A 57,060-nucleotide genomic window follows, 5' to 3' on the forward strand; every position below is an offset into this window, starting at 1 on the left:
TGAAAGAAGTGCGATGCTGTTAGGTCCAGAAGCCGTCACAGCACGAATTTCCTGATATTGCCGGTTGATATCATCTGCATGCAAGTCAGGTGCGAGATGAAGGCGCATAGAACGGTTCGCACTTCTGGCCGTCCAGATAACCGTCGTAGAACTTCTTCACATGCGGGAAGACGGCCTTCGATAGCTGGATGCGTTTTTCCTCTTCTGCGGTGCGTGGCTTTGACAATCGATCGGCAATCTCAGTTAGGATCTGATCGCGATCGACACGCGTGAATCGACCGTTTTCGTATATAACTTCGCCACCGACCACAGTCTTATCGACTGATTGTGTCTTGGCGCGTTGCATTATCGCATCGAGAATCGGGATCTGGTCATCTTGATAGGGCCAAAAGGCTTTGCGATGATTAATGACAACAAAGTCGGCCATACGACCAACATCGAGGCGGCCGATGTCTTTGCCGAACGGTGTAGTCATCGCTCCGTGTTCAGATGCCATACGCAGTACTTGCGGGCCGGTCGGCACCACATTGTCATCCATCCCCGGCACGCGATGCGCACGCAGTACCAAGCGCATTTCCTGCAACATGTCACGGTCATCGTTGATGCCAGCTTCATCAAGCCCGATACCAACGGTCATGCCGTATTTCTCAAACACATTCAGGGGTGCAACGCCGCTGCGCAGCCGAAAGTTAGAGCTGCAGTTGTGGCAAATGCAAGTACCGTGCTGCGCGGCAATTTCGATATCTTCTTCCGTCAACCAGACACCGTGGCCCAGTGTCAGTCGAGGGCTCAGAATGCCCAGCTTGGCCAGATGTTTCACAGCGGAAGTACCCGTACGACGCCGTGCGTATTCTTTTTGGTAAGCGGTTTCCAACAAGTGCATGTGCATTGGTGCGTTGTCCCGCAGCGAGCGCTCTTCCAATGCGCTCAAACCATTGTCAGAGCACCAGTGCAGGTTGGCCGGCGCTAGTTGAATTCGGGTGCGCGATTGACCCTTGTTTTCTGCCACGAGATTGTCGTACAGCGATAAGTTATCTTCAAAAGGAATCGCCTGCTTCTTTAAATGCTCTGCGACCGACGATTGCAGGTCTTCCGGCAGGCGCGCGACGAACGCTTCGTCAGGCTCATAGACAAGTCGATTCTGCTCTCGCACTGCATAGCAGTATGATGCTCGCATGCCAATGTCGCGGTATGCATTCACTACTTGCAAAGCGTTATGGTTGATCTGTTCCAGCGGACCCGCCATCCAGCCATGAATGTGTTGCACGGTAGTGATACCTGACGCAATCATTTCGAAGGCCGAATACAGTGTGTCAAGATACCGATCAATATCACGTGCCGACATACGGCTGGCGAACCATAATTCCAAAGGATGATCGGGCGAACCAAGTTGCAGCGGTGTTATACCGACGTGGTGATGTGCGTTAACAAAACCTGGAAGGATCGTGTGATCATCCGTTCCGATGACCTCGACATTAGGATATCGCGCCTCAATTTCTGCCAGCGGGCCAATATCAACGATAACGCCATCACGTTGAAACAACGCACCATTTTCAAGCACATCTGCGTGGTCGCGATCGATGGCACCACGGACGATCCATTTTGCCTTAAAGATTGATTCTGTCATGGTACTCCGCTCCTGGAATATTGGGACAATAGCCTGTTGTTTTTTGATAATTTTTCTGAAACTGAGTGTCTTTTTTACTTGCGCCCTTCCTGATCTATCCACCACAGCAGACGTTTCTGCACAATGCGCAGCAACTGATCCAACATGAAGCCAAGCAGACCGATCAGCGTCATGCTAAAAAACACTAGAGATGAATTGAAGGTGTTGCGCGCTAACATGACGATCTGGCCAAGGCCGCTGCCAACACCGACCGCCTCGGCGATTAAAACTACCATCCATGCCGCAAACAAGTTCAGGCGCAGTGTCATGAACAGGCCTGGCAAGATTGATGGCAGGATCACCCTGGTATAGATTTGGCGCTTGGTAGCGCCCATGATGCGGGCTACCTGGATGTAGCTGACCGGTACGCTGTCGATTTGATTCAAAGTTGCCAGCACGATAATGAAATACACGGCAACGAAAACCATGAAGATCGCCGGCATATTGCCGATTCCAAAAAGGAAGATCGCAACTGGCAACCACGCCACCGGAGAGATTGGCGCCAGCAAGGTGATTGTCGGTAGAGTCAGGTTGCCAAAGATTGGGTTGTAACGATTTAGCAACCCAGTGGCAACCCCTAGTACGAAGCCAATTCCGAGGCCAGCCACCACGCGCATCGTTGTCCACAGAAGGACCGACAACACACCGAAGAAACTGGCGCCCGTCTGTTCGGAACCGACGATATTACCTCGATCAAAAAACTTGAACTGTTCCGACAGATTGGACAGAAAAATGTGCGGCGGTGGCATCAGCAAGGGATCGGCCCAGCCGATGTACCAGCAGAATTCCCAGATACCCGCAAAGATGCTGATCGACAAAATCCACCAAAAGGCGGTTTCGATTCGATGTTTCATTTTACCGGACAGACCTTTCGCCGAACTCTTCGGCTTGAATACCCTACTGGCGACCGAATTTGGAACGGAAGAATCTATTGAACGCGTAGCCAGATTGGCAGAAACGTCATCGGTGCTTTTCATCGGACCTCCGTTGTTTGTGAGCCGACTCACACCGAGTGGCTACCAGTTTCACTAAGCTGCTGGTCAGCAAATGCACGATCAACTTCCTCGGCCATCAGGTCGAACAACTCATCCTGCAATGCATGAAAGGCCGGGTCGCGCGAATTACGCGGTCGTTCGAGGTCAACGGGTATGATCTTCTTGACACGGCCGGGGCGCGAAGTGAAAACAATGATGCGGTCGGCTAACGAAATTGCTTCATCGATCGAATGCGTGACGAGGACGATGGAGGCGCCGCTATCGCGCCAGATCTGCAACAGAAAGTCCTGCATTTTAGCGCGTGTCTGAACGTCGAGCGCAGCAAACGGCTCGTCCATCATCAACACCGTCGGCCGCATGGCAAGTGCACGCGCAACCGCAACCCGTTGGCGCATGCCACCGGACAGTTCATCGGGACGTTTGTCAAGCATGTCACCGAGCCCAACTTTTTTCATGATTTTACTGGCCGCATTGCGCCGATATTCCGGCCCCCTACCCTGCAAGCCAAGCCCGAAGGTGACGTTGTCGGACAAGGTCAGCCATGGGAAAAGCGACGCTTCCTGGAAAATCATACCGCGCTCTGAACTCGGTCCCGTCACCAGCAGCTTGTCGCACTCTATTGTGCCGGACGTCACCGGCAACAGCCCCGCAATCATGTAAAGCAACGTGCTTTTACCACAGCCGGACGGACCCAAGAGAACTACAAACTCGCCGCGGGGGACTTCAAACGAAAGCTCGTCTATCGCCAGCAATGGCGACGACCCTTCGGGATTCCATACTTTCGAAACTTGTTTACAAGAAATAGCTGGCACAGCCATAGATACATTCCTGTTTTAATTCAGAATTATTCATGCGCTATAAACCCGACTACTCGATCGGAAAAAAAGCGCAGGCTGAGGCTGCAGCCCGCGCTTTACTACTGACTGACTAGATCGCCAGCGGCGATCAGGCAATACCAGCTGATTTCAATTTCAAGCTGTCATAAAGCGCTGTATTTTCCGCAATGACCTCCTCCAGCAGTGTCCAGTCAATGGCATTAGCATCCGGCAGTTTTTTGATATAGCCAAGCTCCTTCAGAGACTGACCTCGCTCCAGAATAAACGTGGTTTGGTCGCGCTGATCAATCTTGACCGGTTGCTTGTTACTGGCATCGCGCGCAGCTTCCATCGACGTTTTGTAGTACTTACCGACAGTGTCTTTTAATGCTGCTTCAGGATCGGTCTCGGCCTGGCTTTGTGCGACTAACATTGCCTTGATGATAGTTTTGATAGCCGCTGGATTTTTTTCCAACAAAGATGTCCGCACAGCTAGAACGCAATCCGCATAACCCTTCCCATATAAATCAGTGCCGTCAGAAAGGATTGACGCACCCTCACGCGAAGTAAGCGACTGCGATGCGTATGGCTCGATATGGCACATCGAATCGATAGCACCGTTAATAAATGCCTGCGCCATTTCAGGCGACGTATTGAAGTAGCGAACATCTAAGTCTTGAAAGGTCATGCCAGCTTGCTTCAGATAATCGTAAGGCAGCACTTCCAGCGTATCTGCCTGAAACGTTCCCAGTGTCTTTCCACGCAGGTCAGCAGCAGACTTGATACCTTCTTTCACGACGATCATGCATCCTTCGACACCGCCACCTGCAACAATCTTCACCGGTGCGCCAGCGTCGTACAAGGTTATGAATTGGGAATAGGGAATCATTGATATGTCGACCAGGCCGGCGCCAAACAGCGTAACGATATCGGCATTTGAAGGCGTCACGACAAATTTAAGATCCACGCCATCTTCTTTGGTCAGGCCACGTTCTTTGACAAGGAACAAACCCAGATTGCAGAAGCCAGTGCCGTGCGTTGCTTTGATCACTGTACTGCTAGCAGCCCAGGATGCAGTTGGATTCAGCGCAGCTGCAAAGCTCATTGGCAACAATGCCGCAACACTTGCCGCAGAAGCGCCTTTCAAAAATGTGCGACGTGACTTTGACTTCAACTTCGACTTCAACTCTTCGACGTTCTGCATATAGTTTCCATGCCGATCACACATATCAAATTCCCCTCATTTGAAATAGGTATTAAGAATTCTCTTCGCTTCGACAGAAGCGATCAGCATCCTTCACAAGCCCAAATTTTCACTTCAATTATTGGCATAGTCTTGAGCTTGCATCATTTTTTTGAACGCAATCGCCGTGCCATGACCTTAAATTTTTTGTGAATTAAAAAGAGTAAATGCACGCAAACATAGAGCCAATCTACCTGCAGAGGAATTTATTATTTTTATTTTGTCTACAATAAATGAAGATAGTGTGGACAATAAATTATATTATTGTGCACTGTATATGTGCAAAAATGCAGACTCAGAGCGCGTTTGGTGCATTTTTGTACGAAAAGTGCGTTTCCACACAGGAAGTCAAAGTAGAAATTGCGAACAGAATTTGCCGTGATTAAAGAGTTATCTATCGAATTGTGTACAAAATATAGAAGTGGCTGGGTCCTTGCATGTTAAACCCAAGAAAGAGTGATTAACGATAGGACGCATGCGATTTATTCTCAGCTGCACCTTTCCTATTGAATGAATCAATTGGCCAGTTGCGATTGCTGGTAGTTGTTACCCAGTATGCTAAATAGGAAACCAATGCGCATTCTTCTACTCAATGGCAACACTAGCGAAAGCATCACGCAGGCTTTGGTCGCGGAAGCGCAGCGCAGCGCAGCGCCAGATACTGTAATCGTGGCGACGCGCTGCGCACGTGGTGCCGAAGTTGTCGCCAGCCGTTCGGCAGAAGTCGTTGCGGCCAACGCAATGATTGAGGCGATCGCAGCTTTCAAAGAGCCTTATGACGCCGTGCTGGTGGCGATCTCTTTTGACACGGCCGTGTCAGCACTACGCGAGCTACTCTCGGTGCCAGTCATTGGCATGACGGAAGCTGCATGCCATGTCGCGACGATGGTTGGGTCACGTTTCGGTGTCGTTTTACCCGGTGAGCGAAACGCTGCAATCTACCGCGAACGCATTGTCGCCTGCGGTTTCGAACCACGCCTCGCAGGTATGCGCGTTATCGGTTCATCAGCTGCAGCACTCTATGCAGATCCCGATAGCGCAGTTGTCTCGATCCGTATTGCCGCGAAGGCACTAATTGATGAAGAACGCTGCGACGCGGTGGTGCTTGCGGGTGCCGCACTGGTCGGCTTGCAGCGCAGGATTCAACCTGAAATTTCTGTGCCTTTGATCGACGGCATTGCCTGTGGAATTGGCATGCTGGAATCGTTGGTTCGATTGAATTTCCCCAAACCGAAATCCGGTAGCTACGCGGTTCCAGCGTCTGCACAATTACAAAACATTGATCCAGCGCTGGCCGCACTGTTCGCATATCCGGCTGCGCTGCAGCCCTAAACGCACAAGCGCAAAGAAAAACAATTATGACTACGATCTTTAGTGATATTGAAGGCAATTCGAGCAGCGCTCCGGCAATCGATTACACCGCGCTGGGTAGCGATATTATGGAGCGCGTCGAGACATTGGCATTACATACCGAGCAAACAGGCATAATGACGCGCACCTATTTAACAGCAGCGCATCGCGGTGCCGCTAGTCAGATCGCGGTATGGATGCGCGAGGCCGGTATGACTGTACGATGCGACGCATCTGGCAATGTCATTGGGCGCTATGAAGGAACTGACCCCAGCAGCGCCATAGTAATGACAGGCTCACATTTCGATACAGTTCGCAATGGCGGTAAGTACGATGGGCCACTCGGCATCCTGCTGCCAATCGGTTGTATTGCCGGCTGGAGCCGACAAGGGAGGCGTTTCCCATTTCCAATTGAAGTGGTGGCATTCTGCGAAGAGGAAGGTGTGCGTTTCAAGGCGCCACTGCTCGGCAGCCGCGCCATCGCTGGTACCTTTGACAATCGCGTCCTGGATAACGTCGATGAAGACGGTGTCACTATGCGCGAGGCGATGCTGGCTGAAGGCCTTGATCCGGCGCAACTGCCGTGCGCCGCAATGTCGAAGGGCAGTATCGCTGCTTACCTCGAGGTTCACATTGAGCAGGGCCCGGTGTTGCTGGAAGAGAATCGTGCACTTGGCGTCGTCACCGCAATCTCCGGTTCGAGTCGTTTCATGCTGGAGCTGGAAGGCGTAGCTGGCCATGCCGGGACCGTGCCCATGACATTGCGCCATGACGCGGCGATGGCAGGCGCCGAGGTCGCGCTCTACATCGAACAGCGTTGTAATGCTTCACCGGGCTTGGTCGGTACCGTGGGGCAGTTTAATGTTCCTGACGGCGCTGGCAACGTCATCCCCGGTCGAGCAGTGATGTCGATCGATATTCGCGCCGGCGCGGATGCATTGCGAAGCGATGCTGTTGACGACATCCAGGCGAAGATCACACATATCTGCACACGTCGTGGCATCCATGCAAACATCAATAAAACCTACGAAGCAGTCAGCGTCGGTTGTGCTGACTGGCTGCAACAACGCTTGACCGATTCGATGCAGCGTAATGGCTGTGCGCCACGCAGCCTACCATCGGGCGCAGGCCATGATGGCATGATTATCGCCACCATCGCACCGATTGCAATGCTCTTCGTGCGTTGCGGCAACGGCGGTATCAGCCACAACCCCGGCGAGACCATGTCAGCTGAAGATGCCGCATTGGCATCGCGAGTTTTTGTGGATTTTGTGGAGAATTTTTCAGTACCGACTACCCAATGACGACGCAGCGCCAAAGTACGTTCAGGCGAAAATCACCGACAAGTCAACTTCCGCTTCGACATCGATTTCCAGCCGCAGGGTGTTTTCCACCTCGCGCAGGTGTTTGGTCAAGCGTTGCGTTGCCAGGTTCACGTCCTTGGCTTCGATTGCTTCGATGATTTCACCATGATGATGGCCGGGGCAGGCAGGGGTATTTGCGCTGTCGTACAGTGTAATGACAAGACACGTTTGTGCTGTCAGTTCACGCACCATCCGCACAAGGATGGCGTTGTCGGCCAATTCAGCCAGCAGAATGTGGAACTCACCCGACAGACGGATGATCGCAATGCGGTCGCTGTCTCGCCGCGCCCTAACTTCCTTCTGCACGTGCTGCTTGAGCTTCTTGATGTCCGTAAGCTCGGCGCTCTCGCACAGCAACTTGATAATAGCCGGCTCGATCAGCTGGCGAGTAAAGAACAGCTCACGTGCCTCTTTTACAGACGGGCTGGCTATAAACGCGCCTCGGTTCGGTATGAGCTCAACCAATTTTTCATAAGCCAACCGCGCGAGCACTGGTCGAATTTTCGAACGGCTCATGCCAGACAAAACAACCAAGCGCTCTTCGACAAGTTTGGTTCCGGGCGCGATACGGTGTTCTAGAACTGCCTGCTGAATTTTTCGGTAGAGCTGATCGCTAGTCAATACGAGCTTCGTTCGGACAGCTGGAGTGGTAGGTGCAACATCATCGATGCCCAATGCGGCTAGATTTCGAAAAACTATCTTTTTCAATGGCTTGGTCAATTTTTTTTCTCATTTTCATTAGTTGAAATCACAAGTAGCACGCAATTTGGCCGCTAATTTTATACAAAATTCGAGAAAATTGCGCACATTTCATGCGTGTATATAGAGATCATTTAGATGGGCCAGCAAGGAAACCTTACAGCAGGACAGCCGCCAGGCACGACGCAGCCCCCAGCCCTGCATCTGTTGCGCGCGCGCGACATTGCAAGGCTCATTAGCTCCGGTATGTTGAGCGCCGTCGATCTAATCGATTATCTGATAAAACGAATTAACACCATCGATCCATATCTGGGGGCGATGGTCGACGTCGACCTTGACGGAGCGCTTGCACAGGCTGCACAGGCCGATCAGTTAGCAGCGGCCGGCAGTCGTTTGCCGTTGCTCGGGGTGCCATTTACCGTCAAGGACAACCTGTGGGTAGAGCAACGGCCGGCGACCTGCGGTTCAAAACTCTTTGCCGATTTCATCGCACCACAGGATTCGTGGAGCGTCACACGTTTGAAGGCAGCCGGAGCTATCTGCATTGGCACTACAAATTGTTCGGAATTCGGCTGCAAAGGAGTGACATCCAATCTCGTGCATGGGGTAACGCGCAATCCGTGGTGCCTCGACCTGACTCCGGGCGGATCGTCCGGCGGTGCGGTAGCATCGGTCGCGGCCGGCTTCAGTCCGATTGCGCTAAGCACAGACGCCGGCGGTTCAACCCGGCGACCGGCGGCGCATACCGGCTTGATAGGATTCAAATGTACCTCCGGCCTGATCCCCAATCCTTGGGGCTTCGACGAGCCTTGCCGTGATATGGGATCGATCGGCGTTCTTGCCCGAGACGTCATCGACTGCGCGGCGATGATGGACGTCCTAGCCGGCTACGATCCACGCGATCCACTATCGCACCCGCTACCGACAGAGATGACCTTGCCATCGGCATTTACCCGTGCCGTCATCAATACACCAGACAAATCGCTACGCATTGCATGGTCGCTCGACCTTGGTTGCGGTTTTGCCGTTGATAACGATGTGGCCTCGGAAATGCTATTGGCAGTTGCCCAACTGCGTAGCGCCGGCTGGAAGATTGACGATGCCAGTCCGCATTGGAGCAACGACGTCATCAGCTATCCTTATGCGGTACGCCAACAGGCCGAATTGGCGACGCTTTTCGGAACAAAGTGGCATGACGATCCTGCACAGTTTGATCCAGTTATTGCCGCCCAGATTCAGAACGGCTTGGCAATCACGGCGACCGAACTAGCCGACGTCACGTTCCGCCGCCATCGCGCCCGTGCGCAACTTACTGCCTTCTTTGAGTGCTATGACTTGCTGCTGTGCCCTACCGTGCCCGTCGAGCCATGGCCGTGCGACTCCCTGGCGCCCGGCACCATCAATGGCCAAAGCGCCGACCCGCGGGCCCATGCGGTTTTTACACCACTATTTAACTTGTGCGATGTGCCGGCGCTGTCGGTTCCTTGTGGGTTCGGTGCCCACGGTCTTCCGGTGGCGTTGCAGGTCGTCGGTCCGCGTTATACCGACCTACACGTCCTGCAGTTTGGCGCCGAGATCGAACATCTGCTGAGCCGCGACTTTAACGCCCCGATGATGCGTACCAACATCTTCGAGCAGGTTTGACGCGCTTATTTCATCCTTTATTAACCGGAGAGCTCTGATGAAAAAACTCGTACGCCTCGGTATGCTTACCCCCTCTTCCAACACGATATTGGAGCCGGTCACGTCGGCCATGCTCCAAGATCTGCCAGAATCCAGCGCACACTTTGCTCGATTTCCCGTCACTGAAATCGCGCTCTCAGATTCGGCGTTTGCACAGTTTGACGAGTTGGCAATGTTGAAAGCTGCAGCGTTACTGGCCGATTGTCGGCCGAACACCATCGGCTGGAATGGCACGTCCGCCGGCTGGCTTGGATTCGATACCGACGAACGGCTGTGTGCAGCAATAGAAGCGCGCACGGGCGTCAAGGCTTGCACGTCAGTGTTGGCATTGAACGAGATCTTTATGCACAAAGGCATCGTGCGCTTTGGCCTCGTCACACCATACTGCGATAACGTTCAGACCCAAATCGCAGACAACTACCGTCATGCCGGTTTCGACTGCGTGGCCGAACGCCATCTCGACCAGCAAGAAAATTTCTCTTTCTCACAAATCAGTGCCGACGACATTCGCCGGATGGTGCGCGAAGTCGCCACTGCCAAGCCCCAGGCCATCACGATTTTCTGTACCAACCTGCGCGGGGCGCCGCTGGCGGCCGAGCTGGAAGCAGAACTGGGCATTCCGATTTACGACACCGTTTCCACCGTTGTTTGGAAATCACTCCGGCTCGCCGGTGTGGACACGTCACGCCTGACCGGCTGGGGCTCACTTTTTCAGGAGAATTTTTAATGGAACAAACTACATTTGATCTGGTAATCCGCAACGCACATATTGCAACCGCAACAGATATCTTCGACGCGGACATCGGTATTCGTGATGGCCGTATTGTGGTGCTGGCGCAGAGCTTGCCTCCCGGAAAAGAAGAGATCGACGCCGCCGGCCGCTGGGTGTTGCCGGGCGGCGTCGATGCGCATTGCCATCTCGCGCAACCGACAGATGACGGCTCGGTCTTCGCCGATGATTTCTTCACGGGCACGCGGTCGGCAGCCTGTGGCGGCACTACGACGGTGATGCCGTTCGCGCTGCAGAAAAAAGGCGCGACTTTGGAGCAATCAGTAGCCGATTATCATGCGGTATCCGACGGCGAAGCCTGCGTCGACTATGCGTTTCATCTGATTGTGGCCGACCCGACGACCGACGCAATCGAGCGTGAACTGCCGCTATTGATCGAGCGCGGGTATACGTCGCTGAAGCTGTACATGACGTACGATGCCTTGAAGCTCAACGATCGCCAGATTCTCGACGTGCTATCAGTAGCCCGGCGCGAGGGCGGCATGACGATGATCCATGCCGAGAACACCGATTGCATCGCCTGGCTGGCCGAACGCATGCTGGCAAAAGGCCTGACCACACCGCTATATCACGGTTTATCGCGTCCGATCGTGGTCGAACGTGAAGCCACGCATAGAGCCATCTCATTGGGCGAATTTCTTGACACGCCAGTGTTGATCGTACACGTATCAAGCGAGGAGGCAACCGCCCAGATTCGCGATGCGCAGAGTCGCGGTTTAAGTGTGTATGGGGAAACCTGCCCACAATACCTGTTCCTGACGGCGGCCGACCTGGACCAGCCCGGATTTGGTGGTGCAATGTGTATTTGCAGCCCGCCGCCGCGCGACGCCAAAAGCCAGCAGGCGATTTGGGATGGGCTGGCCAATGGCACGTTTCAAGTATTCTCGTCGGACCACGCGCCGTTCCGCTACAACGATCCACAGGGCAAAAAAGTCGGTGGCAAGCAGGGGGACTTTACGCGCGTGCCCAACGGCATTCCCGGAATCGAGACGCGACTGCCACTGCTCTTCTCGGAAGGCGTGATGACCGGTCGCATTGACATCAACAAGTTCGTCGCCGTTACCGCTACTGAACCGGCAAAGATCTACGGCCTTTATCCGCGTAAGGGCGCGATCTGCATTGGCGCAGACGCCGACATTGTGATCTGGGATACAGATCTCAATACGACAATTCGCAATGATCGCTTACACCATAACGTCGACTACACCCCGTATGAAGGTCGGTCAATTTGCGCATGGCCGGCGCTAACATTGTGCCGAGGCACGGTTGTTTATCGTGATGGTGAATTCACCGGTAGCAAAGGGTTCGGTGCATTCCAACGCTGCGACCGGCCAACACCCGCAAAGCCGAAACCCAATTTCGGCCGGCCAACTCCGTGGCTGGACGTCCTTTAATCTAACTTTTGACGAGGCCCAAGTGTAGGGTCGTCTTTACTTCAAGGGCGCGATTCACCCGTTTTGGGTGAGTTTTGCGCCGGTTGCTACAACAAATAAACCAAGGATTTTTCATTATGACTCATATCGCCATCACCGTCGGGCAGTTCCGCTTTGTTGCAGAGACTCATCCCGAAGCGCCCGAAACCGTAGCCGCGTTCCTAAAGCTGCTCCCCTACCGACAGAAACTGATCCATGTGCGCTGGAGTGGCGAAGCCTGCTGGATTCCAATGGGCGAATTCAAGCTTGGCATAGGATTCGAGAACCATACCTGCCATCCCTCGGTAGGCGATGTGTTGTTCTACCCTGGCGGATTTAGCGAGACAGAAATTATCATGGCGTACGGCAGCTGCAGCTTCGCCAGCAAAATGGGGCCGCTGGCTGGTAACCACTACCTGACAATTGTCGAAGGAAAAGAACACCTGCGCGCACTCGGCACCAAAGTCTTGTGGGAAGGTGCGCAGGATATCGTCTTTGAGCTTCTCGATTGATAGCAGAAAGAGCTTGATGTGAACCGACGTCAGTATACTCGACCTTAGGTTCCAGACGCCTATCACCTTCTAAGAAGCGTGCGGCAAAGCCGCCTTGCCTCACCAGTAGAAGGTTGTTAGATCCTCAAAGATCCAAGATACCAGCGCTTATAAGTAAAACGGCTACTTTTACCAATACAACCACTCCACCCCCTGATGTACCAGGGACCTTTTGGCGACTCGGTATTGGTTGACATAGCCGTCATTTTCCAACGGTACAGCCAAGACGGGGATCTGGTCGCCCGATTTGGAGGTGAAGAGTTTGCGATTCTTTTGCCTGGCGCTTAAGGCGTTGAAAGGCATGCCGCTGATGCCGGCAATGGGTTGGACGTGCGTATTACCGTAAACACAGACGTTGCGAAAGTGAATACCACCATGGAATCGTTGGAGAATGCCGTCAATCGAGCGGATAAGGCGTTGTACGAAGCCAAGGCCTTAGGGCGAAATCGTGTGTGCTGTTCTGAGGCGATTGCCGGCGGGGCGAGTTTTTAAGATAAGGGACAGGTTTAAAACCCGTCCTTGTCCTTAGTCACGTGGCAACTTTTGGCGCCTTCCACTAAGCCTTCTTCCTTTTTTACTTCGCAAACTATACATTACTCGCAAACTGGGGACAGATTTGAAATCTGTCCCCTATCCCTTGACAGCTGAGCCTCACCATGACGAACGTTCATAAACCTGACTTGATTCTGGTTGGTGTTACGCTGCTTGCTGCCACCAGCTGGATATTTTCTAAAGAAGCTATATTGCTGATGCCGCCGTTGTTGTTTATGGCGCTGAGATTTTTGATTGCAGGTGGTTTCTTGGCGGCTTTTGCTTACCGGCCACTGGCGCGTTTGAGTGGGGATCAAGTCAAACGCGGCGTGGGTGTTGGCCTGGTGTTCGGCGTTGCCATGAGTTGCTGGGTGATGGGCCTGTTTCATGCCACAAGCATGGGTGAAGGGGCATTTATAACGAGCCTGGGCGTGGTAATCGTTCCCATTATTGCTCGCCTCCTTTTTAAAGAGGCACAACCTGCCAGCACTTGGTTTGCCATTCCCGTCGCGGTAGCCGGGCTGGCGTTTCTGTCGCTTGGTAACGGTTTTCAGCCAGAGCCTGCGCAGATTTTTTTCGCAATGGCCGCCTCTATTTTTGCGCTGTATTTTACATTGAACACCCGCGCTGCAAATCAACGTACTGCCGTTAACCGGCATGGCAACACCATCGCAAAACAGCGTATTCCAGCACTGCCGCTGACGGCTATTGCGCTGCTTACCGTCGGCTTGGTGACGTTGGTGGAGTCGCTGGTTACAGAACCCTGGCAGCCAACGTTCAGTGACCCGCCACCGCTTCTGATCTGGTGGATTCTTGCCAGCGCAATTGTGGGCACCGCAGGGCGCTTTCTTGCCCAAACGTATGCGCAGAGCTTGTCTACGCATAGTCACGGCGCCGTTATTCTGATGATTGAACCGGTTTGGGTGTCTTTGTTCGCAGCAGGATGGTTTGGTGAAATCATGACGCCAGTTCAGCTGGCCGGCTGCGGTTTGATTTTTGCGGCATTGATCGTCAACCGCTGGGGCGTGCTCAGCTCAGCTATTCGAGCTTCGCTGAGAAAAAGACGGAATTAGGGCGACGGAAAGCGGGGACAGATTTTAAATCCGTCCCCTGTCTTGGGCTAGCCAAGCGGCACCGCGGACGCCACTGGAGTCGCCGTGTATCGCTTGACGTATGGGTGTTTCGCACTCACTCCCCAAAACATACGCCGGCAAACGCGTTGCCAACTCGTCGTAAAGGCTCGGTACGTTTGACATGCCGCCGCCCAGTACGATGACGTTTGGATCCAGCAAGTTGATGACTGCCGCCAGGCCGCGGGCCAGGTGATCTGCGTAATCGTCGAGTGAGCGGGCAGCGCGGGGATCGTTTTGAAAACGCTCAACGATGTTTCGGGCATCCAACGGCTGCTCCCACAGCAAGCGATGGGTTAGGGCCAGCCCGGTACCAGACAAGAAGGTTTCGTTGCAGCCAAAGCGGCCACAGAAACACGGGCGCTGGTTTAGTTCTGTTTGTGGTGTCCATGGCAGGGGGTTGTGGCCCCATTCGCCTGCAAGACCGTTAGGGCCGGTGAGCAGCTGGCCGTTAACGGTGATGCCAGCGCCGCAGCCGGTACCCAAAATGACCGCGAACACAACTTTGTAGCCTTGCCCCGCGCCGTCGCTGGCTTCCGACAGGGCCAGGCAGTTGGCGTCATTGGTCAAGCCAACCGGGCGTTGCAGCAGGTGGCTTAAATCAGCGGCCATGGGTTGGCCGTTAAGCCACGTCGAGTTGGCGTTTTTGACCAGGCCTGTCAAGCCCGAGACGGAGCCGGGAATGCCCACACCTACGGGCAATGAAGCTCCGCCGACCCGCAATTCAGCAGCTTCGACCAGTTCTTTAATGGAATTCAGGGTGGCTTCGTAGTCTCCCTGAGGGCTTGCGATGCGAGCGCGGAAGTGGATTTTGTTGGCGTCGTCTAACAAGATGACTTCGGTTTTTGTTCCACCAAGATCGATGCCTACCCGCCAGCGGCTGTTCATGGGCTTATCACTCTGCTTTGTCATTTCCGGAATGGTCACAGGATTCTGCGCGAAGTGCAAAAAATCTGATACCCTGTCGATCCTTAGTTGCGAATCGATCGTAAGTAAGTGCGAAAACGTATTTTAATACTGACCGCCAAGGCTTATTTCATGAGAATTGTTATTCGTTATTTTTTCCGCACTTTGCGGCTTATTCTGACCCCGTTTGTACTGCTCAACGAGCAAATCGGAGGTGGAAAACCCGTGCAGCGTAACGCCCAAGAGCAACAGAAAGTAGACGAAGCGTGCCAGGACCTGGCGCTGTATCAGTTCAAAACCTGCCCGTTTTGCGTCAAAGTTCGTAAAGAAATCAAACGCATGAGTTTGAATATTGAACTGCGTGACACCCAGCATAACACTGAGCACCGCGCTGAGATTTTAGCCGGCGGCGGTGCCGTGAAAGTACCCTGCTTGCGGATTGCCAAAGCGGACGGCAGCCACCAGTGGCTGTACGAATCCAACGACATCAACGCTTGGCTGAAGCAGCGCTTCGAACCGGCCTGATTCGTTAAACCGCCCTTCTCGCACGTCCGTCGTGCCACGGCGGTGGTTCAAAAGCCACCGCCGACTGCTTTGTACAAATCCACGCTTGCCAGCAGATGATTCAGCCGCGCTTCGCTGCGCCGTACTCTGGCATCGAACAACGTGCGCTGGCTGTCTAGCAGGGTGATCAGGTCTTCTGCGCCCTGGCGATAGCGAACTTCACTCAAGCGCAGAGTTTCTTCTGCCTGCTGTTCAATTTCCGCCAGTCGCTGTTCCTGTTCCCGGAACAGATTGATGCGCGCCATGGCGTCTCCCGCTTCTGAAAACGCGCTCAATAGGGATGAGCGATAGCTTTGTACCAGGGCAACCTGGCGCGATTCGCTGAGCGCCACATTGTTGCTTCGAGTACCACCGTCGAACAGGGTTTGGCTAAGGGCGAGCAAACCACTGGCCGTAGTCAGCGGACTGGATAGGCTGAGCAATCCATCGGAAGAGAGTCCCAGGGCCGCGCTTAATGACACCGCCGGTAAGAGCGCAGCTCGGGCCTGGGCGATGTCGGCGTCGCCCGCCTGCAAGCGGGCTTCGACGGCGGCAAGGTCTGGCCTTCGGGTGATCAGCTCTGCCGGCGAGCCTGCATTGATGTCCGGAATACGGATTTTTTGTAGCTCGCCCTTTAATTCACTCCTTAATTCACCGCCGGATTGGCCTAAGAGTTCACCTTCGTGTACCTCTCCAGGTGCATCTTGGGATGCATTGGTGCTTTTCATCCATGGCGGCTCGCCACTAAGCACCTGCAGTGCCGCTTCGCTCTGGCGCAGGCCATACGCTAGCGTGGGCAAGGCGTTACGCAACACCAGCACGGTGGTGCGTTGGCGAGCTAGTTCGGAGCGGTCGGCAACGCCGTTGCGGTAGCGCGCATCCACAATGCGCAAGGTTTGCTCTGCCAGTTCCAGGTTTTGCCGGGCGATGTTCAGGCGCTGGCGTAACTCCAACAATTGAAACCAGTTACTGGCCACTGCGCCGGAAAGACTGAGCTGCGCGGCGGCGAAATCAAACGTGCTGGCATCGCGGCGGAAGCTAGCGGCGTCTTCTGCTGCGCCCAGCCTGCCCCAAAGATCCACCTCGTAACTGATCGATGTGGATACTGACGTGGAGCCACTGCTCAGCCAGTCACCGCCGCTTGGGCGCCTCGTCTGTTCGCCGGTACTGCCGCCTAAACCAATGCCCGGTAGCAGGCTGGCGCCGGCGTTCTGCAGCTGTAAATCGGCCTGCACCAGATTCTCGGCCAGAATGGCCAGGTCTGGATTGGCCGCCCGCGCTTTTTCGATCAACGCTAGCAGGTTGGGATCGCCATATGCCTGCCACCATTGTTCGTCAGTGACAGCGGGCCCGGTTAAAGCTGTTGAGTTCAGCTCTGGTGCCCAAGCCAACACATGCAGAGATGCGCCGTTCATCGGCACGGCCGCCGGTGTGGCCACCTGAGTAGCACAACCTGCCAGGGCAAGGCCGGCCGTTAACGTGCACACACACAATGCCAGCCGCCGTTTAGGCTTTGCTGCCAGGCACAGTGTCTGTTGTGAGCGATGGATCATAAGATTACTCCGCGGCCAAGGCCTGAACAGGGTCCAGATGAGCCGCTTTACGCGCGGGCAAATAGCCAAACAGAAGCCCGGTACCGAAGGCGCAGCTGAACGCCAGCACCATGGGAAATACGGTGACCACAACGGGTGTGTCAAACCAGCCTACGATTTGGGTTGCCGCTATGCCAAGGATGACGCCGATAACGCCACCAATGGCCGACACCAGCCAGGCCTCGGTTAAGAACTGCTGAAGAATATTGCGGGTGCGAGCACCCGTAGCCATGCGGATACCAATTTCCCGGGTGCGCTCGGTCACGCTCACCAGCATGATATTCATGACGCCAATGCCACCCACCAGCAGCGAAATCGCGGCGATAGAGCCTAACAGCCATGTCAGGGTGTCTTGGGTGTCTGACACGGTATCGATCAGTGACGCCATATTGCGAATCTGAAAATCTTCGCTGCCATGGCGCGTGAGCAACGTGCTGTGAACTTGGTCTTGCACCGCGTTCATGTCGGCGGAGTCTGCCACTGCAACGGTGATGTTGCGCAGATGTTTCTGGCCAAATATGCGCAGGTTGGCGGTGGTGTAAGGCACCAGCACAACGTCGTCTTGGTCTTGCCCCCAAGGGGATGCCCCGCGTTCATCCATTACGCCAATGACCTGAAACAAAACGTTATTAACCATCAGGTAGTGGCCCAACGGGCTTTGTTCGGGGAATAGAGATTCGGCCACGGTTTTGCCCAACACCGCCACCGCGGCGTAGCGGTTTTCGTCGACTTCGTTAAAAAAGGTACCGGCGACGACGGGCCATTGCCGTGCGGCGGGAAATTCGTAGGCTGTGCCATTAACTTCGGTCTGGTGATCGCGATTGCCAAAACGCAGGGTTTGGCCACCGGTGACTTCCGGAACCGCCGCTCGAATGCCGGGTATGTCTCGGATGGCGTGGTAATCAGACGGCACCAGGGTAGTGACGCTCCAACGTCCACCCCTCTGGTCTGGGCCACCAGGGCGCACCAGCAGTAGGTCGCTGCCCATGGCGCTGATTCTGTCAACAATGTCTTGGCGTGCGCCTTCACCGATCGCCAGCATGGTGATAACCGACGCTACACCAATCACAATGCCCAGCAAGGTCAACGCCGTGCGGAACAGGTTTGTACTGAGGGAATGCACCGCGCTTTTTAGCGCCTCAAACCAACCGGAAGCGCCGCTGACGTCGGTTGTTTTGTGCGCAGCCAGGGGGGTTTCTGACGCAACAGCGTTGTTCTGAACGGCGCCGGTATCGTGGGTAATCAGCCCGTCAGCAATGGTGATCAGGCGATCTGCCGCCTGGGCGACTTTGGCGTCGTGGGTAATTAGAATAACGGTGTGACCGCGGTCTGACAGGCTTTGCAGCAGCCGCATAACGTCTTTGCTGCTGACGCTGTCAAGAGCGCCGGTTGGTTCGTCCGCCAGTATAATCTGACCGCCATTCATCAACGCGCGGGCAATGGATACCCTCTGCTGTTGCCCGCCCGACAGTTGGGCTGGGGTGTTGAGCAATTTATCGCTTAACCCGAGTTCCCCAAGCAGTACGGTAGACCGCTCCCGGCGCTGCTTTTTACCAAGGCCGGCGTAGATGGCCGGTATTTCGACGTTGTCTAACGCGCTTATGCCGGGCAGCAGATTGTAGCTTTGGAATATAAACCCGAAGGATTCGCGGCGGGCACGAGCCAGGTCGTCGCGTTTGAACCCTGACACGTCTTTGCCCTGAAACAGATAGTGCCCGGAGCTTGCCACATCCAGACAGCCAAGAATGTTCATCAAGGTGGACTTGCCAGACCCGGATGCCCCCATAATGGCAACAAATTCCCCTGCTTGAATGCTCAAATCTATGCACTTGAGCACAGGCACTTGCAAGTCGCCCGCGCCGAAGGTCCGGGTAATCTGGCGCAATTCAATCAGTGGCGCTGTCACCGTGAGCTCCCGCCCATGCCCGAAGACGCTGCTTGCCTTGAGGGTGCTCCGCCTGTGACCACCAGATCGCCATCGGCCAGACCGTCGCGAACCTCGGTATAAATACGGTTGCTGATACCTACTTCAATTTTGCGTTCTACCAGCTCGCCGGAACCCTGTTGCAGCCAAACCTGACCGCCCGCAACGGTCGCCGCGGGCACCCGCAATACGTCCCGCGCCTGTTCCACCACAAAAAATACCTGCGCCGTCATGCTTGGCAATAAACGCCCTGCTTCATTGGGCACGCTGAAAAATGCGTTGTATAACACAACGTTGTTGAGCACTTCGGGAGTGGGTTCGATGTAGTCAAGCTGGCCATAAATCTGCTTGCCAGGTTCGCCCAGAGTGGTGAAATACACCTTGTCGCCCGGTGCTAGCCTGCCCACGTCTGCTTCGGACACTTGGGCGCGGACTTTCATATTAGACAGATCGGCAATGCGCATCAGCACCGGTGCTTGCTGTGATGTGTTCAGGGTTTGGCCCTGGCGAGCTGTGATGGATACGACGGTGCCTTCCATGGTGGAATAAATGCGGGCGTAATCCAAATTGGCTTCTTCCGCGCGCAGGGTAGATGCCGTTTGTTCCAGTTGCGCTTGCAACATGGCTAGCTGAGCCTGAGCAGACGCCAGCGAAGCATCGGCAATTTGCAGATTTTCCCGGGTGGTGGCGTCTTCACGGAACAGATTGGTCTGGCGTTGGAACTGTATGTCGGCAAGAGTGAGCTGGGCTTTGCGATCGGCCAACTGGGCCTGTTGATTTTTTAGTTGGGCACGATTAGCGTCTACCCTGGCCAGATAGATGGTCGGGTCAATTTCTGCCAGTAGCTGATCTTTGCTGATTTGTTCGCCCACTCTGACGTGAATCACGTCTAGCAGCCCGGACACCTGCGCGCCCACATCCACAAAGTTGCTGGGTTCCAAAACGCCGGTGGCGCTCACCAAAACGTCTATGTCACCTCGACTGACGGCTGTGGTGGTCACGTCAGCTGTGTTATTACTTGCCGCGTAAAAGTGGCGATACGCCCAAAAGGCACCACCCGCAAGTACAGCAACAAAAATCAGAACGACAAGAACACGAGAAAAAGACAACCTCGATGAATCCACAACTTCAAACCTCAATAATCGTAAGCAAGCGGCATAGCCTAACCTGATTGGCTTAAATAACCAGACATCAGGCGAGCGTTTACGGATTATTTACGCTGATGCTGGTGTTTTAGCTGACGGATCCGGAAATCAACGGACTGGGGCAGCATGGTAGGGGACAGATTTGAAATCTGTCCCCGGTTTGTCTAGCCAGCTATATCTTCTATAATCGGCTGCTCACTTTTTCTATCAGGCCCGCTATGCGAACCACCGTTGATATCACCGTAGAAACCCCCGGCCTGGCCGTGGACATTCTGAGTGAGGCTTCTGGCCTGCCGAAGCAGCGCATCAAAGACGCCATGGCGAAAGGCGCCTGCTGGTGGACGTTGAAAGGTAAAATTGTGCGGCTGCGCAAAGCCAAGCGCGACGTGAAAGCGGGCACACGCATGCAGTTATACTATGACGAGGCGGTTCTGGCGCGCAAGGCATCAGAGGCTGAGCTGCTGGAAGACAAGAGCCGCTACAGCGTGTGGTTCAAACCCCACGGGCTATTGGCACAGGGCTCACAATGGGGTGATCACTGCAGTTTATTGCGCGTGGCTGAAGTGCAGTTAAACCGACCCTGCTTTTTGATTCACCGCCTGGATGCCGACGCCGCTGGTTTAATGCTGATTGCTCACGATTCAAAAGCGGCTGCAGCACTGTCACAGCTGTTTGCCGGGCGCACGATCATCAAACAGTATCTGGCAGACGTAACAGGCGTGTTGGATGTGAAGAAGCAGACGATTGACGGGGACATTGACGGTAAAGCCGCGATTAGCCATGTGAGTACTCTTTATATCAATGCCGGCTCCATCAATACTAAGGCCGAGGATACTGCGGCCAACACTTCCAGAGTGAATGTGCGCATTGAAACCGGGCGAAAACACCAGATTCGCCGCCATTTAGCGAGTATTGGCCACCCGATTGTGGCCGACAGGCTGTATGGCACAGCCGCTGGCGTACCCTTGCAACTGCTGGCGTATTATCTGCAATTCAACTGCCCGCTGGCGAAGTCAAAAATGACCTTGGAATTGCCGGAACGGTTGAAGCAGCTGGGCTTAGAAACCCTGCAAAAGTTCCCGGAAGGAAGCTCTTTACGAGAATCTGCTGACGCAAAACGTAGTTAAACCTGATAGAAATCCCGATACCACTGAACAAAGTGTTCAATACCCTGCTCTAGCTGGGTTTCGGGTTTGTAACCGACATCATTGATCAGGCCATCGACGTTGGCGTAGGTTGCGACTACGTCACCCGGCTGCATGGGCAGCAGATTTTTCTCGGCTTTTTTGCCGGTACACTGTTCGATGGTTTCAATGAACCGGGCCAATTCCACCGGATTGTTGCTGCCGATGTTGTAGATGCGATAAGGCCCGCGGCTGGTACTTGGGTCTGGCTGAGCGCCGCTCCACTGGGGATTCGGTTGCGCGATTTGGTCCAGAGTGCGCACCACGCCTTCCACGATATCGTCGATATACGTGAAATCGCGTTTGTGATGACCGTGGTTGAATACGTCAATCGGCTCGCCGGCCAGAATTTTCTTGGTGAAGATGAACGGCGCCATATCGGGTCGACCCCAAGGACCGTACACGGTAAAAAAGCGCAGCCCGGTGGTGGGCAAGTTGTACAGATGGCTGTAGGTGTGGGCCATCAGCTCATTGGCTTTTTTCGAAGCAGCGTAAAGGCTAAGCGGGTGGTCTACGTTGTCGTGCACCGAGAACGGCATGGCTTCGTTGGCGCCATAAACCGAGCTACTGGACGCATACACCAGATGCTGCACATCGTTGCGGCGGCAGCCCTCCAGAATATTCATAAAGCCCACCAGGTTGGCGTCTACATAGGCATGGGGGTTTTCGATGGAATAGCGCACCCCAGCCTGGGCCGCCAGATGAACTACACGCTCAGGTTTGTGCTCTTCAAATAGTGCAGCCATTAGGTCGCGGTCGGCGATATTCTGGCGCACTTCGGTAAAGTCGGCTTTGCCCGTTAGTCTTGCCAAGCGGGCTTCTTTCAGGTTCACATCGTAGTAGTCATTCAGGTTATCAACACCGATGACTTCGTCGCCACGATCCAGCAGGCGTTGCGCAAGATGGAAACCAATAAAACCGGCACTACCGGTGACCAGAATTTTCAACAGACTTTCTCCTTAAAACATTACGCCAGCGCTAATAAACGGGCCATCAATTTTTACATCGAAGCGGTCGTCACCGTCTTCGTAGTCCACCGCCATTTGGCGATAGCCGGCGCGCAACTGCAGTAATGACAACTGATACTGGCCGTACACGTTGAAATCGTGCAGGGAGTCACCGCTGTAGGCAATGGCATTGCCTTCAATGCCAACACTGGCACCGCTGAACGGCAGATCAAAACGCGCTGCCAGATAGCCCATGGGCACAACCACATCGGCTGTCGCCCGGCTACTCTGGCCGTTACCTTGCACCAGCAACTCGCCAGAGAAATCCCGCGCGGTCAGGCCCAGGTCCAGATTAACCCAGTTATCCAATACTTCGTAATACAGGGTGATGTCCAGCTGTTCCAGTTCCAGATCAGAACGTACGTCTGAGCCGGCGCTAATACCATCGAAGTCACCGCTCAACCGGCCGCGGGCAGTCTGGTCAATATTGACATAAGCCACGCGCACATTGGGCAGCAGAGGGACCGGGTGTTCCAGATACAAGCTCAGCTGATTGCTGCTTTCACCGTCCAGGTTGAGCTCGTCTTTGACGTCCACCGAGCCACCATTGGCTGCAACGTCACCAGACAGTTCCGAATCCCAGTAACCTATCTGAGCCCCAAGCCCGAACACGTCTGCTTGTGCCGCAGGCGCTGCTAGAACGGCTGATCCGACCAAAATCGTGAATAATCTGCGCATAGTTGATGTTCCGTATTTTTGAACTCGTATCAGTCAAACGACATACCCAAACGGCGGCCTACTTCTTCGTAGGTTTCAATCACGTTACCAAGGCCTTGGCGAAAACGGTCTTTGTCCATTTTATTGCGGGTTTCGGCATCCCATATGCGGCAGCCATCGGGGCTGAACTCGTCGCCCAGCACAATCTGGCCATGGCTACGGCCAAATTCCAGTTTGTAGTCCACCAATAGCATGCCGGCGTCTGCAAACAGGGTTTTAAGCACGTCGTTTACTTTATAGGTCAGCGTCTTCATCTGTGCCAGTTCGTCAGCCTTGGCCCAGCCCAGGGTGATCGCCAGTGATTCGTTGACCATGGGATCGTGCAATGCGTCGTTTTTCAGGAACAGCTCGAAGGTGGGCGGGTTCAGCTCCAGGCCTTCTTCTACGCCAATACGGCGGCACAGGCTGCCGGCGGAGATGTTGCGAATCACACACTCGACCGGAATCATGTCGAGCTTTTTTACCAGGCATTCAGTGTTTGAAAGCAAGCCCTCGAAGTGGGTAGGAATGCCCGCAGCTTCCAGCTTTTCCATGATGAAGGCGTTGAACTTGTTGTTCACCATGCCTTTACGATTCAGCTGCTCTACTCTCTCGCCGTCAAAGGCCGAGGTGTCATCGCGGAATACCAGTACAAAACGCTCAGGATCGTCAGTGGTGTGCACCGATTTGGCCTTGCCAGCGTAGAGTTCTTCGCGCTTTTCCATGGAATTCTCCAAAAACAGGCCGGCCCAAGCCAGCCCGGTTATCATCAATAAAGCCCGCGGTTACTGAAAAAGCCTGCGGCTGTTAATAACGCTCATGGCCGCTAATAAAGATAGTCAAACAGGCGATTTAGAAGCGCGGAAGGTGTTTGTTCACCGCTGTCATTAACGGCGTTTTCCGCACTGACCTGCACCGTCTGCTCGCCGCGGGTAACGTTCACCGTATGGGTGTGGCGCGGAACTTCGTTATCGCTAAACCAGCTGAACCAGCCCGACTCGCGCTCGTCGGCGCTGCGATAGTCTACCTGCAACCAGCCTGCACTGCGGTTCAGGTCTATGACGGTCATATCGGATTCTTTAAGTGCGCGGCTGACTTCCGCCCAGGCGCGACCGTAATCGAGCTGCATTTCGATGGCACTGGCTTGCTCGTTTTCGGATATCAGTTTTACCAAGGGTTTGCTGGTCATACCCGAAGCCGCACGCGAGAAGGATTTGTTCTCTTCCCCGGCTTTTAAAAACTCGCCCATATCGGCCAGAACCCGTTTTTGCAGTTCCAGGTCAGTGGAGTCTGGAGCAAGGGTGGCATCCCAGCTCAGCAAAGCCTCGGGCTGATCAGCTACCACTATATTGCGCACCTGAATTTCCGTGGATTTACGGCGAACACCGGGTGCAATGCGTACCTGCAGTAGTACTTTGGGTTCGCTTGCGCTGGCTTCACCCTCAAGCTGCACCAGTTCACGAGCGCGAAGACTGAAGTTCACCAATTCGCTCTGCTGCAAGCCAAGCTGCGGGCTGTCGAACGCAACGCCCAGGCGTCGGTCAGACATATACGCGGTGACTGCGGGCCACAAGCGACCTGGAACGTCGTTCACCAACAGCCATGCGCGGCCGTCTAGCGTTTCTACCGCATAATTCTGATCCAGAATTTCAGAGGTCATGTCCGGCGGCGTTGGAATGCCGTCCGGGTAAAATTTGCCCGCGTTGGCCAGGTTAATATCACGCACCGGCATAATCTGGCGGAAACGGGATTCGTCGGCACTTGCGGGCAGCTCAATGGTTTCACCCTCAGGCGCACTGACGTAATCCGCGGAACGGTCCGACAACACACCGCAGCCTCCCAAGCCCGCCAACAGTGCAAAGCCTGCGGCGGTGGCCAAGGGTTTACAGGCTTGGATGTTCAGGGTTTGGGATTTGAAGGCTTCGGTTTTGAAAGTCAGCGCCTTACAGGCCACCGTCTTGAAAGACGCGGTGCACCTTGAATAACGGGTTCTGGAGAGAACCTGCATGGACTTACTCCGGTATTGGAACGGGTTCAGCACGTTCAGAGTACGCCTGAGGCTTTCAGGGCATCTTCCACTTCGCCATGGAATGGTTCGCTGAGTACAGTCAATGGCAAGCGCAAGCCGTCACCGATCATACCCATGCGCTGCAACGCCCATTTTACCGGAATCGGATTGGCTTCCAGGAACAGTTTGCGGTTCAGGGGCATCAGCAGTTCGTTCAGACGTTCAGCTTCTTCACGATTGCCCGCAACAGCAGCCGTACACAACTCGGCCATGGCCCGGGGAGCAACGTTGGCCGTTACCGATACGTTGCCTTTGGCGCCGGCCAGCATCAGTTCCATGGCGGTTGCGTCGTCACCCGAATAAACGTCTAAACGACCTTCTACCGCTTGAATTAACTCAGCGCCGCGGGGAATATTGCCGGTGGCATCTTTAATGGCGATGATGTTGGGAATATCGGCCAGGCGAACCACGGCTTCGTTCAGCATGTCGCAGGCGGTGCGGCCAGGGACGTTGTAAAGCATTTGCTTCATCATCGGGACGGCTTCGGCGATGGTGCGGAAATGCTGGTACAGGCCTTCTTGGGTTGGCTTATTGTAATAAGGCACCACTAACAGGCAGGCATCTGCTCCCAGCTTGTGGGCCGCAGACGTAAGCGCAATGGCTTCGCGGGTACTGTTGCCACCGGTTCCGGCAATCACCGGAATGCGACCATTCACCCGTTTGATGATGTGGCCGATGGTTTTACAGTGCTCTTCCGGGTCCAGAGTCGCAGACTCGCCGGTTGTGCCCACGGCAACGATGCCATGGGTGCCATTTTCAATGTGAAAGTCCACCAGTTTGTCCAGGTGCTCCCAATGAATGTCTCCATTTGGGTGCATAGGTGTGACCAGTGCGACAAGGCTACCCGTAATCATAAAAGCTCCGTCCGAATGAAACCGTTATGGTAATGTTGGCTACGAACTGACACAAGGGAATTAAAGGAGATGTCATGCCATCCGTAGAACTGAACAAAACCATACCTGACTTTGAAGCGGCTGCTACTGGCGACCAGACGGTTCGCCTGGCCAATTTACGCGGCCGCAATGTGGTGATCTATTTTTACCCGAAAGACGACACACCCGGCTGTACTACCGAGAGCCAGGACTTCCGCGACAACATGCAAGCCTTCACCGAACATGACACCGAGATTTTCGGCGTGTCCCGCGATGGCCTGAAATCCCACGACAATTTCCGTGGCAAGTTCGAACTGCCTTTTCACCTAATTTCCGACAAAGACGAAAAGCTCTGTGCTTTGTTCGACGTCATCAAGCTGAAAAAACTCTACGGCAAAGAATACATGGGTATTGACCGCAGCACCTTTCTGATCGACGCCAAAGGCGTACTACGCCAGGAATGGCGGGGCGTAAAAGTGCCAGGCCATGTTGATGAGGTGCTTACTGCAGTCAAAGCACTGTAGTCGTTATCTGCCTTTAGCGATTGGCCGGTGCCGGAGGTAACTCTCGCACCGGCCAGGCAGCCACCACTGCTTTCAACATTGTGGCCAGCGGGATAGCAAAAAACACGCCCCAGAGCCCCCAGATCCCGCCGAAAAACAGAACCGCGACAATGATGGCCACCGGGTGCAGGTTGTTTACTTCAGAAAACAGCACCGGCACCAACACGTTGCCGTCCAGAGCCTGAATGACACCGTATGCCACCATTAGCCAGATAAACTGGCTACCCCAGCCAAAGGCAAACAAGCCAATAATAGCCACTGGCACTGTAACAACGGCGGCGCCAATATAAGGAATAACCACGCTCAGACCCACCAGCAAAGACAGCAAAGCAGCGTAAGGCATACCCAAAATCTTGAAGGTTACATAGGTTGTGGTTCCAACAATCAAAATTTCCAAGGCTTTGCCGCGCACGTAGTTAGCGCACTGGAGATTCACTTCGTGCCAGATTTTGCGCATGGTTGCACGCTGCGGTGGCAACATGCGAGCAATAGAACCCAATAGAACATCGCGGTCTTTCAGGAAGAAAAATACCAGTATGGGCACCAGAACAGCGTATATCAGCAGTGCGAACAGGTCCGGAATGCTGGACAGTGATGCTGTCACCAACCACTGAGTAGCCTGCGCGACTTCGGTCGACACCTGCTGGTACATAGTCGCTACGGCATCCAGCGACACCAACTGCGGGTAGCGCTCGGGCAAGAGTTCCAGATAGGACTGTAATTCACCAATAATGCGCGGTGTTTCCCGGGCCAGATTGGACAGCTGGGTCCACACCAGCGGCATCAGGCCGAAAATGGCGCCGGCCAAAATACCGAGAAACAGCAAGAACACAATCAGGATGGCCAACGGTTCCGGCACTTTCCAGGCCAACATCTTGGTCACCAGGCCCTGAAGAATAAAGGCGACAATCAGCGAAGCAATGGCCGGGGCCAGCATAGCGCCAAACCAGATGACGAACATGGTGCCGATAATCAGCATCAGTCCAAGGACGACGGCTTCTTCATCTGAAAAGTATTTGTGGGCGAATCCTCGTAATATTCTAACCATTATTGGCTCCGCCTTACTGAATCGCCACAGCGGATAACAAAACGGTACTGGCTGCCGTCAACGGCAGACTCCACCAGCTGATGGGCAGACAAGGCAATAAACGCCGGAATGTCTCTGGCTGATCCAGGATCTGTAGCAACCACTACCAGCTGTTCGCCGGGGGCCATGGTGTTCAGTTCGAGTTTGGTTTTTAGCAGAGGCATCGGACATTGCAGGCCCGATACATCCAGAGTTCGATCAGCCATGTTAAACGTTAACCCGTAACAGCGTTTGATTAATGAGCCGGCATTATGCCGCCAGTGTTATTGTATTGCATTACAATCATTGGTTATGTGACGCTCAGGATATTCCGACACAGGATAGACCCAGAACATGAACAGCCTGAATGGCCACCTTCGCTTCAATACCCTGCTTTGTGCGCTGCTGGCACTGACGTTAACCGCCATGAGTGTCAGTACAGGCGCTACGGCCCAAAATCAGGGTAGCACGCTGCCCACCATTGGCGGCACCGGTGGCGGCCTGATTGCGGGCCAGCAGGAAGCCGATATCGGCCGCCAGGTGCTGGTATCACTGCGGCGCTTTGCTCCACAGATTACTGACCCTTTGGTGTATGACTACCTGAGCGCCATTCTTTACCGCCTGGTGCCAGCGGCGCCGCTACAGAACCGTGACCTGACGCTGGCGCTGATTGACGACCCTGCCATCAATGCTTTTGCGGTGCCCGGCGGCATTGTGGGGGTAAACGGCGGTCTGTTTCTGTTTGCCCGCACCGAACAGCAGTTTGCATCGGTGCTGGCCCACGAGCTAGCCCACCTTAGCCAACGCCATTTTGCCCGCCGCCTGGAACAGCAGCAAACCAGCACCCCACTGACCATCGCCGGCCTGATTGCCGGTATTGTACTAACCGCCGTTACCCAGTCTGACATTGGTATTGCCGCCATTGTCGGTACTCAGGCCCTGGCGATTCAGAACATGCTGGAATACAGCCGCGCCAATGAGCAGGAAGCGGACCGGGTCGGGCTGGACATTCTTGCCAATGCTGGGCTAGACCCGCGGGGAATGCCGGAAATGTTTGAAATTATGACGCGGCAAAACCGCTTGCAAGGCAACCGCGTGCCAGAGTACTTGTCTACCCATCCGCTAACCCAAAGCCGGGTTGCTGACACTCAGAACCGCGCAGAACAATACCCGTTAAAGCACATTGACGACAGCCCGGAATACCATCTGATACGGGCCCGCCTGCAGGTGCATTATGCGGTCTCTGCGGCAGCTGCTATTGACAGCTTCAGGGCGGCGCTCAACGAATCAAAAAATGCCGGCTCTAGCAACAGCCTCGGCAGCAACGCCAGCAATACGGCCATTCGCTATGGGCTGGCGGTGGCTTATATTAAAGATGGTCAATACCCTGAAGCCGAGACTCTGCTTAATCAGCTATTGCTGGCCAATCCAGGGCGCATTACTTTTCAGGTGACCCTGGCACGAAGCTTGATTGCCGCCAGGCGCCTGACCGAAGCTCGGGCGCTGCTGGTGCGGGCGTTGGCCCGCAACCCGGGCAACTACCCGATTACCCACACGCTGGCACAGCTGGAACTGGCCTCGGATAACGGCGCAGCGGCGGCGGAACTGCTGTCGCAGCTGGCTCGCAACAAACCGCAACAGGAACACTTGTGGTTTCAGCTGGCGGAAGCCGAAGGCATGGCGCGCAATATTGTGGGAGTGCACAGGGCAAGGGCGGAATACGATGCATTGATGGGCGACCTGGAATCGGCCCAGCGCCAATTACGCCAAGCCCAGGAAAAATTGACAGCCGGCTCGCCCATGCGCCAGATTGTCACCGAACGCCTGAGCGCCATTACGGCCGAGCTTAATGTTCGGCGTAATGGCTGATAGAGAGCACGCCCGCCACCGCAGCAAAAACCCGCAGGTAGCCTGAGGTCAAACCCTGTTAGGCGTTGCCGACGGCCTTCAAATTCATATTGGCGGTAAAATCCAGCATGCGCTGTAAAGGCCGCAGAGCGTCTTCACGCAGGGCTTCGTCTACCAGCACTTCCTGATTGCTGGTCTGGCCCTTTGGTGCTTCCAGCACGGCCAGCAAGTTTTCTAGCCCATTCATAGCCATCCACGGGCACTGGGCGCAGCTGCGACAGGTCGCACCGTTACCGGCGGTGGGCGCTTCAATCAAGATCTTGTTAGGCGCCAGCTGCTGCATTTTATAAAAAATGCCGTTGTCGGTCGCCACAATAAAGCGTTCATTCGGCAAGTTTTGTACGGCGTTGATCAGCTGTGAGGTAGACCCTACAACGTCGGCCAATTCCACTACCGCATCCGGTGATTCCGGGTGTACCAATACGGCGGCATCGGGGTAAAGCGCCTTCATATCTTCCAGGCCCCGGTGCTTGAACTCTTCGTGCACAATACAGGAGCCGTTCCACAGCAGCATATCGGCGCCGGTGGTTTTCTGCACCCAATGGCCCAGGTGTTTGTCGGGCGCCCACAGGATTTTTTCACCGCGGGCGTCCAGCAATTCGACAATGGCTTGGGCGCAGCTTGAGGTGACTACCCAATCGGCGCGGGCTTTAACCGCCGCCGAGGTGTTGGCGTAGACCACCACGGTGCGGTCTGGATGTTCATCGCAGAAAGCTGAGAACTCATCCACCGGGCAACCGACATCTAGCGAGCAGGTGGCCTCAAGGGTAGGCATTAAAACGGTTTTTTCCGGATTCAGGATTTTAGCGGTTTCGCCCATAAAACGAACGCCGGCCACCACTACGGTAGACGCGGGATGTTGATTGCCAAATCGGGCCATTTCCAGCGAATCGGCGACACAGCCACCGCTTTCTTCAGCCAAGCGCTGAATGTCTGGATCGGTGTAATAGTGCGCCACCAGAACAGCGTTTTTTTCCTTAAAGCAGCCTTGATGCGAGCTTCAAGCCGCGTTTTTTCTTCAGCGCTGAGGAGCTTGGGCTCCGCGGCGTGGGCCAGGTATTCCTGAACACGGATACGGTCTTCAGCTTTCGTCATGTACAGCTTCTCTCAATTGCTTTCTGGCAGTAACCTTCGGCAAACGAGTATATCATTTCAAACTCCGGTGTATCGCCTGGCAGCAGGGCAAAAAACGCGGAGAACAAGTAAAGACGCCGGGAGTGATGAGTCAGAGGTGAAAAAAGACAAAAAAAAGACAAAAAAAAGATCTGCTTTGCAGCAGATCTTGAATAATGGTGGGTCGTGATGGATTCGAACCATCGACCAATTGGTTAAAAGCCAACTGCTCTACCAACTGAGCTAACGACCCTAAATTGCTCACTGAATAACAAACAGCCTGTTGGTCGGCGTGCTTGCGCGTTGAAACTGCTTTAAACCACCGCAGCACTGCAACACTTCAGTGCTTACCGCCGAGAATCTCTATAACAGCAATCTGTGCTAACACACTGCGTTTGCAAGACCCTGACGGGTGTTTGGTGGGTCGTGATGGATTCGAACCATCGACCAATTGGTTAAAAGCCAACTGCTCTACCAACTGAGCTAACGACCCCGAGCGAGGCGCACATATTAATGATTTTTCAGGCGTGATCAACCCCTTGCGCCCGTTTTTTTCATTTTTTCCAAACACTGAGCTTCAATCGCCGCTGCTTTGGCCGTCAAGATAGCTCTGAGCCAGCTTCGCCGCGCTGCTGTCCGGGTAGTTTTTTACCACCGTTTGCATTCGCCGACCGGCCTCTTCCTTTTCGCCCAGCTGGTCTAGAGTAACCCCAAGTTTGTAAGTTGAATCTGGTGCTTTGCGGTGGTCGGCAAAGCGCGTGGCAACAATACTGAAGGCCTGCTTAGCCTGCTCTAGCTGGGGTTTTACCAAATAGACTTCACCGAGCCAGTAATAGGCGTTCACGGTTAGGTCACCTTCGGGATAAATATCTAGAAACTCATAAATTTGGGTGATCGCCTGATCGTATTTTTTCTGGTTACGAATCAGATCAACAATACCGTTGTAAGCTTTGCTTTCTTCAGCAGATGGCTGACGATAATCTTTCGCCTGCACGCTGGCAGGTGCGGGCGCAGGTGCGGCACTGACGGCCGCCTGAGCCTGCTGCTGCGCTGCAGTCAGCTTCAGAATACGCTGGTCAAGATCAATGTAGCGATCGCGGCCCTGTTGCTCCAAGCGGTCTAACAGATGGCGTTGCTCTTCCACCTCACCCTGCAAGCGTCGCACATCTCCCTGCAACTGCTGAAGCATGTAAAACAGTTCTGCACTCGCTTGATTATTGCCGGCCTGACGGCTGGCCTCAGACGTGTTGTTCTGAAATGCCGGTGTCGACGACTGTGCCAGCACCACTCCTGCCTGCGTTACCGCAAGCAGGAGGGTGGCAGCCGCCATGAGCTTTTTAGTCATGGGCGTACCTGTTGGATACTAAAAGTTCCTGTAGATGCTAACAGCAACGGTTAACGGAAAATCAGCTCTACCCGACGGTTCTGGGAACGGGCGCTGTCGCTCATGCCTTGCACCGCTGGCTTCTCTTCACCATAGCTGATGGTTTCGAGTTGGCCACGGGAAGCGCCATTTACAATCAAAAAGCGCTGCACTGCGTTAGCACGGCGCTCGCCCAGAGCCAGGTTGTATTCACTGGTGCCACGATCGTCCGCATGGCCTTCCAGGCGTACGTTCATTGACGGGTTGGCAGACAGATAACGCGCATGGGCAACCAGTACGTCACGAGATTCTGCACTGATTTCAGCGGTGTCAAAATCAAAGTAGAACACGGTAACGCCACGCAGTGCCATTTGTTGCGACTGCTGTTGTGCGGCCATACGCTCTTCATCGCTCAGCTGTTCCGACGATACGCCGTCACGAGTGCCATCGCTGTAAACAGTGGAGCCACCTTGCTGGTCTACTGCTGACACGTCTGAACCAAAACTGGCGTCTTCCATCTGGTCGCCCGTGGAGCTACAACCGGCAATGAGGCCGACCGAGAACAGCATGGCAATGGCTTTGGACTGAACTGAAAACTTCATGAGTATTTCCTTGTAGTCAATGGGTTAAAAATGAGTAGTCAATGGTTTGAAACATGGTCGTAAATTGATCAAAACTGCGTTCACTTCATAACTCACTGGCTGACCTTTTTGGGCCAGACAGTTACCGAGGCAGCGGACCCCACGCCGGCTCACGGACATCACCTTCGGTAGCGGGCAAGCTATAAGCTGCGCCGCCGTCCGCCGAGATAACCGTCAGCACGCTGGCACCACCCTGACGGGTAGCGTAGATCAGCATGCGTCCATTGGGGGAGACACTGGGTGATTCATCGGATTCGGTGCGGGTAAGCACGGTTTCTTCCCCGCTTTTAAGATTGGTGCGCGCAATGTGAAACCCGTTGCTACGCTGGTGCACGTAATACACAAACTCGCCTTTATGGTCTGGCCTTGGGCGCGCGTTGTAGCGACTACCGAAGGTCATCCGACGCGGCTCACCCTTGCCTTTCTGGCGGTAGATCTGCGGGCCACCAGAGCGGTCAGAGGTAAAGAAAATTTCATCGCCACCGGCACTGTAGGTGGCTTCGGTTTCAATGGCCCAGTGGTCGGTGAGTTTGGTCAGATCACGGCTGGCCAGATCCATCCGGTAGATGTCAGCATTACCGTCTTTGGACAAGGTCATCAATAGGGATTTGCCGTCGGGAGACCAGGCCGGGGCCGAGTTCAAACCACGAAAATCAGCTATTTTGGTACGTTTTCCGCTGGCCAGTTCATGTACATAAATCGCCGGCTTGCCGGTTTCAAACGAGACATACGCCAGGCGACTGCCATCCGGCGACCAGGCCGGCGACAGAATCGGTTCAGCGCTTTCAAGGCGAACCCGCGAACGTTTACCATCAATGTCGCTGACCTGCAGGCGATAACGAACCTTATCGCCAACATTTTCCCGAGTGATATACGCCAGTTGCGTCGAAAAAGCCCCCGGCTCGCCGGTAATGGCTTCATAAACTCGATCACTGACGTAGTGTGCCAAGGTTCGCAGATTGCCCAAAGGCGCACCCGCGCTCTCGCCCAAAATGCGTTCCTCGCGGTTCACATCAAACAGCTCATAGCGAGCTTCGAGACGATCACCCTGACGGGTCAACTGACCAACCAACACATAGCGCTGGCCCAACAGCCGCCAGTCACGGAAGTGCACCTCGGAGCGCTGCGACGGAAGGCTGAGCATTTTTTCCGCTGGCAGAGTGCGAAACTCGCTGCTCATGGTCAGGTCGGACTGCACAATGTCGGCCAAGGTATCGCCCGGCGGTATGGCGCCACTTTCGGCAAACGGCACGACGGCGATGGGCAGCGCCGAGTCGACGCCTTCGGTGATGCGGATCAGCAGCTCGGCGCGCAGCGGCAAGCTGGTTGCTAGCAAAAAAACCAGCGCCATTCCCGCGCGCACGGCGGTTCTACTCAAGGTCATCAAGGTTGTCAGGGTCGTTAACGACGTCATGTTCAGAGCCTGTGTCATATTGTTACTCGTATTCTAGCGCAACCGACTGGGGTTGAACTCGATGGTAAACTGGCGAAAATAGCTGTCAAACGTGTCTCGGTCTTTAGGCACAGGGTAGCGGTTCAGTGAACGCACCGCACTCAGGGCCGAGTTATCAAACGCAGTATTACCACTACCGCGCACCAGCGTTACGCTCACCAACTCGCCGGTTGGCAGTAGAGAAATCTGAAGTCGTGCTGTCGTCTCTTCGGTCGCTGACGACGGCGGATACCAGGCCCGGCTCAAGCTGTCGCGAATCAACGCCTGGTACTTTTCTGCATCGGTCAGCATTTGCGCTTCTCGCGCTCTGGCGGCGGCGGCCTGTTGTGATTTGCGCGCCTGGTCGGCTTCGGCGTCTGAAGCCTGTTGCGCCAATGCTTTTAAATTCTGCTCACGCAGTCTACGTTCCGCCTCTTGGCGTTTGCGCTCAGCTTCTACCCGTTCCTGCTCGGCCTGTTCCTGCGCTTGCTTTTCGCGCTTCTGACGTTCTGCTTCTGCCTTTTTACGCTGCTCTTCCAGCTGCTTTTGCTCGTCGGCTTTGCGCTTTACTTCCTGAAGCTCGCGCTCTGCCTGCTGTTCCGTTTTCTGCCTGGCCAGCTCTTTGGCTTCAGCGTTAGCTTCCAGCTTTGCGGCCTCTGCTGCCTGCGCTTTGTTTTCAGCCTGTGCACGGGCTTTTTCCTGCGCCTGTTCCTCGCGTTTCTGTTCCGCCTGCTGTTGCACACGGGCGTCCGCTTCCTGCTTTTCCTTTTGCTCTTCGGCCTTGCGTTGCTGTTCCGCCTCACGCTGTTTTTCAAGCAACTTGCGATCTTCTACCAAGCGCTGCTCGGCTTCATCAGGCTGGTCTACCTCGGTTACGGTCGGTGCCGGCCGTGGCTCAGGGCTGATCAGCCGGGCAGAAATGCTGCGCGGTGGTGGTTCGAAGTTAGAGCTGCTCCAGCTCCAGCCGCTTATGGCTACCACCAAAATCAATAGGTGCAAGCCAACGGAAAACGCCACGGGCGACTTCCAGGCAGGTGTTCCAGCATTATTCTGGTCGCGCTCCCGTCCGCTCACCGCAAACCCGCCTGCACTGCTGTCATGGTTTGTCCAGGGGCGCTTCAGTAATAAGCCCAATATTGGCCGCGCCAGCCATTTGCAGCGCCGACATCAAGCGTACCACCGTGCCATAACGTACTTGTTCATCGCCACGCACCAATACTTCGCTGTTGCTGCGCTGGGACAAAATTTTGGCGACTTCTGACTGCAGCTCTTCCAGCGCCATTGGGTCACTACCGCGATCACCCACTTCCACGTAATAGGCGCCGTTGCTGTCTACCGACACGATAATCGCTTCCACGTCTTTGTCGGCCTGGATCGGGTCGGAACTGGTTTGCGGCAAGTCCACTTTTACGCCTTGGGTCAGCATGGGCGCGGTTACCATGAAAATAACCAGCAGCACCAACATCACGTCGATGTAGGGCACCACGTTGATTTCAGACATTGGTTTGCGCCGGCTTTCCGGCATCATCCCCATACCTTTCATAAGGTTACACCCTTGCCTTCAGCGAATTGAAATTCACAGTGCAGCTCTGTCGCCGCTGTGAACACGGCGGTGCAATATGCTTGAAAACTCTTCAGCAAAGGTTTCGTAGTTTTTCAGCAATGCATCGGAGCGCGCAGCAAAACGGTTGTAGGCGATAACCGCAGGAATGGCGGCGAACAAGCCCATGGCGGTAGCAATCAAGGCCTCGGAAATACCGGGCGCCACGGTGGCAAGCGTTGCCTGCTGCACCTGTGCCAGCCCGCGAAAGGAGTTCATAATGCCCCAAACCGTGCCGAAAAGGCCCACGTAGGGACTGGTAGAACCGACCGTTGCCAGAAATGGCAAACTGGCTTCCAACCGTTCCTGCTCGCGGGCAAAGGCGACTCGCATGGCGCGCTGGGCGCCGTCCATTACCGCGTCTCCGTCATGACTTTGCTGGCGCAGGCGGGAGAACTCGCGGAAGCCAGCGCGAAAGATAGACTCCATGCCGGAAAACGGCGTGGGCTCGGCAGCTACCTCACGGTATAGCTGGCCCAGGTCCATTCCTGACCAAAACCGCTCTTCAAACGCCAGCCTTGACTGCTGAGCTTTACGAAATACCTGAACGCGTTGCAGGATCAGCGCCCAAGACGCTACCGACGCCAACAGTAATAACAACATCACCAACTGCACTAGCACACCGGCGTTGGAAATCAGATACCAGACCGAAATTTCAGATTCCACCTTCTACTCCCGGTTATTTTGATGATTCTTCAGAGAATTCACTGATTACTTCTTTAAAAACCTGCTCAACCCGCTTTCTAAATAACGACTCGGATGCATCGTGAAGCATTTCCAAAGCAGCCTTGCGCTCTGTGCGCTATGGGTTCTGCTGCACCTGCTGTTCCAGCAGGCTGATCATATTCGCCGGTAAACGCCGGGGCCGGCCGGTATCCATAGTGACGCAGGCGACCGTTACACTGGCCTCGCACAAAAGCTTCTGATCGCACTGGCGCACGACTTGTTCGCGAAACTTCATCCACACCCTACCAAAGGAAATTGGTACAGCGCGAACTTCCAGCAAGTCGTCAAGCTTTGCAGGCGCGCGGTAATACAGTTCCATACGCTGCACCACATAACTGACGTTGTCGGCCAGGCCGACACGCAGGCCGATGCCATGGCTGCGAAGCCACTCGGTACGGGCACGCTCCATGTAGTTCAGATAGTTGGCGTGAAAAACAATGCCGCCGGCGTCAGTGTCTTCAATGTAAACCCGTATCGGTAAAACAAAACTGTTACTGATAAGTTCAGTCATCAGCGGCCGCTCCGGCTTGGCGCGTTGCATCTTCGCCCTGCATTTCTTTACCGATTTCGCCCCTTACTTCGCCCTTTACTTCACCCCGTACTACGCCGAAATGCTCGTAAGCGTGGTTGGTGACCATGCGCCCGCGAGGGGTGCGTAGCATAAAACCCTGCTGAATCAAAAACGGTTCCAGCACGTCTTCAATCGTGCCGCGCTCTTCGCTGATGGCAGCGGCCAGGCTTTCGACGCCCACCGGGCCACCGTCAAACTTTTCAATCATAGCCAGTAACAGACGCCGGTCCATGTGATCAAATCCCTGATCGTCCACTTTCAGCATGTTCAGCGCCAAGTCGGCGATGTCGGCGGTAATACGGCCATCTGCCCGCACTTCGGCGTAGTCCCGAACCCTGCGCAACAAGCGGTTGGCGATACGCGGTGTGCCGCGGGAACGGCGCGCCATTTCAAACGCACCGGCTTCGTCAATATGCACCGACGACAGCCGCGCCGAACGCAGAATAATACGGGTCAGGTCGGCGTTGTTGTAAAACTCCAGACGCTGCACGATGCCAAAACGATCCCGCAAGGGCGACGTCAGCAGGCCTGCTCGGGTGGTGGCGCCTATTAAGGTAAATGGCGGCAAATCGAGCTTGATCGAGCGCGCTGCCGGGCCTTCACCAATCATAATGTCGAGCTGATAGTCTTCCATCGCCGGATACAGAATTTCTTCAACCGCTGCGCTCAAACGATGAATTTCATCGATAAACAGCACGTCGCCGGCTTCAAGGTTGGTCAGCATGGCCGCCAGATCACCGGCTTTTTCCAATACCGGACCAGAAGTGGTTTTAATCGCCACGCCCATTTCATTGGCAATAATATTGGCCAGAGTGGTTTTACCCAGCCCGGGCGGACCAAATATCAGTACGTGATCCAGCGCTTCCTGACGGTTGCGGGCTGCAGAGATAAAAATATCCATCTGCTCGCGTACCGACGGCTGACCTACGTAGTCCGCCAGCAATGTGGGGCGAATAGCGCGGTCCTGAACGTCTTCGTAGTCGGCGGTTTTAGCCGAAATCAGGCGATCAGATTCGATCATTGTGTAAGCGGCTCTTTTGTCAGGACTGTTTGAAAGCGTGGCAATTGTACAAAGGTTGTGCAGGCTGTCACGTTACGCTGACGCAAGGTTCGGCGCCAGTGCCCTGTACATTAAAGCCGTGTCATACCGTTGGTATCATGTTACGCAGCGCCATGCGAATCAGCTGTTCGTTGGTCATGCCCACTTCGGCAATACGGCTGATGGCCTTGGCGGCTTCCTGAGGCTTGTAACCCAGTGCTATCAGGGCCGCTTCGGCTTCTTCGCGGGGGTCGTTCGCCGCCGACATACCGTCAGCGGGCAGCGTTACACCAGAAGCGGACGTGGCCGTCAGTTCAAATTGCCCTTCCAGCTGACCTATCCTGTCTGTCATCTCGATCAGCAGGCGTTCGGCGGTTTTTTTGCCCACACCGGGCAGTTTTACCAGGGCGCTGGTATCTCGTGCCTGCACGCTGCGAATAAACTGGTCGACGCTCAACCCGGACAGAATGCCTACCGCCATTCTGGGACCCACACCATTCACTTTTATCAGCAGGCGAAACAGGTCGCGATCCAGCCTGGAGGAAAAACCGAACAGGCTTTGAGCGTCTTCGCGAACAACAAAATGAGTGTGTAGTGTGAGTTCCTGCCCCGGATCGGGCAAGTTAAGGAAAGTAGAAAGGGGGATATCAATCTCATAACCCAGCCCCTGGCATTCAACAATCGCCTGGGCCGGTTTTTTTTCTAGCAAAATGCCGCGGATACGACCAATCACATCAAGGCTCCTGGCACGGGTGCCGGTTAGGTGTCGGTTATTGCTGCCGCATTCGCCCGCTGCGGGCCTTGCCGCCCTGCCCGGCTACGCGCAACAGGCTCTGATTCATGTGAGCGTGGCAAAGCGCTATGGCGAGGGCATCGGCAGCATCCTCTTGAGGCTTGCGCGAGAGGCTCAAAAGCACCTGCACCATATGCTGCACCTGAGCTTTTTCGGCGCCGCCTGACCCCACCACCGCCTGTTTTACCTGGCGTGCCGAGTATTCGTGCACTTCCAGACCGCTAGTGGCTGCGGCTACGATAGCCGCACCGCGGGCCTGCCCCAGTTTCAGGGCAGAATCCGGGTTGCGAGCCATAAACACCTGCTCTATGGCAAATTCCTCGGGGCGAAATTCCGCAATCAGCGTGACGAGACTTTGAAAAATCACTCGTAGCCGCTCCGCCATGGGCTTTTCACCCACACGGATGCAGCCACTGTCGATATATTCAGTGTGCCTGCCCTCGACACGGACAATACCATAGCCGGTAATGCGCGAGCCGGGGTCAACGCCGAGGATTATGGGCACGGATCAGGCGTTACCGTCGACGTTGCTGTTGTCGACGATACGGTCAGTGTCCGCAATATTGCCCTCGACAGCCTTAGCCGATTTACGCAGGCGAATGTGCAGCTCACGCAGCTGTTTTTCGTCCACCGCACCCGGCGCTTGTGTCATCAGGCAGGTGGCGCTCTGGGTTTTCGGGAACGCAATTACATCGCGAATGGAACTGGAACCGGTCATCAGCATCACCAAGCGGTCCAGGCCAAAGGCCAAGCCACCGTGGGGCGGGCAACCAAACTTCAGTGCGTCCAGCAGGAAGCCAAATTTGGCGCGCGACTCTTCTTCGGTAATACCCAGAATGCGGAACACTTCCTGCTGCATCTGCTGATTGTGAATACGGATGGAACCGCCGCCTAATTCGGTGCCGTTCAAAACCATGTCATAAGCGCGGGACAGCGCGGTGGCCGGGTTGGCCGCCAGATCTTCCAGCGAACACGAGGGCGCGGTGAACGGGTGGTGAATAGCGGTCAGGCCGCCATCAGGCAATTCTTCGAACATGGGAAAATCCACCACCCACATCGGCGCCCATTGACACGTCAGCAGATTCAGATCGTGGCCGACTTTGATCCGCAGCGCACCCAGGGCTTCATTCACCACATTGGTTTTATCGGCACCAAAGAACACGATATCGCCGTCTTGGCCGCCAACGCGTTCAATAATCGACAGCGCAACGTCCGCCCCCAGGAACTTAACGATAGGCGATTGCAGCCCTTCAGCGCCCTTGGCCAGCTCGTTGATTTTGATATACGCCAGGCCGCGGGCACCGTAAATGCCGACGTACTTGGTGTATCCGTCAATCTGCTTGCGGCTGAGTGAGCCACCGTTGGGCACGCGCAGTGCAGCAACACGGCCTTTGTCATCGTTGGCAGGGCCAGCGAACACTTTAAAGTCTACGTTGGCAACCAGGTCGTCTACGCTTTGCAGTTCCAGCGGGATACGCAGATCCGGCTTGTCGCTGCCATAGCGGTTCATAGCTTCGAAATACGGCATGCGCGGGAAGTCTGGCAGCTCTACTTGCATGACGTCTTTGAACAGGGCGCGAATCATGCCCTCGTTCAGATTCATCAGGTCTTCTTCGTTCACAAACGACGCTTCGACGTCTATCTGTGTGAATTCCGGCTGGCGATCAGCACGCAGGTCTTCATCGCGGAAGCATTTGGCGATCTGGTAGTAGCGGTCGATACCGGACACCATCAGCATCTGTTTGAACAACTGCGGCGACTGCGGCAGCGCGAAAAAAGAGCCTTCGTGGGTGCGGCTGGGCACCAGATAGTCACGGGCGCCTTCCGGAGTCGCACGGGTCAGGATGGGGGTTTCCACGTCCATAAAGCCGTTGCTGTCTAAATAATTGCGGATGTAGCTGGTAACCCGCGAGCGGAAGCGCAGGCGATTCAGCATTTCCGGACGGCGAAGGTCTATAAAACGGTAGCGCAGGCGTACGTCTTCACCCACATCAACGTGTTCGTCCAGCGGAAACGGCGGCGTGGCGGCAGCGTTAAGAATAATCACTTCTTTGCCCAACAGTTCAACCTGGCCGGTGGCCATGTTGCTGTTTTCGGTACCAGCGGGACGACGACGCACACGGCCGGTAATTTTCACCACGTATTCGCTGCGGACTTTTTCCGCCCGGGCAAAGCTTTCGGGAACGTCTGGGTCTACCACTACCTGTGAAAGTCCGTCCCGATCGCGCAGATCCAGGAAGATAACCCCACCGTGGTCACGGCGGCGATGTACCCATCCGCAGAGTGTAACTTCCTGATCGATGTGAGATTCGTTGATCTCACCGCAATAATGACTGCGCATACCGGTTCCCGTTATATGTGGTGTCTGATGTTTAAATTTGGCTGTTTAGAATTGTGCTTGGCGTTGGCCCGGCAAAGTCGGGCAAGCAGCCGTGCGCGCGAGCTGTCAAGTTGGTTTTGGCACGCAAAATGAGGCGCGAACGATACTGCAAAAGTAGGACATTATAAACAGAATGGTGGTGAAAATCAGGCCCGTTTGAAGGCCAACGTTATTGTCGACTTACAGTTAAGTGACGCAGCCTCGGTAGCTGGCTAGAATATGCAGTTCGAATCCTACCTGGAGTCACTATTTTGTCGTCCCGCGCTGAGCAGAAAAGCCGTACCCGCCGCGCCCTGATGGATGCTGCCTTGGCTCAGTTAAGCGCAGACCGCAGTTTTGGCAGTCTTAGCCTGCGTGAAGTGACGCGCCAAGCCGGGCTTGCACCTACATCGTTCTACCGCCATTTCACAGATCTGGACGAACTGGGCATGACTCTGGTGGACGAAGGCGGCGTGGCATTGCGCCAGCTGATGCGCCAGGCCCGCCGGCGCATCGTTCGCAACGGCGATGATGGCAGCGCTATCGCGACCTCTATTGATACCTTTATGGAATATTTGCAGGGCAACGCCAATCTGTTCCGCTTGATGCTACGGGAACGCACCGGGCTGTCGGAGCATTTTCGGACGGCGATTAAAGCCGAGATTGATCATGTGGTAACGGAACTCGCGGTGGACTTGCGCCGCTTTGCCGCCGCAGAAGGCCGCCGTCTTGCAGAGCCAAAATTGGTGGCCGAGGCTATGGTGGCGCTGGTTTTCAGCCAGGGAGCGGAAGCGCTGGATGCCAGTACAGAAATTCAGGAACAGCTGAAAGTTAAACTGAAGGTTGAGCTGAGAATGGTATTGTTAGGCGCCCAAGAGATGGGCGCCAGAGGCTAAAGCGGCCTCTGAACAGCCTGCCAACCTGTCCTACAACTCCGTACAACTTTAGCTCTGTACGATTTTAGCTCTGTACAACGTTAGCTTTGCAGCTTGGCTACGACTGGTGCCAGCTGTTCGCGTACGCGGGCAAGCCCTGCGTCATCGTAGGCCACTGGCGCTTGCTTACCCCACACTGGCGCGGGCCAGGCCGGATCGCCCTCGAAGCGCACGATATGATGCAGATGGAGCTGCGGCACCATATTGCCCAGCGCCGCTACATTCATTTTGTCGCCGGCAAACAACACCATCATGCCGCGGCTGAGTTCAGACGATTCCCATAACAAGCGCTGCTGATCGGCTTCATCAAGCTGGTAGATCTCGCCAATGCCGGCCCGCATTGGCACCAGAATCACCCATGGCCAGGTGCTATCGTTCATTAAACGAAGCTCGCACAAACGGCTACGCCCTAAGCTTAACGTGTCAGCCGCCAGGCGTTCGTGAAGATTAAAGCCGTTGATGCTTGCCATGTTGCTTCCTGTTATTCGCTGTGGAACTGGTTGCGGCCGCGGCCGATGGCGTAATACAACAGGCCGTGGCGTTCCAACATTTCCGGCTCGTAGAGGTTGCGGCCGTCAAATACAACGGGATGTTTGATGTTTTCGGCAATGGCCTTGAAATCTGGCGAGCGGAATTCTTTCCATTCGGTACAGATCGCCAGCACGTCGGCACCTTTAATGGCCTGTTCTTTGGTGCCGCACAGGGTCAGGCGTGCTTCGTCGCCATAGATACGCTGGGTTTCTTCCATGGCTTCCGGGTCAAACGCCTGCACGGTAGCGCCGGCTTTCCACAGGTCTTCCATCAGGGTGCGGGCCGAAGCTTCGCGCATGTCGTCGGTGTTGGGCTTGAACGCCAGGCCCCACAGGCCCACAACCTTGCCCTTCAGATCGCCACGGAAATAGTGGCTAATTTTATCAAACAGCACGTGCTTCTGGGCGTAGTTGACGGATTCGACTGCGTTCAGAAGCTTGGCCTCGTAACCGATGCTTTCAGCGGTGCGGGCCAGAGCCTGCACGTCTTTGGGGAAGCAGGAACCGCCGTAACCGCAGCCGGGGTAAATAAAGTGGTAACCAATACGTGGGTCTGAACCAATACCGCGGCGCACCGCTTCAATGTCGGCGCCCAGGCGCTCGGCCAGGTTGGCAATTTCGTTCATAAAGCTGATCTTGGTCGCCAGCAGCGCGTTGGCGGCGTACTTGGTCAGCTCGGCGGAGCGGATGTCCATGTATACCATGCGATCGTGATTGCGGTTAAACGGGGAATACACTTCCCGCAGCATGTCTGCGGCACGGTCACTGTCGCAGCCGATGATAATGCGGTCCGGCTTCATGAAATCGTTAATGGCCGCGCCTTCTTTGAGGAATTCCGGATTCGACACCACATCGAATTCCAACTCCAGGCCGCGGCTATCCAGCTGCCCACGCACTGCCGCTTTAACCTTATCGGCGGTGCCGACAGGTACGGTAGATTTATCAACCACTACCGTGTAGCCGTCCATGTACTGGCCGATGGAGCGAGCGACCGCGGTGACATATTGCAAATCTGCCGAGCCATCTTCGTCTGGGGGCGTACCCACGGCAATAAACTGCAAGCTGCTGTGTCTTACTGCTTTTTCAGCGTCGGTCGTAAAGCACAAGCGCCCGGCTTCGACCGTGTGCCGCACAATGTTTTCCAGGCCAGGCTCGTAGATGGGAATCTGACCGTTTTCCAGCTTTGCGATCTTGGCCTGATCCACATCCATGCACAGCACGTTATGACCTACATCTGCCAGGCATGCGCCCGTTACCAACCCTACGTAACCGGTGCCAAAAATCGTTATATTCATAAATCGTTTCCTGCCGTTCTCAGCAAATTAAGGGTAACTGTGGATTTTTACCAACCCGGTCCTATTGCTCGCGCTTGCGCGTTTGCCAGAGGCCTTCCCACGCCAGCGCGGTGCCCACAATGGTATCCAGATTGTCGTGATCCGGCTGCCAGCCAAGGGTGTGTTTGATCAGCTGGTTATCCGCCATCAGCGCCGCGGGGTCGCCCGCACGGCGGCCACTGCGCTGAACCGGGAAGTCGACTCCGGAGAGGCGTTTGACCACGCTGATGACTTCATCAACAGTGAATCCGCGTCCGTAGCCGCAGTTCATCACCTGTGACTGACCACCACGGGCCATGTAATCCAGCGCCATGACGTGGGCCTTGGCCAGGTCTTCCACATGAATATAATCGCGCACGCAGGTGCCATCGCGGGTGTCGTAGTCGGTGCCGAATACACTCATGCCTTCGCGCTGGCCGGTCGCGCATTCGCAGGCGACTTTAATCAGGTGGGTCGCTTCCGGCGTGGCCTGGCCCAGAAGGCCCTCGGGGTTGGCACCGGCAACGTTGAAGTAACGCAAAATCACGTAGTTCAGTGCCGATGCCGCGGCCAGATCCATAATCATCCGCTCGCTCATCATTTTAGAGGCGCCGTACGGATTGATGGGTACTAACGGCAGGTCTTCGGTGAGCACGGTCTGCTCTGGTGTGCCGTAAACGGCAGCGGTGGACGAAAACACCATATAAGGCGTTTTATGGCGTTCAACCGCCTGCAATAAATTCAGGGTGTTGCGTGTATTATTGGCGTAGTACTTCAAGGGATTGCTGACCGATTCCGGCACCACAATGTTGGCCGCAAAGTGCAGTACGGCTTCAAACTGATGCTGGCTGAATACGGCGTCAATGGCCTCTGCGTCTGCTAGGTCGCCCACCACCAGTTCGCCGGCGGTAACGGCCCAGCGATAGCCGGTGGAAAGATTGTCGAACACCACAATGTCGTGGCCGGCAGCAGCCAGCTGGCGCACAACGTGGCTGCCAATGTAGCCGGCACCGCCGGTAACGAGAACTTTCATGTCCATTTACTCCGTTTTGGCTAATTGGCGCCTGAGTTCACGCCGATGGCTAAAAAAGTCACTGATAATACGACTGCAAGGCTCTGCCAATAAGCCGCCACGGGTTTCAACACGCCAGTTAAGGTGAGGCTCATCAAAAGTACGCCGGGCCGATTCCACTGCGCCGGCTTTGGGTTCGGTAGCACCGTACACCACTCGGCTGATGCGGCTGTGAACAATCGCGCCCACACACATGGTGCAGGGTTCCAGTGTAACGTAAAGCGTAGCGCCGCTTAAACGGTAATTGTTCAGGTAAGTCGCGGCCTGGCGCAAGGCGCAGATTTCGGCGTGGGCGGTAGGGTCACAGCTGCTGATTGGCTTGTTAAAACCCGCGCCCACTTCCTGGCCGTCAATCACCACTACGGCCCCCACCGGCACCTCGCCCAGAGCGGCTGCCTGTGCCGCCAGCGCCAGAGCTCGGTTCATCCAGTATTCATCGTTCGCGGACGATGGAATCACGGGTTCAATCACATTTCCTCCTGTGCCCGGCGCTACGCCAGCATCGCAAACCAACCGGTACCACCCAGAACGTGACCCATGAGTGCCGAGGCGACATGATAGCCTAAATTCTGCCATTTACGCGGCCACAGCCCCCTAGATATAATGCCGCCAGAAATTGGGCGGGAGTCCTGTATCAATATTGGACGATCATCAACAGATAGGAACCCCTCTTGCGAATCCTCTTTAATCACAACATCTCTGGCGCTGCGGACCTGATCGACCTGATGCGTCGCGCCCGGCCAGACCTTTACGTTATCGCGACCCATGAGCGGCGCGACACCCCGATCGCCCTGGCGGCGGACAAGCTATTGCCTGAGCCCGCCGAAACCCGGCTGATGAGCCCGGACGCCTATGCCGACTGGCTATTGCAGGTAGCGCTTACAGAGAGGGCAGACGTGGTTTTACCTTATCGGCGACGTGAGGAGCTGGCCGGGTTTCGGGACTGGTTCACCGCGCGCGGGATCCGGCTACTGACCGCCTCAGACTCGAACACGATGGGGTTTCTCGAGGAGAAGCCGACATTCCTTTCCCGAATGGAGACGGCTGGCGTTCCGATCACTCCGTTCAGGCGTTTTGAAGGAGCAGAAGAATACGGACGTCTGCGCGGGGAAGGCGAACTCTTCCCAGATCACCCGGGCCCGCTGTGCGTAAAGCCCGCGTCCGGCATTTACGGGGCCGGCTTTCGGATAATTCGAGACGAACTGCCTGCCATGACCCCACTTTCAGGCCTATCGGCGCTGGAACTGCCGGACGTTGCCTTTCGGGCATTGCTCGGAGCGCTACACCGGCCAGAGCCAATGATGCTGATGCCGTTTCTGGAGGGCCCGGAACGAAGCGTCGATTTCTCTTGCCATGACGGGCATCTGCTCGGGACGGTGACCCGGATCAAAGCGGGGACTTCGCAGCGGCTCATTCATGACACCTACGGAGAGGAGCTAGCCCAATTCGTCGCACAGACATTCAGGCTGACAGGCATACTGAACCTACAAACAATTGAGGACACGGCCGGAACGCAAAGGCTGATGGAAGTGAACACTCGCGCCTCGGGTGGGATCGGAATGACCGGGCTAACAGACGTTAACCTACCTGCACTCTTGCTTGACTCCATCACCGGAGTAAGACCCGAACTGCCGGCGCGGGTTGCCAGAGAGGTACGAGCGGGGCGGCGCGAGCTGTTCTGGGGAGTTTAAAGGAGCGCCCGGCTATTTGCGGCCGGCGGTCCAGCGGAATCCCCAGTCGTATTGTTTGTCCAACGCCTTATGGCCACTGAAGAAAGTGACCTGCCGGGAGACGCGCACTTGACCGTTGTGATTGTCTATGCCGACCACAGCACACATGCTGCCGTCTTGTTCGAATTCGTTCATCCGGATTTCGACTTCCGGCTGCCCGGGAACCAACACCCGAACAATGCCGTCCGTTTCCTTCCAATTCGGGACGCCTTCGTAAATAAATGCGTAAACAAGAACGCGCTTGATATCTGCCCAACGGTCCCCGTTGATCTCAAGCCACTCTCCGTCTGAAGTGGAGCCAGTACGATCATCCCCGAGCAATCGCACAAAGGGAGCCTGCTGGAAGTCACCAAAGCCGTTGCCAAGCGCCTGAATGACATGTTTCTTCCCGTCTCGCGTCTCTACGAACGCGCCCAGGTCAAGGTCGATCGCGACTGAGCCTCTGGAGAAAAAGCCGGTCTTTTTCTGGGTCTGGCTTTGATTCCAGTTCAGGTTGATCTGCATTTTTCCGAAGCGGCCGCCCTCTTTCGTCAAAGAAACCGTGTTGTTCTGCTTGGTCAGACTCACTTTCGAAAGGTTGACCGAACTTGTAGACGGCGGGGGAACGGGAGTCGGGGCTGGACTTGAAGTCGGAGTCGGAGTCGGAGTCGGAGTCGGAGTCGGAGTTGGAGTCGGAGTAGGCGCCGGGGGTGGAGGAGGCGCAGGTGTCGGAGCAGGCGCCGGGGTAGGAGCATGCGGCGCCGGTTCAGCAATCTCAACGCCAAGGTGTTTCGCCAACGCTGAGAGCCCACCGTTGAACCCCTGCCCAACAACCCTGAATTTCCAGGCTCCATTGCGCTGGTAAAGCTCGGCCAAAATAAGCGCCGTCTCTGTCATACCCGCGCAGGGAATGGCACCCCGTACTCCGCCCGCATCCAGTGTAATCTCAGGGACTCGGGAAAAAGAGGCTCGATTCTCGTGAATCGTGGCCGTGAACACCACCTTTTCTACCCCGGCTGGAACTTGGCCAAGCCCCACAGTAAAACGGGACTCGCCGTTTTCAGAGCCAGTAAACGCCACAGCGCCCCCGGCAACCGATGGCTGCCCGTAGAAACACATATCCCCATCTGACCGAACTTTGCCTGACGCAGTGACCAGAAAAGCGGACACGTCGATATCCGCACCCGGTATTGTGCCATGGCGTATCAGAACGGTTAGGTCATTCGAGGTAAGGGGCGCGTTTGCGCCAGGGCCCAGGACAGTCATCAGGAACTCCTTAATAAACCGGTGCGGGCCACCCCAAAATGGCGACCCGCCCCCGAACTAGCCGATGTTCACGCCGTGTGCCGTGGCCAATGGCCCTAGGCCGCCCGCAAAGCCGGCGCCAATTGCCTTCATTTTCCACTCTTCGTTATGCCGATAGATCTCACCAAAGATCATAGCGGTCTCGGTTGAGTAGTCTTCGGAGAGGTCGTACTTCGCAAGTTCAGCGCCGCCGTTCTGATTGAGAATGCGCATAAACGCATTGCTAACCTGGCCAAAGTTCTGACTTTTCTTTTCGGCTTCGTGAATCGTCACGACGAAAACCAGCTTTTTTACGTCCGCCGGGATTTTTGACAGATCGATCTTGACCTGTTCGTCGTCACCTTCACCTTCACCAGTGCGGTTGTCGCCGAGATGCTCAACAGCGCCGCCAAGCCCAACCAGATTTCTGTAGAAAATGAAATCCTCGTCGGAACGCACCTTGCCGTTTTCACCGCAGATAAACACTGACGCATCCAGGTCAAATTCTGTGCCGTCAGTAACGCGCGGATCCCAGCCAAGACCAACCAGGATGGAAGTGAGACCCGGAGCCTCTTTAGAAAGCGAAACGTTGCCACCTTTACTAAGAGAAATTGCCATGTCGTTTTCCTTTGCGAAATGTAAGTTGTAACCCGCCCAAATCGGACGGGTAAAGATTACAGAGTGCTACCAGACTCTTTGTACATCGTTATAAACAGTTGTACATCAAGGAGCCGCGACCCCAACGAATGCGTCAGCCACTCCGCTGTATTGAGCGAAGGTGAACAGCAGATACGAAACTGCCATGATCCCGCCAGCAATGCGGCCAATTCGACCGACAAACAATAGAAAGAGCGCGAACACGAACGTTACGGCAAGAACGATCAACAGGTCAAACTGGCCGAACCGCGGATCGATCACCAGCGGTTTCACCACGGCCGTAATCGCCATTACCGACAGGATGTTAAAAATATTCGATCCAACAATCCCGCCAATGATCATATCCGACTGCCCTTTTCTAGCCGCCGCTACGCAGGCGGTCAGCTCAGGCAGGGAGGTCCCGAATGCAATCACGGTCATCCCGATCACCGCTTCAGGAACGCCCAGAGCGAAGCCGCCAGCAACCGCCCCTTGAACCAGCACCTCCGACCCGATCACAAGCGTTGCAATTCCGATCGTGACCATAACAAAAGGATTCCCGGGACTCGCGTCTTCGCCCTCGTCGTCGTCGTCAACTTCGATTTTACTCGCTTTGTACTGGTAGGTTACATAGGCAACAATGGCGAAAACCATTGTTAGACCGGCCCAGCGGGGCAGGAGCCCTGCCCAGACGGCTACAGCCATAGCGACAGTCGCCAGAATCATCACCAGGGTGTCGACCTGAGCTTTTTTACGGTCAAACACGATTGGAGCGATCATTGCTGAGATACCAATCACCATCAGCACGTTAGCAATGTTGGATCCGATCACGTTGCCAACCGAGATGCCTGCAAAGCCGCTGATGTTTGCGTTCACCGATGTAAACAGCTCCGGCGCCGAGGTGCCAAAAGCAACGATGGTGGCCGCAATGAACATCTTCGAAAGACCCGACTTTTCAGCAATACATACTGCTGAATCGATCGTAAGATCGCCACCTTTAACAAGAAGCCATACCCCAAAAAAAATAGCACCCAGCGCAATGACCGCGAGCTGATAGGTGGTTAATCCGTCCATTTAAGATTCCGTTTGTCTAAAAAATGAGGGCAGTATGAACGCCCTCGTTGAATTGCTGATTAAAGATCGAAATCGGCGGGTTTCAGCCCGAGCTCCACACAGATCTCGCGCACAACAGCTTTTTCCTCATCATCAAAGGTTCCGTCTGACGCACCGATCGCGCAGGCAACACGAACCATAACCCGAGCTTGCTCCTCGTTATCACGAAGGCGACCAATCACTTTGAGGGCCTCGGCCTTACCGATCGCCGAGTCGAAATCAAAATTCGCGACCACCTTTTCGAAGAAGGCAATCACGTCGGTCATGGCGAAGTGCTTGAGTTCGTCCGAGTTCCGCATGTACCCCGCCATCTTCTGTTTCTCGTCAGAGGATACGGTTCCATCCGCCGCCGCTACCAAGGCACAGGAGGCAACAACAGCCTCCATAAAGGTGCGATTGCGGAACTTCGACACTTCCGCCGTCAAGCGGGCGTGGGCTTCGTTACTTTTGTCTTTCAACCAGTTCAACATCGTTAAGCTCCTGCTAAATGACAGATTTCGAAACGCCGACCAGGTCGTCTACAGTGCGGCCGGTAGCCTGAACTCCGTGGGCTGTCATGCTCCAACCGTCGCTGCCTTTTGACAAAGACGCCATAACAACGCCGGTGTGTGCGCCATGCTCGCGCAGCGTGTATGAACAAATTTCACGCTGGTTGGTGTCGTCTACAAGCCGCGCAACGGCGTTATCGACTTCATTGAATGTCTGGCCGCGAAAGCTGTTGACGGTGAACACAAGGTGCGCAGCTTTTGCGTCCAGGCGGGACAGATCGACCCGGATCACTTCGTCATCGCCGTCGCCTTCACCGGTCAGATTGTCGCCGTCATGGGTGATAGCACCGTTTGATGATTTGAGTTTGGTGAAACAGACTCTGTCAATTTCGTTCTTCGCGCTGTCAAAGACGAGTACGCTTGCGTCCAGATCAATGGACGAGGCGCCTCCGCCAAACAGCTTCGACAGGAAGCCGCCACTGCTTTTCACCGGATCCCAACCCAGCCCCATGAAAACACGGGACAGCCCCGGATTGTCTTTTGACAAACTTATCGCCTGACCTTTCGATAAAGAAATACTCATTTTTTAATTCCTTTTATGGCTTTGAAAAACAGTACAATTTTCTGCGTCTGTTGTGCAATGCTTTTTCCATTCCTTAATTAATCCTAATTTAACCTTTTAACCGGTACCGGTTTCTCGCTGATAACGAGCGTGCCCATACGAGTGACACCCGAACCGATCCGCGCGCGCCAGTGTGCGGCGTGCCCAAGCGGCATGGGTTGCAGGCTCGCACATGACCCCACCAATCTGGAACACGGCACTAGCATCCCGATCAAGGATTGCTTTAGCTGCACGAAGGTCCTCTTCCGATACAGAGAGCGCGCCTTCAATGATCGGGACCTGGGCCGGATGGATGGCGGTTTTTGAGACGAATCCCATTTGCACATCGCGTTCCACCTCACGGCGCAACGTCTCCGTGTCTTCAATGATGTCAAAGACCGGAGCGGAAACGGGAATCCCGGCCGGGATAAGGATCGACGCCGCCATCGATAAAAACCAGCCAAGCGGCCCCTCGTAGGCCGTCATGCCACGCACTCGGCGCAGCGCCATCGAGCCCAGAAGATCGTTTCCACCAATCCGGACCGCGGCGATTCGGTCCGGCCCGGCCCTCAGCAATAGGTCCCGAAATTGAATCAGCCGGGCCGGATCGAAAAATTCCGGCGTCTCAAGCGTTGGCATGAGCTTCAGGGTGGTTCCTGACAACAGCGAAATCCAGTCCGGGGCGGTTTCAGGCCGAGCCTTTGGCAGAACAAAACCGTCAATCTGGGTAATGCCGTCAATTGCCCGAAGCCGGCACGCCATATCATAAGATCGGGGCCGGATGAAAACCTGTGGCCGGCTGTCAGCGCTACCAAGACGGGTCTTTAGCAGTTCCGTCAGGGTTCGGATGCCTTTCTCAATGTCTTCCTCACGCAGCGCATCCTCCAGGCAAAGAACAATCGATGAGGCTGGCGACGGCGCCAATCCTGACACTATGTCTGGCACCTTCGGATGTATGGCGGGCATGTAAAGGGTAGCCCCCAGCCTATAGGCCGCGAACATGTGGGACCCAAAATCAGTCATTTAGTTTCCCTGATAAGTGTAATCGCCCGGTAAGGCCCGGTGAGCTCAGGCGCCGCAATAAGATCGACCCCGTCCTGACGGCAAAGATGAATGAGCGCTGCAAGGTCTGGGTCCTGGCCTAGCGATCGAACCAGAACGCAATCGGGCCGGCGCCGCAGAACCGCCCTTGTGGCCTCTGCAATTCCTGGTTTGATACGGTTGCGGTTCTGCACCCCAAACCGCTTGGCAACCGCCGCAACGGTGCGATCCGCCTCGGTGCGGAACCGGGCAGCCGCGGACAACTCCGCCTCTGGGTCCAACTCAACCCTGTCTGCCAGCGACGACAACGCCACATCCACCCGGTCGACAAACGAGCGCGATAGGTCAATGTCAGCAAGGTGATCCAGCACAATGCAGCCGTGATAGTCCCCGGGACCTATCAGGTCGGATCGGAGGATAGAGCGAGAGATAAGGCCAGACACGTTACCGCCAAGAATGCCGGAGGGGATCAGCCAGTCCTCGCGGGATCCGCAAAGGTTTGCACGACCGCAAGGATCGGCAATCACAGCGAGCATTGGCTCCCGATCGGTGAGAGCACGCCAAGACTCCGTCAGCTCCGCCGTGATTGCCCCTTTGCCGGTCCACCCGTCGACGAAGATCACCCCGTCAACAGGGCGCCGCGCAAGGACGTCCCCCATGGCCGCCTCGTCAAGGCCCCGATCGCGGATGATCGAGATCCCGAAATGGGTGACGTCGGCGCCCAGCCGGGCCAGATCGCGCTTAAGCAGCACACCGTAAGGAACACCGGCCCGGACAAGGCTGCAAAGGGTGATTTCCCGGTTCAAACGGCCCTGCTGAACCAGCTCAAGGATTTGCCCCGCCAGGGAACGAATGTCTCGGGCGAGCCGCGGCACTCCAAGCTGGCAAGACTCCTCGAACAGCGACAGGTAACGGGCGTCTGGACGCCGCTCCTCGGAGATCATTTCCGAATAATGGGTCACGCCGGCCTGAATTCGGCGCTCTTTCTCCTCCACCGGGGTGGGTTCGAGCGCAACTGGCTTCAACAGAAACTCCACGTCTGTCGACAGATAGCTGCCTGAAAAAGGGCGTTTTCCGATATCGGTCAATGGGCGATTCAAGGTGTTAGGTCCTTATCGGACGTTCGCGCCATGAGGCCTGCAATCTGTGACCCGGACGGGGTCATAATGAAATCGCAGAGACCCATGAACGGAAGATCCGTCAGGCTGTCTCCGATGCCGATCAGCGGCGCTCCGCTGCCGTCTCTGATGCTGTCGATCAGATGCCGACAGGCGTCCCGCTTTGAGATGCCTGTTGGCGTGAACGAGAGATTATTGCCGTTTGCATGCTGCTGCAGACCGGACAAGTTGAACCGGCTTGCAAGGAGCTCCGCTGCGGCACTGATTCCGGTCCGAACGTCTTCCGCCGCGGACGCGTTCATCTTCACGCAGAAATAGACCGGCGCGCCGTACTCTTCGACGATCCAACTGCGGGCTGCAGTCCCGAACTCCGCATCGATAAGCGCAGACATGTCCAGCAGCAGGGCTTCTGAGCTGCGCCCAATGTGCGCCGTGTGCGCGAGCCAATCCGGTTCTGCAACGCCCTCGCCGTTCAAAATCACCGCCCCATTGGCCAGAATAGCGCGCCGGGTACCAAAATCGAGATGGACCCGGGAAAAGGCGTCAGTGCTACGAGCGGTTACCGGAATCACCACCCCGGTTGCCCTCAGCGCCGAGAACAGGCCCTGCTGCACCGGGTTCATGTGGCCATGGTGGCCATTGGTCGCGGTGGTTACCCGCGTAAGGGCCTCGCCTTGGGGATGTTTGTGAAAGGATCGAAAAAGAGTGTCGTCAAGATCCGTCAAGTAGATACATTGGCCCATTACGTCTCAAACTCCGTCACTTGGCCGGCTCCGTTAATGATGTGTCCGCGTCCGAGATAGGCCCGGAGCGTGGGGCAGATTCCGTCATCGCCTGTCTCGGTCATGATAATAACTCGAGCGCTGGGGCGTTCGGGGACATTGTGAAGATACATCGGTACGCCCACCCGGTAATGGTCTGGGAACACCACCTTGTGCCGGATAACCTCTCCGTTGAGGATCGGCGAACGGGTGGTGGCGACGAACGTTACATCCGCCCCTTCCTGCTCAAGGCGTTCCGCCAGCAGCATCGGGCCCCAAACGTGCTCGCCGGTCCCGATCACAAGAACGGAGTCGCCTGCGGCCACCGCCGGCAGATCGGTCGGAATCAAGGGCCTTATTGGGTCGATCGTCGGTTCAACAATCGGCTCCATCTGAAGCCCCAGCCGCGGCGCATGAAACAGCGGGGTCGGCACAGGATTCGGGTTTGGAACCCAGGCCGGTCGTGCTGCTTCCCCGGCCCAAATCGGGACAGCCGGAAGCGTTGCTTTAGCATCTTGCTCCCACCGCCATTCCCCTCGAACTAAAGAGAACGCGTCCACCGGGATCCCAGGGCAGAGCTCCGCAATCGCCTCGGCGGCACGTCCATTGGACCAGTCGGTCAGGGTCAGAAGTAGGACACGCTTAACGTCTACCCCACCGTCATGAACCGCCTTGAACAAAGCTGCAAAGGTGTTTCCGGTGGTCGTCTCGTCATCCACAAGAACCAGGGTTTTTGCAGGCCCGCTTAAAAGCTCGCACGACGTTGGCGCCATCACATGATGTGCGGTGGCGTGACTGTGCCCTTCCGAAAAGCTGACCCATTCCCGACCCGCCACCGGGTGGCGGGTGGTCGACAGGTAGAGCAGGTCCGCTTCGGGCCGTCGCTCCCGGAGCCGTCGAGCCGCGGCAGCTCCAACTCCAACCGCAGTCTCCGCGTAACCCATCACCAAAAGAGGGCCGCCAAGCAACGCATCGGGAATCTGATCGACGATTCCGTTAACCGCATCAAAATGGTCCCTTGGTCTGACGGGGATATGGCGCCCCAGTACAGTGGAAACAAAAAGAAAGCTGCGCTTCGGGTTGATTCGCTCCGCAATCTGGAATAGTTCGCCGTCTGTCGGAGCGGCGATGGTCCGCAGCTCAAGAACCCCCGTGGTCAGAGGATGTCGCGTGATAACCGGTGTTTGTTGCATCCGCTCAGTCGTCCCTCCCCGACTTATCGGACCGGCTCGACGTTTGCTGGTCGCTCTGCAGCCATTCATCGTGACCGGCATCGCTTGCCGGGGATGACTTTGAGGATGAGGAGGGCGAAGACGACGGGACATTATCCGCACGCCCAGGCGTATGGCGGGCGCGCAACTCTGTTAACTTACCGGACGCGCGCTTAAAGGCACGGCGCGCTATAAACGCCAAGCCTAAAAGAAACACCAATATAACGATGTTGAAAATGGGGATATGACGGTACCCAGGCTCGACAGGCCAGGCTGAGGTCGCATTCGGGAACATCGACAAAAGCGGGAGCCGCCAGCCGTAATGGCGGACGGCAACTGCCGAGCCATTTTCTTCGCGGGCAAAAACAGCCGCTTGCGTCTGAAGATTCGCGGAGTTGATCTTAAAATATAGCCATGCGTCTTCGTTACGGAACACGCGGACGTTGTCGCTGCCGATCAGCCGGGTTTGAATCATGTAAACGTCTCGGGTTCCCACCTCTACATCGGTGCGCTTGACCTCAACGCCGACCACCTCGACAACGGAGACACGCGGCAACACATAATGCAGGGCCAGACCCATAACGGTCAGGCAGCACCCGATCAGGATAATTTTGAGTTTCTTCATATGCAGTTCCCTGGAGTTCTATTTTACTCTGGCAATTTTTCGGGCTTCGGCCTAACAGACTGACGTCGGTTAACCGCTCACTCACACCTGTTGACTGCTTGATCGCGCCAAACACGCCTAGCCCCTTGTAAGCCTGAGTGAGTGTGTCACAGCGACGCTGCCCGGTCTCGCAGGAGTTTACTCGACTGCACGAAACGCTGTTGCAGATATTGGGCAAACGGGTAAAAAAAACCGACACAGCTGTGTCGGTTTTTATCATGCGATTTGTCTAACCCACTTCACTCCCATTCGATGGTCGCTGGCGGCTTAGATGACACATCGTAAGTCACCCGTGATACGCCGCTGATTTCATTAATAATGCGGTTAGACACGGTTTCCAGCAGCTCGTAAGGCAGGTGCGCCCAGCGTGCGGTCATGAAATCGATGGTTTCTACGGCGCGCAGTGCAATCACCCATTCGTATCGACGGGCGTCGCCTACTACGCCTACCGATTTCACCGGCAGGAAGACCGCAAAGGCCTGGCTGGTTTTGTGGTAATAATCGGCGCGGTGCAGCTCTTCCAAGAAGATGGCGTCAGCGCGGCGCAAGATGTCGGCGTAATCTTTTTTCACTTCGCCGAGGATGCGCACACCCAGGCCCGGGCCCGGGAACGGATGGCGATACACCATATCGTAAGGCAGGCCAAGCTCAAGGCCGATGCGACGCACTTCATCTTTGAAAAGTTCCCGCAGCGGCTCTACCAATTTCAGCTTCATGGTTTCTGGCAGGCCACCCACGTTGTGGTGGGATTTGATCACGTGGGACTTGCCAGTTTTGGACGCAGCCGATTCGATCACGTCCGGATAGATAGTACCCTGGGCCAGCCAGTTTACATTCTGGATGCGGGTGGCTTCTTCATCGAACACGTCGATGAAGGTGTTACCAATCACTTTGCGCTTCTGTTCGGGATCGCTGACGCCTTTGAGGTTGGTCAGGAAGCGCTCCTCGGCGTCGGCGCGAATGACTTTTACACCCATGCTGCTACCAAACATGTCCATCACCTGGTCGCCCTCGTTCAGGCGCAGCAGGCCGTTATCAACAAACACGCAGGTTAGCTGATCGCCAATGGCTTTGTGCAGCAGTGCCGCGGTCACCGAGGAATCTACCCCGCCAGACAGGCCCAGCAGCACCTTGTCGGTGCCGACCTGTTCGCGGATCTTTTGCACAGCGTCGTCGACAATCTTAGCCGGCGTCCACAGGGCTTCGCAGCCGCAGATGTTCATCACGAAGTGTTCCAGAATACG

Annotated in this window: 57 protein-coding genes, 2 tRNA genes and 1 pseudogene (2 of these 60 cut by a window edge); 14 read left to right on the top strand and 46 right to left on the bottom strand. The window is 55.4% G+C overall.

Features of this window, described 5'->3' with window-relative positions; all coding sequences use genetic code 11:
- The 5 genes from MRBBS_RS10900 to MRBBS_RS10920 form a co-directional block, all read right to left on the bottom strand.
- Positions 1-108, bottom strand: the 5' portion of a protein-coding gene (locus MRBBS_RS10900; RefSeq protein ID WP_201764317.1) for an amidase. The gene continues 1,443 nt to the left of window position 1, outside the view; 108 of the gene's 1,551 nt are visible here — the first part of the coding sequence; the start codon lies at positions 106-108; its stop codon lies off the left edge, out of view.
- Positions 86-1,627, bottom strand: coding sequence for an amidohydrolase family protein (locus tag MRBBS_RS10905; protein ID WP_014871569.1), 1,542 nt, complete (start codon positions 1,625-1,627; stop codon positions 86-88). Before MRBBS_RS10905 ends, MRBBS_RS10900 begins: the two co-directional genes overlap by 23 nt.
- A gap of 74 nt (positions 1,628-1,701) precedes the next feature.
- On the bottom strand, positions 1,702-2,643 hold the full coding sequence (locus MRBBS_RS10910; RefSeq protein ID WP_014871570.1) for an ABC transporter permease: 942 nt from the start codon (positions 2,641-2,643) through the stop codon (positions 1,702-1,704).
- 26 nt (positions 2,644-2,669) lie between these two features.
- Entirely contained in the window at positions 2,670-3,479 is an 810-nt protein-coding gene (locus MRBBS_RS10915; protein WP_014871571.1) for an ABC transporter ATP-binding protein, read from the bottom strand.
- 127 nt (positions 3,480-3,606) lie between these two features.
- Positions 3,607-4,680: an ABC transporter substrate-binding protein gene (locus tag MRBBS_RS10920; protein WP_014871572.1), complete on the bottom strand. Its 1,074-nt coding sequence runs from the start codon at positions 4,678-4,680 to the stop codon at positions 3,607-3,609.
- Between the two features lie 612 nt (positions 4,681-5,292).
- Here MRBBS_RS10920 and MRBBS_RS10925 point away from each other — a divergent pair.
- Together MRBBS_RS10925 and MRBBS_RS10930 are read left to right on the top strand one after the other, a co-directional pair.
- Positions 5,293-6,051: an aspartate/glutamate racemase family protein gene (locus MRBBS_RS10925; RefSeq protein ID WP_014871574.1), complete on the top strand. Its 759-nt coding sequence runs from the start codon at positions 5,293-5,295 to the stop codon at positions 6,049-6,051.
- A gap of 26 nt (positions 6,052-6,077) precedes the next feature.
- Complete coding sequence (locus tag MRBBS_RS10930; protein ID WP_014871575.1) at positions 6,078-7,373, top strand: allantoate amidohydrolase; 1,296 nt, start codon at positions 6,078-6,080, stop codon at positions 7,371-7,373.
- A gap of 21 nt (positions 7,374-7,394) precedes the next feature.
- Here MRBBS_RS10930 and MRBBS_RS10935 read toward each other — a convergent pair whose 3' ends face one another.
- Positions 7,395-8,153, bottom strand: a complete 759-nt coding sequence (locus MRBBS_RS10935) for a GntR family transcriptional regulator (protein WP_201764318.1) — start codon at positions 8,151-8,153, stop codon at positions 7,395-7,397.
- 225 nt (positions 8,154-8,378) lie between these two features.
- Between MRBBS_RS10935 and MRBBS_RS10940 the strand changes: the two genes are divergently transcribed.
- The 6 genes from MRBBS_RS10940 to MRBBS_RS10960 all read left to right on the top strand — a co-directional run bounded on the left by MRBBS_RS10940 (position 8,379) and on the right by MRBBS_RS10960 (position 14,172).
- Positions 8,379-9,776, top strand: a complete 1,398-nt coding sequence (locus MRBBS_RS10940; RefSeq protein ID WP_014871577.1) for an amidase — start codon at positions 8,379-8,381, stop codon at positions 9,774-9,776.
- A gap of 37 nt (positions 9,777-9,813) precedes the next feature.
- Complete coding sequence (locus tag MRBBS_RS10945; RefSeq protein WP_014871578.1) at positions 9,814-10,542, top strand: aspartate/glutamate racemase family protein; 729 nt, start codon at positions 9,814-9,816, stop codon at positions 10,540-10,542.
- The gene (gene hydA / locus MRBBS_RS10950; protein ID WP_041635256.1) at positions 10,542-11,999 is read left to right on the top strand and encodes a dihydropyrimidinase; all 1,458 of its coding nucleotides are present in this window, start codon (positions 10,542-10,544) and stop codon (positions 11,997-11,999) included. The genes MRBBS_RS10945 and hydA overlap by 1 nt, the downstream gene beginning before the upstream one ends.
- 116 nt (positions 12,000-12,115) lie before the next feature.
- Positions 12,116-12,529: a DUF3830 family protein gene (locus MRBBS_RS10955; protein WP_014871579.1), complete on the top strand. Its 414-nt coding sequence runs from the start codon at positions 12,116-12,118 to the stop codon at positions 12,527-12,529.
- 195 nt (positions 12,530-12,724) lie between these two features.
- On the top strand, positions 12,725-12,856 hold the full coding sequence (locus MRBBS_RS20040) for a diguanylate cyclase domain-containing protein (RefSeq protein WP_014871580.1): 132 nt from the start codon (positions 12,725-12,727) through the stop codon (positions 12,854-12,856).
- Positions 12,857-13,224: 368 nt separating this feature from the next.
- Entirely contained in the window at positions 13,225-14,172 is a 948-nt protein-coding gene (locus MRBBS_RS10960) for a DMT family transporter (RefSeq protein ID WP_014871582.1), read from the top strand.
- A gap of 24 nt (positions 14,173-14,196) precedes the next feature.
- Here the strand turns inward: MRBBS_RS10960 and MRBBS_RS10965 are convergent, their stop codons facing one another.
- Positions 14,197-15,117 carry an ROK family protein gene (locus MRBBS_RS10965; RefSeq protein ID WP_041635257.1) on the bottom strand — a complete coding sequence of 307 codons (921 nt, stop codon included), beginning with the start codon at positions 15,115-15,117 and terminating at the stop codon, positions 14,197-14,199.
- A 150-nt stretch (positions 15,118-15,267) separates the two neighbouring features.
- Here MRBBS_RS10965 and MRBBS_RS10970 point away from each other — a divergent pair, with 150 nt between their 5' ends.
- Entirely contained in the window at positions 15,268-15,660 is a 393-nt protein-coding gene (locus MRBBS_RS10970; protein ID WP_014871584.1) for a glutaredoxin family protein, read from the top strand.
- Positions 15,661-15,707: 47 nt separating this feature from the next.
- Here MRBBS_RS10970 and MRBBS_RS10975 read toward each other — a convergent pair whose 3' ends face one another.
- From MRBBS_RS10975 to MRBBS_RS10985, 3 genes are read right to left on the bottom strand one after another with little or no spacing between them, the layout of a single operon-like run.
- The gene (locus tag MRBBS_RS10975) at positions 15,708-17,231 is read right to left on the bottom strand and encodes a TolC family protein (RefSeq protein ID WP_014871585.1); all 1,524 of its coding nucleotides are present in this window, start codon (positions 17,229-17,231) and stop codon (positions 15,708-15,710) included.
- A gap of 4 nt (positions 17,232-17,235) precedes the next feature.
- Positions 17,236-19,176 (bottom strand): MacB family efflux pump subunit, encoded by a 1,941-nt coding sequence (locus MRBBS_RS10980; RefSeq protein WP_014871586.1) that lies wholly within the window; start codon positions 19,174-19,176, stop codon positions 17,236-17,238.
- On the bottom strand, positions 19,173-20,303 hold the full coding sequence (locus MRBBS_RS10985; RefSeq protein WP_014871587.1) for an efflux RND transporter periplasmic adaptor subunit: 1,131 nt from the start codon (positions 20,301-20,303) through the stop codon (positions 19,173-19,175). The genes MRBBS_RS10980 and MRBBS_RS10985 overlap by 4 nt, the downstream gene beginning before the upstream one ends.
- Before the next feature lie 254 nt (positions 20,304-20,557).
- Between MRBBS_RS10985 and MRBBS_RS10990 the strand changes: the two genes are divergently transcribed.
- Positions 20,558-21,466, top strand: a complete 909-nt coding sequence (locus MRBBS_RS10990; RefSeq protein ID WP_014871588.1) for an RluA family pseudouridine synthase — start codon at positions 20,558-20,560, stop codon at positions 21,464-21,466.
- Here MRBBS_RS10990 and MRBBS_RS10995 read toward each other — a convergent pair.
- The 5 genes from MRBBS_RS10995 to dapA all read right to left on the bottom strand — a co-directional run bounded on the left by MRBBS_RS10995 (position 21,463) and on the right by dapA (position 26,148).
- Positions 21,463-22,470, bottom strand: coding sequence for an NAD-dependent epimerase (locus MRBBS_RS10995; protein ID WP_014871589.1), 1,008 nt, complete (start codon positions 22,468-22,470; stop codon positions 21,463-21,465). The genes MRBBS_RS10990 and MRBBS_RS10995 overlap by 4 nt on opposite strands.
- Before the next feature lie 12 nt (positions 22,471-22,482).
- A complete protein-coding gene (locus tag MRBBS_RS11000; RefSeq protein WP_014871590.1) occupies positions 22,483-23,208 on the bottom strand; it encodes a TIGR04219 family outer membrane beta-barrel protein in 726 nt (241 codons plus the stop codon).
- A gap of 29 nt (positions 23,209-23,237) precedes the next feature.
- Entirely contained in the window at positions 23,238-23,951 is a 714-nt protein-coding gene (gene purC, locus MRBBS_RS11005; protein ID WP_041635602.1) for a phosphoribosylaminoimidazolesuccinocarboxamide synthase, read from the bottom strand.
- A gap of 101 nt (positions 23,952-24,052) precedes the next feature.
- A complete protein-coding gene (gene bamC, locus MRBBS_RS11010) occupies positions 24,053-25,234 on the bottom strand; it encodes an outer membrane protein assembly factor BamC (protein WP_014871592.1) in 1,182 nt (393 codons plus the stop codon).
- Positions 25,235-25,269: 35 nt separating this feature from the next.
- On the bottom strand, positions 25,270-26,148 hold the full coding sequence (gene dapA / locus MRBBS_RS11015; RefSeq protein ID WP_014871593.1) for a 4-hydroxy-tetrahydrodipicolinate synthase: 879 nt from the start codon (positions 26,146-26,148) through the stop codon (positions 25,270-25,272).
- 74 nt (positions 26,149-26,222) lie between these two features.
- Here dapA and MRBBS_RS11020 point away from each other — a divergent pair, with 74 nt between their 5' ends.
- A complete protein-coding gene (locus tag MRBBS_RS11020; RefSeq protein ID WP_014871594.1) occupies positions 26,223-26,690 on the top strand; it encodes a peroxiredoxin in 468 nt (155 codons plus the stop codon).
- Between the two features lie 13 nt (positions 26,691-26,703).
- Here the strand turns inward: MRBBS_RS11020 and MRBBS_RS11025 are convergent, their stop codons facing one another.
- Positions 26,704-27,777, bottom strand: coding sequence for an AI-2E family transporter (locus MRBBS_RS11025; protein ID WP_014871595.1), 1,074 nt, complete (start codon positions 27,775-27,777; stop codon positions 26,704-26,706).
- Entirely contained in the window at positions 27,777-28,022 is a 246-nt protein-coding gene (locus tag MRBBS_RS11030) for a sulfurtransferase TusA family protein (RefSeq protein WP_014871596.1), read from the bottom strand. The genes MRBBS_RS11025 and MRBBS_RS11030 overlap by 1 nt, the downstream gene beginning before the upstream one ends.
- Before the next feature lie 127 nt (positions 28,023-28,149).
- Here MRBBS_RS11030 and MRBBS_RS11035 point away from each other — a divergent pair, with 127 nt between their 5' ends.
- Positions 28,150-29,664: a M48 family metalloprotease gene (locus tag MRBBS_RS11035; RefSeq protein ID WP_014871597.1), complete on the top strand. Its 1,515-nt coding sequence runs from the start codon at positions 28,150-28,152 to the stop codon at positions 29,662-29,664.
- 58 nt (positions 29,665-29,722) lie between these two features.
- Here the strand turns inward: MRBBS_RS11035 and nadA are convergent.
- The 14 genes and pseudogenes from nadA to aspS form a co-directional block, all read right to left on the bottom strand.
- A pseudogene (gene nadA, locus MRBBS_RS11040) lies at positions 29,723-30,798 on the bottom strand (quinolinate synthase NadA).
- A gap of 195 nt (positions 30,799-30,993) precedes the next feature.
- Positions 30,994-31,069 (bottom strand) — tRNA-Lys (locus tag MRBBS_RS11045).
- 164 nt (positions 31,070-31,233) lie between these two features.
- Positions 31,234-31,309, bottom strand: a tRNA-Lys gene (locus tag MRBBS_RS11050).
- 84 nt (positions 31,310-31,393) lie between these two features.
- Positions 31,394-32,161 carry a tol-pal system protein YbgF gene (ybgF, locus tag MRBBS_RS11055; RefSeq protein ID WP_041635258.1) on the bottom strand — a complete coding sequence of 256 codons (768 nt, stop codon included), beginning with the start codon at positions 32,159-32,161 and terminating at the stop codon, positions 31,394-31,396.
- A gap of 50 nt (positions 32,162-32,211) precedes the next feature.
- Positions 32,212-32,781, bottom strand: coding sequence for a peptidoglycan-associated lipoprotein Pal (gene pal, locus MRBBS_RS11060; RefSeq protein WP_014871601.1), 570 nt, complete (start codon positions 32,779-32,781; stop codon positions 32,212-32,214).
- 121 nt (positions 32,782-32,902) lie between these two features.
- Positions 32,903-34,234 carry a Tol-Pal system beta propeller repeat protein TolB gene (tolB, locus tag MRBBS_RS11065; protein WP_014871602.1) on the bottom strand — a complete coding sequence of 444 codons (1,332 nt, stop codon included), beginning with the start codon at positions 34,232-34,234 and terminating at the stop codon, positions 32,903-32,905.
- A 33-nt stretch (positions 34,235-34,267) separates the two neighbouring features.
- Complete coding sequence (gene tolA / locus MRBBS_RS11070) at positions 34,268-35,269, bottom strand: cell envelope integrity protein TolA (protein ID WP_014871603.1); 1,002 nt, start codon at positions 35,267-35,269, stop codon at positions 34,268-34,270.
- Between the two features lie 79 nt (positions 35,270-35,348).
- Positions 35,349-35,795, bottom strand: a complete 447-nt coding sequence (gene tolR / locus MRBBS_RS11075; RefSeq protein ID WP_041635260.1) for a protein TolR — start codon at positions 35,793-35,795, stop codon at positions 35,349-35,351.
- A 33-nt stretch (positions 35,796-35,828) separates the two neighbouring features.
- Entirely contained in the window at positions 35,829-36,518 is a 690-nt protein-coding gene (tolQ, locus tag MRBBS_RS11080) for a protein TolQ (RefSeq protein WP_014871605.1), read from the bottom strand.
- A gap of 136 nt (positions 36,519-36,654) precedes the next feature.
- Positions 36,655-37,089 (bottom strand): tol-pal system-associated acyl-CoA thioesterase, encoded by a 435-nt coding sequence (ybgC, locus tag MRBBS_RS11085; RefSeq protein ID WP_014871606.1) that lies wholly within the window; start codon positions 37,087-37,089, stop codon positions 36,655-36,657.
- A complete protein-coding gene (gene ruvB / locus MRBBS_RS11090; protein WP_014871607.1) occupies positions 37,082-38,170 on the bottom strand; it encodes a Holliday junction branch migration DNA helicase RuvB in 1,089 nt (362 codons plus the stop codon). Before ruvB ends, ybgC begins: the two co-directional genes overlap by 8 nt.
- A gap of 121 nt (positions 38,171-38,291) precedes the next feature.
- Complete coding sequence (gene ruvA / locus MRBBS_RS11095) at positions 38,292-38,921, bottom strand: Holliday junction branch migration protein RuvA (RefSeq protein ID WP_014871608.1); 630 nt, start codon at positions 38,919-38,921, stop codon at positions 38,292-38,294.
- 37 nt (positions 38,922-38,958) lie between these two features.
- Positions 38,959-39,486: a crossover junction endodeoxyribonuclease RuvC gene (gene ruvC, locus MRBBS_RS11100; protein ID WP_041635261.1), complete on the bottom strand. Its 528-nt coding sequence runs from the start codon at positions 39,484-39,486 to the stop codon at positions 38,959-38,961.
- A 3-nt stretch (positions 39,487-39,489) separates the two neighbouring features.
- Positions 39,490-41,322, bottom strand: a complete 1,833-nt coding sequence (gene aspS, locus MRBBS_RS11105; RefSeq protein WP_014871610.1) for an aspartate--tRNA ligase — start codon at positions 41,320-41,322, stop codon at positions 39,490-39,492.
- Positions 41,323-41,612: 290 nt separating this feature from the next.
- On the opposite strand from aspS, the gene fabR reads away from it, so the two are divergent.
- Positions 41,613-42,236 carry an HTH-type transcriptional repressor FabR gene (gene fabR / locus MRBBS_RS11110; protein WP_014871611.1) on the top strand — a complete coding sequence of 208 codons (624 nt, stop codon included), beginning with the start codon at positions 41,613-41,615 and terminating at the stop codon, positions 42,234-42,236.
- An 80-nt stretch (positions 42,237-42,316) separates the two neighbouring features.
- Here fabR and MRBBS_RS11115 read toward each other — a convergent pair whose 3' ends face one another.
- The 4 genes from MRBBS_RS11115 to tadA all read right to left on the bottom strand — a co-directional run bounded on the left by MRBBS_RS11115 (position 42,317) and on the right by tadA (position 45,661).
- Entirely contained in the window at positions 42,317-42,745 is a 429-nt protein-coding gene (locus MRBBS_RS11115) for an HIT domain-containing protein (RefSeq protein WP_014871612.1), read from the bottom strand.
- 11 nt (positions 42,746-42,756) lie between these two features.
- Complete coding sequence (locus MRBBS_RS11120) at positions 42,757-44,100, bottom strand: UDP-glucose dehydrogenase family protein (protein WP_014871613.1); 1,344 nt, start codon at positions 44,098-44,100, stop codon at positions 42,757-42,759.
- A 61-nt stretch (positions 44,101-44,161) separates the two neighbouring features.
- Positions 44,162-45,151: a UDP-glucose 4-epimerase GalE gene (gene galE / locus MRBBS_RS11125; protein ID WP_014871614.1), complete on the bottom strand. Its 990-nt coding sequence runs from the start codon at positions 45,149-45,151 to the stop codon at positions 44,162-44,164.
- A 6-nt stretch (positions 45,152-45,157) separates the two neighbouring features.
- Entirely contained in the window at positions 45,158-45,661 is a 504-nt protein-coding gene (gene tadA, locus MRBBS_RS11130) for a tRNA adenosine(34) deaminase TadA (RefSeq protein WP_014871615.1), read from the bottom strand.
- Positions 45,662-45,861: 200 nt separating this feature from the next.
- On the opposite strand from tadA, the gene MRBBS_RS11135 reads away from it, so the two are divergent.
- On the top strand, positions 45,862-46,881 hold the full coding sequence (locus tag MRBBS_RS11135; RefSeq protein WP_014871616.1) for an ATP-grasp domain-containing protein: 1,020 nt from the start codon (positions 45,862-45,864) through the stop codon (positions 46,879-46,881).
- 12 nt (positions 46,882-46,893) lie between these two features.
- Here MRBBS_RS11135 and MRBBS_RS11140 read toward each other — a convergent pair whose 3' ends face one another.
- The 11 genes from MRBBS_RS11140 to guaA form a co-directional block, all read right to left on the bottom strand.
- Positions 46,894-48,165 (bottom strand): TerD family protein, encoded by a 1,272-nt coding sequence (locus MRBBS_RS11140; protein ID WP_014871617.1) that lies wholly within the window; start codon positions 48,163-48,165, stop codon positions 46,894-46,896.
- A 57-nt stretch (positions 48,166-48,222) separates the two neighbouring features.
- The gene (locus MRBBS_RS11145) at positions 48,223-48,801 is read right to left on the bottom strand and encodes a TerD family protein (RefSeq protein WP_014871618.1); all 579 of its coding nucleotides are present in this window, start codon (positions 48,799-48,801) and stop codon (positions 48,223-48,225) included.
- Positions 48,802-48,906: 105 nt separating this feature from the next.
- Positions 48,907-49,893, bottom strand: a complete 987-nt coding sequence (locus tag MRBBS_RS11150; protein WP_014871619.1) for a calcium/sodium antiporter — start codon at positions 49,891-49,893, stop codon at positions 48,907-48,909.
- A gap of 59 nt (positions 49,894-49,952) precedes the next feature.
- Positions 49,953-50,402 (bottom strand): tellurite resistance TerB family protein, encoded by a 450-nt coding sequence (locus MRBBS_RS11155; RefSeq protein ID WP_014871620.1) that lies wholly within the window; start codon positions 50,400-50,402, stop codon positions 49,953-49,955.
- A 13-nt stretch (positions 50,403-50,415) separates the two neighbouring features.
- The gene (locus MRBBS_RS11160) at positions 50,416-51,003 is read right to left on the bottom strand and encodes a TerD family protein (protein ID WP_014871621.1); all 588 of its coding nucleotides are present in this window, start codon (positions 51,001-51,003) and stop codon (positions 50,416-50,418) included.
- A 96-nt stretch (positions 51,004-51,099) separates the two neighbouring features.
- Positions 51,100-52,044: an HpcH/HpaI aldolase/citrate lyase family protein gene (locus tag MRBBS_RS11165; protein WP_014871623.1), complete on the bottom strand. Its 945-nt coding sequence runs from the start codon at positions 52,042-52,044 to the stop codon at positions 51,100-51,102.
- Positions 52,041-53,162 (bottom strand): cysteine protease StiP family protein, encoded by a 1,122-nt coding sequence (locus MRBBS_RS11170; RefSeq protein ID WP_014871624.1) that lies wholly within the window; start codon positions 53,160-53,162, stop codon positions 52,041-52,043. Before MRBBS_RS11170 ends, MRBBS_RS11165 begins: the two co-directional genes overlap by 4 nt.
- Positions 53,159-53,923, bottom strand: coding sequence for a hypothetical protein (locus MRBBS_RS11175; RefSeq protein WP_014871625.1), 765 nt, complete (start codon positions 53,921-53,923; stop codon positions 53,159-53,161). The genes MRBBS_RS11170 and MRBBS_RS11175 overlap by 4 nt, the downstream gene beginning before the upstream one ends.
- The gene (locus MRBBS_RS11180) at positions 53,923-55,134 is read right to left on the bottom strand and encodes a phosphoribosyltransferase domain-containing protein (protein ID WP_041635262.1); all 1,212 of its coding nucleotides are present in this window, start codon (positions 55,132-55,134) and stop codon (positions 53,923-53,925) included. Before MRBBS_RS11180 ends, MRBBS_RS11175 begins: the two co-directional genes overlap by 1 nt.
- Positions 55,135-55,138: 4 nt before the next feature.
- Entirely contained in the window at positions 55,139-55,777 is a 639-nt protein-coding gene (locus tag MRBBS_RS11185; RefSeq protein ID WP_041635263.1) for a DUF1523 family protein, read from the bottom strand.
- Positions 55,778-56,055: 278 nt separating this feature from the next.
- Positions 56,056-57,060, bottom strand: partial view of a glutamine-hydrolyzing GMP synthase gene (gene guaA / locus MRBBS_RS11190; protein WP_014871629.1) — the 3' portion only. The gene runs 573 nt beyond the window's last position; the window shows 1,005 of its 1,578 coding nt (coding positions 574-1,578); its start codon lies beyond the right edge, outside the window; its stop codon occupies positions 56,056-56,058.

Source organism: Marinobacter sp. BSs20148 (assembly GCF_000283275.1).
Taxonomy (GTDB): Bacteria; Pseudomonadota; Gammaproteobacteria; order Pseudomonadales; family Oleiphilaceae; genus Marinobacter; species Marinobacter psychrophilus.

Coding starts and splice junctions, on each gene's coding strand:
- MRBBS_RS10955 (WP_014871579.1), top strand. CDS start 12,116: ATGACTCATATCGCCATCACCGTCGGGCAGTTCCGCTTTGTTGCAGAG.
- hydA (WP_041635256.1), top strand. CDS start 10,542: ATGGAACAAACTACATTTGATCTGGTAATCCGCAACGCACATATTGCA.
- aspS (WP_014871610.1), bottom strand. CDS start 41,322: ATGCGCAGTCATTATTGCGGTGAGATCAACGAATCTCACATCGATCAG.
- tolR (WP_041635260.1), bottom strand. CDS start 35,795: ATGAAAGGTATGGGGATGATGCCGGAAAGCCGGCGCAAACCAATGTCT.
- MRBBS_RS11120 (WP_014871613.1), bottom strand. CDS start 44,100: ATGAATATAACGATTTTTGGCACCGGTTACGTAGGGTTGGTAACGGGC.
- ybgC (WP_014871606.1), bottom strand. CDS start 37,089: ATGACTGAACTTATCAGTAACAGTTTTGTTTTACCGATACGGGTTTAC.
- MRBBS_RS10970 (WP_014871584.1), top strand. CDS start 15,268: ATGAGAATTGTTATTCGTTATTTTTTCCGCACTTTGCGGCTTATTCTG.
- MRBBS_RS10990 (WP_014871588.1), top strand. CDS start 20,558: ATGCGAACCACCGTTGATATCACCGTAGAAACCCCCGGCCTGGCCGTG.
- MRBBS_RS10975 (WP_014871585.1), bottom strand. CDS start 17,231: ATGATCCATCGCTCACAACAGACACTGTGCCTGGCAGCAAAGCCTAAA.
- MRBBS_RS10960 (WP_014871582.1), top strand. CDS start 13,225: ATGACGAACGTTCATAAACCTGACTTGATTCTGGTTGGTGTTACGCTG.
- MRBBS_RS11155 (WP_014871620.1), bottom strand. CDS start 50,402: ATGTTGAACTGGTTGAAAGACAAAAGTAACGAAGCCCACGCCCGCTTG.
- MRBBS_RS10930 (WP_014871575.1), top strand. CDS start 6,078: ATGACTACGATCTTTAGTGATATTGAAGGCAATTCGAGCAGCGCTCCG.
- bamC (WP_014871592.1), bottom strand. CDS start 25,234: ATGCAGGTTCTCTCCAGAACCCGTTATTCAAGGTGCACCGCGTCTTTC.
- MRBBS_RS10910 (WP_014871570.1), bottom strand. CDS start 2,643: ATGAAAAGCACCGATGACGTTTCTGCCAATCTGGCTACGCGTTCAATA.
- galE (WP_014871614.1), bottom strand. CDS start 45,151: ATGAAAGTTCTCGTTACCGGCGGTGCCGGCTACATTGGCAGCCACGTT.
- MRBBS_RS10965 (WP_041635257.1), bottom strand. CDS start 15,117: ATGAACAGCCGCTGGCGGGTAGGCATCGATCTTGGTGGAACAAAAACC.
- MRBBS_RS11030 (WP_014871596.1), bottom strand. CDS start 28,022: ATGGCTGATCGAACTCTGGATGTATCGGGCCTGCAATGTCCGATGCCT.
- ruvB (WP_014871607.1), bottom strand. CDS start 38,170: ATGATCGAATCTGATCGCCTGATTTCGGCTAAAACCGCCGACTACGAA.
- MRBBS_RS11000 (WP_014871590.1), bottom strand. CDS start 23,208: ATGCGCAGATTATTCACGATTTTGGTCGGATCAGCCGTTCTAGCAGCG.
- ybgF (WP_041635258.1), bottom strand. CDS start 32,161: ATGACTAAAAAGCTCATGGCGGCTGCCACCCTCCTGCTTGCGGTAACG.
- MRBBS_RS11175 (WP_014871625.1), bottom strand. CDS start 53,923: ATGGGCCAATGTATCTACTTGACGGATCTTGACGACACTCTTTTTCGA.
- MRBBS_RS10905 (WP_014871569.1), bottom strand. CDS start 1,627: ATGACAGAATCAATCTTTAAGGCAAAATGGATCGTCCGTGGTGCCATC.
- MRBBS_RS11150 (WP_014871619.1), bottom strand. CDS start 49,893: ATGGACGGATTAACCACCTATCAGCTCGCGGTCATTGCGCTGGGTGCT.
- MRBBS_RS11025 (WP_014871595.1), bottom strand. CDS start 27,777: ATGGTTAGAATATTACGAGGATTCGCCCACAAATACTTTTCAGATGAA.
- MRBBS_RS10915 (WP_014871571.1), bottom strand. CDS start 3,479: ATGGCTGTGCCAGCTATTTCTTGTAAACAAGTTTCGAAAGTATGGAAT.
- dapA (WP_014871593.1), bottom strand. CDS start 26,148: ATGATTACGGGTAGCCTTGTCGCACTGGTCACACCTATGCACCCAAAT.
- purC (WP_041635602.1), bottom strand. CDS start 23,951: ATGGAAAAGCGCGAAGAACTCTACGCTGGCAAGGCCAAATCGGTGCAC.
- pal (WP_014871601.1), bottom strand. CDS start 32,781: ATGAAGTTTTCAGTTCAGTCCAAAGCCATTGCCATGCTGTTCTCGGTC.
- MRBBS_RS20040 (WP_014871580.1), top strand. CDS start 12,725: ATGTACCAGGGACCTTTTGGCGACTCGGTATTGGTTGACATAGCCGTC.
- MRBBS_RS11020 (WP_014871594.1), top strand. CDS start 26,223: ATGCCATCCGTAGAACTGAACAAAACCATACCTGACTTTGAAGCGGCT.
- MRBBS_RS11140 (WP_014871617.1), bottom strand. CDS start 48,165: ATGACTGTCCTGGGCCCTGGCGCAAACGCGCCCCTTACCTCGAATGAC.
- MRBBS_RS10940 (WP_014871577.1), top strand. CDS start 8,379: ATGTTGAGCGCCGTCGATCTAATCGATTATCTGATAAAACGAATTAAC.
- tolB (WP_014871602.1), bottom strand. CDS start 34,234: ATGACGTCGTTAACGACCCTGACAACCTTGATGACCTTGAGTAGAACC.
- MRBBS_RS11035 (WP_014871597.1), top strand. CDS start 28,150: ATGAACAGCCTGAATGGCCACCTTCGCTTCAATACCCTGCTTTGTGCG.
- MRBBS_RS11115 (WP_014871612.1), bottom strand. CDS start 42,745: ATGGCAAGCATCAACGGCTTTAATCTTCACGAACGCCTGGCGGCTGAC.
- MRBBS_RS10925 (WP_014871574.1), top strand. CDS start 5,293: ATGCGCATTCTTCTACTCAATGGCAACACTAGCGAAAGCATCACGCAG.
- MRBBS_RS11180 (WP_041635262.1), bottom strand. CDS start 55,134: ATGCAACAAACACCGGTTATCACGCGACATCCTCTGACCACGGGGGTT.
- MRBBS_RS11160 (WP_014871621.1), bottom strand. CDS start 51,003: ATGAGTATTTCTTTATCGAAAGGTCAGGCGATAAGTTTGTCAAAAGAC.
- MRBBS_RS10945 (WP_014871578.1), top strand. CDS start 9,814: ATGAAAAAACTCGTACGCCTCGGTATGCTTACCCCCTCTTCCAACACG.
- MRBBS_RS10920 (WP_014871572.1), bottom strand. CDS start 4,680: ATGCAGAACGTCGAAGAGTTGAAGTCGAAGTTGAAGTCAAAGTCACGT.
- MRBBS_RS11145 (WP_014871618.1), bottom strand. CDS start 48,801: ATGGCAATTTCTCTTAGTAAAGGTGGCAACGTTTCGCTTTCTAAAGAG.
- MRBBS_RS11185 (WP_041635263.1), bottom strand. CDS start 55,777: ATGAAGAAACTCAAAATTATCCTGATCGGGTGCTGCCTGACCGTTATG.
- MRBBS_RS11165 (WP_014871623.1), bottom strand. CDS start 52,044: ATGACTGATTTTGGGTCCCACATGTTCGCGGCCTATAGGCTGGGGGCT.